The organism is Bradyrhizobium sp. JYMT SZCCT0428 (assembly GCF_018131075.1).
GTDB lineage: Bacteria > Pseudomonadota > Alphaproteobacteria > Rhizobiales > Xanthobacteraceae > Bradyrhizobium.
Genome location: NZ_JAFCLS010000009.1, coordinates 171,560 through 216,185 on the forward strand (window position 1 = coordinate 171,560; position 44,626 = coordinate 216,185).

At 62.9% G+C, this 44,626-nt stretch carries 41 protein-coding genes and 1 pseudogene (1 of these 42 only partly in view); 17 read left to right on the forward strand and 25 right to left on the reverse strand.

The genetic code is table 11. The annotated features are described in order from the left end of the window. On the reverse strand, positions 1–424 hold the start of the coding sequence (locus JQ575_RS11935) for an acyl-CoA synthetase (protein WP_212033384.1). 1,124 nt of this gene lie to the left of the window's left edge; the window shows 424 of its 1,548 coding nt (coding positions 1–424); its start codon is at positions 422–424; the stop codon falls past the left edge of the window. Positions 425–558: 134 nt separating this feature from the next. Then, positions 559–1,371, reverse strand: a complete 813-nt coding sequence (locus tag JQ575_RS11940) for a crotonase/enoyl-CoA hydratase family protein (RefSeq protein ID WP_212033385.1) — start codon at positions 1,369–1,371, stop codon at positions 559–561. 104 nt (positions 1,372–1,475) lie between these two features. On the opposite strand from JQ575_RS11940, the gene JQ575_RS11945 reads away from it, so the two are divergent. Then, complete coding sequence (locus JQ575_RS11945) at positions 1,476–2,348, forward strand: SDR family oxidoreductase (RefSeq protein ID WP_212033386.1); 873 nt, start codon at positions 1,476–1,478, stop codon at positions 2,346–2,348. Between the two features lie 192 nt (positions 2,349–2,540). After that, positions 2,541–4,121 carry a fatty acid--CoA ligase gene (locus tag JQ575_RS11950; protein WP_212033387.1) on the forward strand — a complete coding sequence of 527 codons (1,581 nt, stop codon included), beginning with the start codon at positions 2,541–2,543 and terminating at the stop codon, positions 4,119–4,121. Positions 4,122–4,306: 185 nt separating this feature from the next. Here the strand turns inward: JQ575_RS11950 and JQ575_RS11955 are convergent, their stop codons facing one another. Further along, a complete protein-coding gene (locus JQ575_RS11955) occupies positions 4,307–5,581 on the reverse strand; it encodes an acyl-CoA dehydrogenase family protein (protein ID WP_212033388.1) in 1,275 nt (424 codons plus the stop codon). Between the two features lie 205 nt (positions 5,582–5,786). On the opposite strand from JQ575_RS11955, the gene JQ575_RS11960 reads away from it, so the two are divergent. Next, entirely contained in the window at positions 5,787–6,566 is a 780-nt protein-coding gene (locus tag JQ575_RS11960) for an enoyl-CoA hydratase-related protein (RefSeq protein ID WP_212033389.1), read from the forward strand. A gap of 115 nt (positions 6,567–6,681) precedes the next feature. On the opposite strand, the gene JQ575_RS11965 is transcribed toward JQ575_RS11960, so the two are convergent. Genes JQ575_RS11965 through JQ575_RS11975 form a run of 3 tightly spaced genes read right to left on the reverse strand, consistent with a single transcriptional unit; the run spans position 6,682 to position 8,835 of the window. Further along, positions 6,682–7,056, reverse strand: a complete 375-nt coding sequence (locus tag JQ575_RS11965) for a DUF6285 domain-containing protein (RefSeq protein ID WP_212033390.1) — start codon at positions 7,054–7,056, stop codon at positions 6,682–6,684. 1 nt (position 7,057) lies between these two features. After that, positions 7,058–8,047, reverse strand: coding sequence for a phosphotransferase family protein (locus tag JQ575_RS11970; RefSeq protein WP_212033391.1), 990 nt, complete (start codon positions 8,045–8,047; stop codon positions 7,058–7,060). Beyond that, on the reverse strand, positions 8,044–8,835 hold the full coding sequence (locus JQ575_RS11975) for an enoyl-CoA hydratase/isomerase (protein ID WP_212000646.1): 792 nt from the start codon (positions 8,833–8,835) through the stop codon (positions 8,044–8,046). Before JQ575_RS11975 ends, JQ575_RS11970 begins: the two co-directional genes overlap by 4 nt. Before the next feature lie 150 nt (positions 8,836–8,985). Here JQ575_RS11975 and JQ575_RS11980 point away from each other — a divergent pair, with 150 nt between their 5' ends. The 6 genes from JQ575_RS11980 to JQ575_RS12005 all read left to right on the forward strand — a co-directional run bounded on the left by JQ575_RS11980 (position 8,986) and on the right by JQ575_RS12005 (position 14,844). Continuing rightward, positions 8,986–9,765 carry an SDR family NAD(P)-dependent oxidoreductase gene (locus JQ575_RS11980; protein ID WP_212033392.1) on the forward strand — a complete coding sequence of 260 codons (780 nt, stop codon included), beginning with the start codon at positions 8,986–8,988 and terminating at the stop codon, positions 9,763–9,765. A gap of 934 nt (positions 9,766–10,699) precedes the next feature. Beyond that, positions 10,700–12,208 carry an FAD-dependent monooxygenase gene (locus JQ575_RS11985; RefSeq protein ID WP_212033393.1) on the forward strand — a complete coding sequence of 503 codons (1,509 nt, stop codon included), beginning with the start codon at positions 10,700–10,702 and terminating at the stop codon, positions 12,206–12,208. An 84-nt stretch (positions 12,209–12,292) separates the two neighbouring features. Further along, on the forward strand, positions 12,293–12,997 hold the full coding sequence (locus JQ575_RS11990) for an SDR family oxidoreductase (RefSeq protein WP_212033394.1): 705 nt from the start codon (positions 12,293–12,295) through the stop codon (positions 12,995–12,997). Between the two features lie 56 nt (positions 12,998–13,053). Further along, positions 13,054–13,836, forward strand: coding sequence for an HpcH/HpaI aldolase/citrate lyase family protein (locus JQ575_RS11995; RefSeq protein WP_212033395.1), 783 nt, complete (start codon positions 13,054–13,056; stop codon positions 13,834–13,836). A gap of 87 nt (positions 13,837–13,923) precedes the next feature. Beyond that, positions 13,924–14,208, forward strand: a complete 285-nt coding sequence (locus tag JQ575_RS12000) for a hypothetical protein (RefSeq protein WP_212033396.1) — start codon at positions 13,924–13,926, stop codon at positions 14,206–14,208. A 339-nt stretch (positions 14,209–14,547) separates the two neighbouring features. After that, positions 14,548–14,844 (forward strand): HU family DNA-binding protein, encoded by a 297-nt coding sequence (locus tag JQ575_RS12005; protein ID WP_192737043.1) that lies wholly within the window; start codon positions 14,548–14,550, stop codon positions 14,842–14,844. Between the two features lie 36 nt (positions 14,845–14,880). On the opposite strand, the gene JQ575_RS12010 is transcribed toward JQ575_RS12005, so the two are convergent. Genes JQ575_RS12010 through JQ575_RS12020 form a run of 3 tightly spaced genes read right to left on the reverse strand, consistent with a single transcriptional unit; the run spans position 14,881 to position 17,479 of the window. Further along, positions 14,881–15,294 (reverse strand): Rieske (2Fe-2S) protein, encoded by a 414-nt coding sequence (locus JQ575_RS12010; RefSeq protein ID WP_212033397.1) that lies wholly within the window; start codon positions 15,292–15,294, stop codon positions 14,881–14,883. Beyond that, positions 15,294–16,397 carry an amidohydrolase family protein gene (locus JQ575_RS12015; protein WP_212033398.1) on the reverse strand — a complete coding sequence of 368 codons (1,104 nt, stop codon included), beginning with the start codon at positions 16,395–16,397 and terminating at the stop codon, positions 15,294–15,296. Before JQ575_RS12015 ends, JQ575_RS12010 begins: the two co-directional genes overlap by 1 nt. After that, positions 16,394–17,479, reverse strand: coding sequence for an amidohydrolase family protein (locus JQ575_RS12020; protein ID WP_212033399.1), 1,086 nt, complete (start codon positions 17,477–17,479; stop codon positions 16,394–16,396). The genes JQ575_RS12015 and JQ575_RS12020 overlap by 4 nt, the downstream gene beginning before the upstream one ends. A gap of 171 nt (positions 17,480–17,650) precedes the next feature. On the opposite strand from JQ575_RS12020, the gene JQ575_RS12025 reads away from it, so the two are divergent. Both JQ575_RS12025 and JQ575_RS12030 read left to right on the forward strand, forming a co-directional pair. Then, positions 17,651–18,631, forward strand: a complete 981-nt coding sequence (locus JQ575_RS12025) for an MBL fold metallo-hydrolase (RefSeq protein ID WP_212033400.1) — start codon at positions 17,651–17,653, stop codon at positions 18,629–18,631. A 3-nt stretch (positions 18,632–18,634) separates the two neighbouring features. Next, complete coding sequence (locus tag JQ575_RS12030) at positions 18,635–19,117, forward strand: CinA family protein (protein ID WP_212033401.1); 483 nt, start codon at positions 18,635–18,637, stop codon at positions 19,115–19,117. Positions 19,118–19,296: 179 nt separating this feature from the next. Here the strand turns inward: JQ575_RS12030 and JQ575_RS12035 are convergent, their stop codons facing one another. Further along, positions 19,297–20,148 carry a metal-dependent phosphohydrolase gene (locus JQ575_RS12035; protein WP_212033402.1) on the reverse strand — a complete coding sequence of 284 codons (852 nt, stop codon included), beginning with the start codon at positions 20,146–20,148 and terminating at the stop codon, positions 19,297–19,299. A gap of 264 nt (positions 20,149–20,412) precedes the next feature. Here JQ575_RS12035 and JQ575_RS12040 point away from each other — a divergent pair, with 264 nt between their 5' ends. Beyond that, entirely contained in the window at positions 20,413–21,303 is an 891-nt protein-coding gene (locus JQ575_RS12040) for a VOC family protein (RefSeq protein WP_212033403.1), read from the forward strand. Positions 21,304–21,490: 187 nt separating this feature from the next. Then, positions 21,491–21,913, forward strand: coding sequence for a hypothetical protein (locus JQ575_RS12045; RefSeq protein WP_212033404.1), 423 nt, complete (start codon positions 21,491–21,493; stop codon positions 21,911–21,913). Between the two features lie 106 nt (positions 21,914–22,019). Here JQ575_RS12045 and JQ575_RS12050 read toward each other — a convergent pair whose 3' ends face one another. After that, a complete protein-coding gene (locus JQ575_RS12050; protein WP_212033405.1) occupies positions 22,020–23,330 on the reverse strand; it encodes an HlyD family type I secretion periplasmic adaptor subunit in 1,311 nt (436 codons plus the stop codon). Beyond that, the gene (locus JQ575_RS12055) at positions 23,327–25,072 is read right to left on the reverse strand and encodes a type I secretion system permease/ATPase (protein WP_212033406.1); all 1,746 of its coding nucleotides are present in this window, start codon (positions 25,070–25,072) and stop codon (positions 23,327–23,329) included. Before JQ575_RS12055 ends, JQ575_RS12050 begins: the two co-directional genes overlap by 4 nt. 417 nt (positions 25,073–25,489) lie before the next feature. Here JQ575_RS12055 and JQ575_RS12060 point away from each other — a divergent pair, with 417 nt between their 5' ends. After that, a complete protein-coding gene (locus JQ575_RS12060; protein WP_212033407.1) occupies positions 25,490–26,446 on the forward strand; it encodes a helix-turn-helix domain-containing protein in 957 nt (318 codons plus the stop codon). A gap of 136 nt (positions 26,447–26,582) precedes the next feature. On the opposite strand, the gene JQ575_RS12065 is transcribed toward JQ575_RS12060, so the two are convergent. After that, a complete protein-coding gene (locus JQ575_RS12065) occupies positions 26,583–26,846 on the reverse strand; it encodes a GlsB/YeaQ/YmgE family stress response membrane protein (protein WP_212033408.1) in 264 nt (87 codons plus the stop codon). A gap of 204 nt (positions 26,847–27,050) precedes the next feature. On the opposite strand from JQ575_RS12065, the gene JQ575_RS12070 reads away from it, so the two are divergent. Then, complete coding sequence (locus JQ575_RS12070) at positions 27,051–27,224, forward strand: hypothetical protein (RefSeq protein WP_192737029.1); 174 nt, start codon at positions 27,051–27,053, stop codon at positions 27,222–27,224. A 176-nt stretch (positions 27,225–27,400) separates the two neighbouring features. Here the strand turns inward: JQ575_RS12070 and JQ575_RS12075 are convergent, their stop codons facing one another. From JQ575_RS12075 to JQ575_RS12105, 7 genes and pseudogenes are all read right to left on the reverse strand, one after another. Further along, on the reverse strand, positions 27,401–28,384 hold the full coding sequence (locus tag JQ575_RS12075; protein WP_212033409.1) for an ABC transporter ATP-binding protein: 984 nt from the start codon (positions 28,382–28,384) through the stop codon (positions 27,401–27,403). Beyond that, positions 28,381–29,793 (reverse strand): amidase, encoded by a 1,413-nt coding sequence (locus tag JQ575_RS12080; protein ID WP_212033410.1) that lies wholly within the window; start codon positions 29,791–29,793, stop codon positions 28,381–28,383. Before JQ575_RS12080 ends, JQ575_RS12075 begins: the two co-directional genes overlap by 4 nt. Continuing rightward, the gene (locus JQ575_RS12085) at positions 29,790–30,002 is read right to left on the reverse strand and encodes a hypothetical protein (RefSeq protein WP_212033411.1); all 213 of its coding nucleotides are present in this window, start codon (positions 30,000–30,002) and stop codon (positions 29,790–29,792) included. The genes JQ575_RS12080 and JQ575_RS12085 overlap by 4 nt, the downstream gene beginning before the upstream one ends. A 16-nt stretch (positions 30,003–30,018) precedes the next feature. Further along, positions 30,019–31,080 carry an ABC transporter ATP-binding protein gene (locus JQ575_RS12090; RefSeq protein ID WP_212033412.1) on the reverse strand — a complete coding sequence of 354 codons (1,062 nt, stop codon included), beginning with the start codon at positions 31,078–31,080 and terminating at the stop codon, positions 30,019–30,021. A 4-nt stretch (positions 31,081–31,084) separates the two neighbouring features. Continuing rightward, a complete protein-coding gene (locus JQ575_RS12095) occupies positions 31,085–31,972 on the reverse strand; it encodes an ABC transporter permease (RefSeq protein ID WP_212033413.1) in 888 nt (295 codons plus the stop codon). Position 31,973: 1 nt separating this feature from the next. Then, positions 31,974–32,927, reverse strand: a complete 954-nt coding sequence (locus tag JQ575_RS12100; RefSeq protein WP_212033414.1) for an ABC transporter permease — start codon at positions 32,925–32,927, stop codon at positions 31,974–31,976. Positions 32,928–33,265: 338 nt separating this feature from the next. After that, positions 33,266–33,646, reverse strand: a pseudogene (locus JQ575_RS12105) (ABC transporter substrate-binding protein); the annotation flags it as partial. A gap of 225 nt (positions 33,647–33,871) precedes the next feature. Here JQ575_RS12105 and JQ575_RS12110 point away from each other — a divergent pair. Then, a complete protein-coding gene (locus JQ575_RS12110) occupies positions 33,872–34,768 on the forward strand; it encodes a LysR family transcriptional regulator (RefSeq protein WP_212033415.1) in 897 nt (298 codons plus the stop codon). 8 nt (positions 34,769–34,776) lie between these two features. On the opposite strand, the gene JQ575_RS12115 is transcribed toward JQ575_RS12110, so the two are convergent. The 3 genes from JQ575_RS12115 to JQ575_RS12125 all read right to left on the reverse strand — a co-directional run bounded on the left by JQ575_RS12115 (position 34,777) and on the right by JQ575_RS12125 (position 38,528). Then, a complete protein-coding gene (locus JQ575_RS12115) occupies positions 34,777–35,538 on the reverse strand; it encodes a hypothetical protein (RefSeq protein ID WP_212033416.1) in 762 nt (253 codons plus the stop codon). Between the two features lie 72 nt (positions 35,539–35,610). Then, positions 35,611–36,618, reverse strand: a complete 1,008-nt coding sequence (locus JQ575_RS12120) for an asparaginase (RefSeq protein ID WP_212033417.1) — start codon at positions 36,616–36,618, stop codon at positions 35,611–35,613. 290 nt (positions 36,619–36,908) lie between these two features. Further along, positions 36,909–38,528 (reverse strand): ABC transporter substrate-binding protein, encoded by a 1,620-nt coding sequence (locus JQ575_RS12125; protein WP_249166610.1) that lies wholly within the window; start codon positions 38,526–38,528, stop codon positions 36,909–36,911. A gap of 272 nt (positions 38,529–38,800) precedes the next feature. Here JQ575_RS12125 and JQ575_RS12130 point away from each other — a divergent pair, with 272 nt between their 5' ends. After that, a complete protein-coding gene (locus tag JQ575_RS12130) occupies positions 38,801–40,408 on the forward strand; it encodes an ABC transporter substrate-binding protein (RefSeq protein ID WP_212033419.1) in 1,608 nt (535 codons plus the stop codon). Between the two features lie 147 nt (positions 40,409–40,555). Here JQ575_RS12130 and JQ575_RS12135 read toward each other — a convergent pair whose 3' ends face one another. Both JQ575_RS12135 and JQ575_RS12140 read right to left on the reverse strand, forming a co-directional pair. After that, complete coding sequence (locus JQ575_RS12135; protein WP_212033420.1) at positions 40,556–42,784, reverse strand: CHASE2 domain-containing protein; 2,229 nt, start codon at positions 42,782–42,784, stop codon at positions 40,556–40,558. 501 nt (positions 42,785–43,285) lie between these two features. Then, positions 43,286–44,626: VCBS domain-containing protein (locus JQ575_RS12140; RefSeq protein WP_212033421.1), on the reverse strand; the 1,341-nt coding region annotated here is incomplete at its 5' end.

A 44,626-nucleotide genomic window follows, 5' to 3' on the forward strand; every position in this document is an offset into this window, starting at 1 on the left:
AATCGATCGCGAAATCCGGCGTTGAGAGATGGTCAGGGTTGATCTTGTAGTTCGCCAGGATCTCCGGCGGTGTCGGCACACTGAGCGCGGTGACGCCTGATGGAATCGCATCGCGCAACTGATGCAGCATGTCGGCATGCGCGATCAGCACCAAAGTGCCGGAATCCTTCAGCACGTAGTTGATTTCCTCCGGCTTGAAGTGCCAGTTCACGGGAACGCCGTAAGCACCGAGCCGCATCGCGGCATAAGCGGCCTCGATGAAGGCGATGTCGTTGCGCATCAGCATGCAGACACTGTCGCCCGGCTTGACGCCGAGCTTGTGCAATCCGCTGGCGATGCGGTCGGTGCGCTCGGCGACCTCGGCGTGCTCGCGCCGGCGCTGACCGCTGATGATGCCGAGGAAGGGCGTTAAGATATCAGTCATCGTCTTTATTTTCTTTATTGGAGAACACTGAGTGTTTCGTCATCACCGGGCTTGTCCCGGTGATCCACGTCTTACTTCTGTTTTCGCAAGAAGACGTGGATGGCCGGGACAAGCCCGGCCATGACGGCGAGAAGCTAGACATCCGCAAACTTCGGCGCCCGCTTCTCCAGATTGGCACGCACGGCCTCCTGCTGGTTGGGACCGCCCATCAGCTTCATCTGCTCGACGGATTCGGCGAGCAATGCCTGGCCGGGATCGACGGACAGATTGTTGAGCATGCGCTTGGCGGCCCGGATCGCGTCGGGGCTCTTGCCGGCGATCTCGCGCGCGACCTCAAAGGCCGCGGCGCGGGGGTCGTCGCAGATCCGCGTTGCAAGGCCATAGCTCATCGCTTCCTGCGCCGAGAAGATGCGCCCGGTGTAGGTGAGATCGCGCAGGATATCGTCGCGCACGAGGCTGGCGAGGATCGGCGTGCCCGCCATGTCAGGCACCAGGCCCCATTTGATTTCCATGATCGACATCCGCGCATCGGGCGTGAGGAAGCGCATGTCGGCGCCGAGCGCGAGCTGGAACCCGCCGCCGAAGGCGACGCCCTGAATTGCCGCAATCACCGGCACCGGAAGTTGCCGCCAGCCCCACACCGCCTGCTGTGGAAAATTGGCGAGGCCATGGGTGCGCGCCGAAAGGTCGCGCTTCTCGCCGCCGGCGATCCCGTTGCCGCCCTGCTCCTTCATCGCGGCGAAACGGCCCATATCGAGGCCGGCGCAGAACGACCGTCCTTCGCCGGACAATACTACCGCCCGGACCCCTTTCTCATGCGCAAGTCGTTCAGTTGCAGCGACAATCGCCTCGAACATCGCGGCATCGAGCGCGTTCATTTTGTCCGCTCGCACCAGCCGGACGTCGGCAATGCCGTCCGAAATCGATATCGAAACGCGCTGCTCCATGAGAATTCTCCTCCACTGCTATTCGTTGTTATCGCTTTACAGAACGGCGTTGTCCGGATTTAGTCAATCGACCAATTAACAGCAATTCCTTTCGGGTGGAAACGATGTTCAACGATCAGCTTCTCACCGGGCGACGCATTCTCGTGACCGGGGGCGGTACCGGCCTCGGCAAATCCATGGCAGCGCGATTCCTTGAGCTTGGCGCCGAGGTCCATATCTGCGGCCGCCGCAAAATCGTGTGCGACGAGACCGCAACCGAATTGATGGACCTGCACGGCGGACGTGTGGTCAGCCACGGCGTCGATATCCGCAACGCGCTTGCGGTCGACGAGATGATCGAACAGATCTGGACCGGCGGTCCACTCACCGATCTCATCAACAACGCCGCCGGCAATTTCGTCTCGCGCACCCAGGACCTGACGCCACGCGGCTTCGACGCGATTGCCAATATCGTGATGCACGGCACGTTCTATGTCACCCACGCGATCGGCCGCCGCTGGATTGCGGAGAAGCAGCGCGGCAACGTGGTGTCGATCACCGTGACCTGGGTCCGCAACGGTTCGCCCTATGTGGTGCCGTCGGCGATGAGCAAATCGGCGATCCACGCCATGACCATGTCGCTGGCGATGGAATGGGGCAAATACGGCATTCGCCTCAACACCATCGCACCCGGTGAAATTCCGACCGAGGGCATGAGCAAGCGTCTCAACCCGGGCGATGAACCCGGCGCACGCACCATCGCACGGAATCCGATGGGCCGCGTCGGCAAGATGGAAGAGTTGCAGAACCTTGCCGTGTTCCTGATCTCGGGCGGCTGCGACTGGATCAACGGTGAGACCATTGCGATGGACGGCGCGCAGGCGCTGGCAACCGGCGGAAACTTCTACGAGCTGCGCGAGTGGTCCGATGCCGACTGGGAGCGTGCGCGGGATTCGATCAAGGCGCAGAACGAAAAGGATCGGGCTTCGCGGGGTTAGGTTGTCGTCCCTGCGAACGCGGCGACCCATAACCACGACCATTCGTTTTGCGAAGGCAACTGACCGCATCGTCTTCGCCGATAAGCCGCGGCGTATGGGTCCCTGCTTTCGCAGGGGCGACGTACAGTATTGTTTTTCGCACGCGATACCGTCACACTCCGCGCAACGAGAATAAGACACGACGGGAGAAACATGTCCGCCACACAAGCGCCGGCAAACCTTGCCGATATGGTGCGCGAGCGCGCCAGGAGCCGCGGCAACGCGCTGGTCTATGAATTCGAGGGACGTCAGACCAGCTTCGCCGAATTCGACATCAAGACCAACCGCGTTGCCAACGCGCTTGTAGCGCTGGGCATCAAGCCGGGCGAGCGCATTGCCTATCTCGGCAAGAACAGCGACATCTATTTCGAGCTGTTGATGGGCGCGATGAAGGCCAATGTGGTGATGGCACCGGTGAACTGGCGGCTGGCCGGGCCCGAGGTCGCCTTCATCGTCGCCGATTGCCGGGCGCCGGTGCTGTTCGTCGGACCGGAGTTCATCACGCAAGCCCGCAACATCAAGCCGCAGCTGCCTGACCTCCGCACCATCATCACCACCGAAGGCGGCGCGCCGGAATGGCCGGATTTTACGGCGTGGCGCGATGCGCAGAGCGGCGGCGACCCTAAGGTGCCGATCAGCCCCAAGGACGTCGCGATCCAGCTCTATACGTCGGGCACGACAGGCAAGCCGAAGGGCGCGATGCTGTCGCACGCCAATTTCCTCAATTTGGTGCAGACCGGCAACGAGGCCGAGAAGCCCGACTGGAACAAATGGTCGACCGAGGACGTCTCGCTGGTGGCAATGCCGATCTTTCACATCGGCGGCTCCGGCTGGGGCGTGATGGGGCTCTATCACGGCGCCAAGGGCGTCATCGCGCGCGAGTTCGATCCCACCAAGGTGCTTGATTTCTTCGAGCAGTCCGGCATCACCAAATTGTTCATGGTGCCGGCCGCGATGCAGTTCGTGGTGCGGCAGCCGCGCGCGCGGCAAGTCGATTTCTCGCGGCTGAAATACATGCTCTATGGCGCCTCGCCGATACCGGCGGCGCTGCTGAAGGAATGCATCGAGGTCTTCAAATGCGGCTTCGTGCAGATGTACGGCATGACCGAAACGACAGGCACCATCGTCGCGCTGCCGCCGGAGGACCACATCGAAGGCCTCGACCGCATGCGCTCGGCCGGCAAGGCGTTGCCGGGCATCGAGCTTGCGATCCTCGACGCCGACGGCACGCGTTTGCCGGTCGGTGAAGTCGGAGAGATCGCGACCCGTTCGGGCTCCAACATGGTCGGCTACTGGAACCTGCCGGAGGCCACCGCCAAGACGCTCGACCGCGACGGCTGGCTGCGCACCGGCGATGCCGGCTACATGGACAAGGACGGCTACCTCTACATCCACGACCGCATCAAGGACATGATCATCTCCGGCGGCGAGAACATCTATCCCGCCGAAGTCGAGAGCGCGATCTGCGATCACCCTGACGTCGCCGAAGCCGCCGTGATCGGCATCCCCGACGACAAATGGGGCGAAGCGGTCAAGGCGATCGTGGTGATGAAGCCGGGCAAGCAAGCTACTTCCGCCGACATCATCAACTTCACCCGCGAACGCATCGCCGGCTTCAAGACACCGAAGTCGGTCGATTTCCTGGAGGCGCTGCCGCGCAATCCGTCGGGCAAGATTTTGCGGCGGAATTTGCGTGATCCCTATTGGACGGGGAAGGACCGGCAGGTGAATTGAGGCTCGCCGCGCGTCACACTCTCCGCGTCGTCCCGGCGAACGCCGGGACCCATACGCCGTGCCATCATTGATTGCGGGAAGTATTTGTTGCCTCCGCTTAACGAGCGCGCCCCACACAACGCCCTGTGGTTATGGGTCCCGGCGTTCGCCGGGACGACGTGTTGAGAGAGTGTGCCTCAGCCCTTTCAATGCTTCCCTGCCCCCATGTACCCGAACAGGAATCCCGCCACTTTCCGCTTCTGGATTTCCTCGCTGCCTTCGGTGATGCGGTAGCGGCGGTGGTGGCGGTAGATGTGTTCGAACGGCTTGTGGCGCGAATAACCCATGCCGCCATGGACTTGCATGGCGCGGTCGGCGGCTTCGCAGCAGAGACGGTTTGCCCAGAAGTTGCACATCGAGACTCTGTCGGAGAGCGTGTGCTCGACCTCCGCCTGGGTCAGCTTGTCCATCTCCCACGCGGTTTTGCGGATCAACAGCCGCAGCATCTCGGCTTGCGTGGCGAGTTCCACCAGCGGCCACTGGATCGCCTGGTTCTCAGCCAGCGCCTTGCCGAACGGCTTTCGCTCGCGCGCGTATTTGACGCTTTCGTTGATGCAATAGACGGCCGCGCCGAGCGAACTCGCCGCCTGCCGGATCCGATTCTCGTGCACGAAGCATTGCGCCAGCGACAGGCCGCGGCCGACCTCGCCGAACAGCGCATCGTCAGGCACGAACACGTCAGTGAAGCTGACGCGGGGATGATCGGTCGGCATGTTGAAGGTCCACATGTACTCCTCGACCTTCACGCCTTCGGCTTTGGCCGGCACCAGGAGACAGGTGATGCCGCGCGCGTCACCGTCATTGCCTGAGGTGCGGGCGAACAGCGCGCAATGCGTCGCCACATGCATGCCCGTGGTCCACATCTTCTGGCCGTTGACGAGCCAGCCCTTGACGTTGTCACGGGTCGCCGGCACCGCCCTTGTTTCCATATGCGTGGCGTCGGAACCGTGCTCGGGTTCCGTGAGGCCAAAGGTGATGCGGTACTTTCCGGTGATCGAACCGTCGATCATCGCCTTCTGTTCGTCGGTGCCGTAGCGGTCGAGCATGGTCACGATCGGCAGGTTGCCGACGATCGAATGCTCGTTCTGCAAATCGTTGTGCAGGCCCAATCCCTGGGATGCGAAATGCTCGCGGATCACGGCCATCCAGAGGTTGGAGCCATCCTTGCCGCCGTAGCGCTTCGGGATCGCAAACCGCAAGTGCCCGGCGGCATCGGCGAGGTTCTTGGCCTTGCGCAGCAGCGCTTCCCATTCATGCCGCGGCAAACCGCCCTTGTCGAAATCGGTGCGGGCCCATTCGCGGCGATGGTCGAAGAAGCGGATGTTGTCGTCGGCCTCTTCCAGCGGCTTGATCTCGCGCGCGATGAACTTGTCGAGTTCGTCGAGGTAAGCGACGAGGTCGGAGGGCAATGCAAAATCCACGGCGGTCTCTCCCGGAAATGTCGTTTATTGTGTTTAGTGGCTAGCCGGACCAGGCGGCGCATGTTCGATTAAGGTTGGAATACCCTGACCAAGTCAAGCAACGGAATATCGCTTGTGACGCGCGGCTCGCTTGCGTAATTGAATGGGTTCCGGCGGCTGGCACCGCGCTATTATTCCTCGTCACAGAAAAACAGCGGGAGCGAACATGGATCTCAAATTCTCCAAGGTCACGCGCAAGGGTCCGATCACGATCATCACGTTGAATCGCCCCGAAGTGTACAATGCGCTGCATATCGACGCGCATTTCGAACTCAACAAGGTGTTCGACGATTTCTCCGCCGATCCCGACCAGTGGGTCGCGATCGTCACCGGCGCCGGCGACAAGGCCTTTTGTGCCGGCAACGATCTGAAATGGCAGGCGGCCGGCGGCAAGCGCGGCTGGGACAAGGGCGGCTTTGCCGGCCTCACCTCGCGGTTCGACTGCGACAAGCCGATCATCGCCGCCGTCAACGGCGTCGCGATGGGCGGCGGGTTCGAGATCGCGCTGGCCTGCGACCTCATCATTGCCTCCGAGAATGCGACCTTCGCGCTGCCCGAACCGCGCGTCGGCCTCGCCGCGCTTGCCGGCGGCGTGCACCGGCTGCCGCGCCAGATCGGCATGAAGCGCGCCATGGGCATGATCCTGACCGCGCGCCACGTCTCGGCGAAAGAGGGCCTTGAACTCGGTTTCGTCAATGAAGTGGTTTCTGCCGGCGAAGCATTGGCGGCCGCCGAACGCTGGGCCGAGACCATTGCCAAGAATTCGCCGATGTCGATCCGCGCCTCCAAGCAGGCGATCCAGAAGGGCATGGCGGTCTCGCTGGAACAGGCGATCGCCGAACAGCGCGAATACCCGGCGGTGAAGGCGATGGCGGCCTCGCAGGATTACATCGAGGGGCCGAAGGCGTTTTCGGAGAAGCGCGCGCCGAAATGGCTCGGGAAGTAAATTCACTCTCTCCGTCGTGCCCGGGCTTGTCCCGGGCATCCACGTCTTTCGTTGCCGACGCCAAGTCGTGGATGGCCGGGACAAGCCCGGCCATGACGATAGAATGGTGCCAACCCTACTTATTCCCCAACTCCCGCTTGTACGACGCATAATTCGGCTGATCGACGGCCAGCTTGTCCATCGTGGTTTGCCACAGATGATCGGCCAGCCCCGGCGTCTGCAGATCGACCTCGCCCTTGGCGATTTTATCCGACAGCGCGCGGTTGAGGTCGAGCAGCGCGCCATCCATGCCGAGCAGTTGCTTGAGCCGCGCGGCCTCTGCGCTGTCGCTATCGCCTTCCAGCGCCAGTTGCCGGGTCACCAAATCGAGGCCGTTGATGGCGACGCGGAGCTTGAAGGCGTTGTGGCCCTTGATGGCGGGCGTGATCTCGTTGCGCAGAAAATCCGCGACCGCCTTGATCAGCTCGGTGGGTGTCGGTTCGTCCTGCATGTTATTTCCCCCTCGGGGCCAACAATCTCAGCAAATCGATTTCCGTTTCCGACGAACGGCGCCCGATCATGGCGCGCTCCATCGAGTGATCGGGGCCCTGGCGAAACCGTTGCATCATGCCGCAGCACATAATGCCCCAGCGCAGCGTGCCCATCACTTCCCAGAACATCACGCGATCAGGATCGGCTTTGCGTCCTCCCGCCGCTTCATAGCCGGCGAACAGATCTTCACGCGAACCGAACCCGCCGACGGGCTTGTCGATCTCGCCGAAGCGCCAGGAATTGACGCATATCCAGCCCAGATCCTCCATCGGATCGCCGAAATGCGCCAGCTCCCAATCCAGCACCGCGCGCACGCCGTCGGGCCCGATGATGAGGTTGCCGTGGCGGAAGTCGCCGTGCACCAACGTTACCTCCTTGGAAGGACCGGGATCGCGTTCGCGGAGCCAGCGCAGTGCCAGTTCGAACACCGGACGCGGCCGGCCGAAACTGCGATACTCGCGATCGAGATCGGCGATTTCCTTTGTCGCCGTCATCTCGCGCAGCTTTGGCAATTTTGCCGCCGGCAGGGCGTGGATGCCCGCGACGACGCCACCGAGTTGGCGCGCCAGCATCGGGCGCGCTTGTGCGAATTGTTCGTCGCGCAGAATTTTTCGCGCGATGGTCTCGCCCTCGATCCGCTGCATGATGAAGCCGGTGCCGAGTTCGTCCTCGGGCTTCAGCACATGCATCACGCGCGGCGACGGCAGGCCGGCGTCGTACGCCAATTGCATCAGCGTTGCTTCCGCGTCGAGCCCGGCGGCGCGGCCGGGCGACGCGCCATAGCCCGGCGGCGCGCGGCGCAGGATCGCGCCGACAGTGCCGCTGGGATGCACGATGTCGAACGTCCAGGTTTCCTGGCTGGCGCCGCCGGAAAGTTTTGCCGCGCCAGTGACGCCGGTCGCGCCCGGATACCAGGCGGCGACGCAGCGTCCGAGTTCGGCCTCGATCATTTGCCCTTGAACTTGGCGGGGCGCTTTTCAAGGAACGCGGTGACGCCTTCCTTGAAATCTTCCGCCGAGCCCGCGATGCGCTGCGATTCGAATTCGAGGTTGAGCTGTTCCTCGAAGGAGTTTTCCGGGCTGTCCCAATAAAGCTTGCGGATCAGCGACAGCGCGATCGTCGGCCCGTTGGCAAGATCATGCGCCAGCTTCATCGCCTCTTCCATCAAGACCGCATCGTCATGGACGCGGTTGACGAGCCCCCATTCCAGCGCCTTCTCCGCCGGCAGCCGTTCGCCCATCAGCGACAATTCCACCGAGCGCGCCTTGCCGATCATGCGCGGCAGCAGCCAGGTCGATCCGCAATCCGGCACCAGGCCGATGCGGCGGAACGCCTGCAGGAAATAGGACGAGCGCGCGCACAGGATCATGTCGCCCATTAATGCAAAACTCATCCCGGCGCCGGCGGCCGGGCCGTTGACGGCGGTCACGAGCGGGCAATGCAGCTTGCGGATGCGCCGCAGGAAGGGATGGAAGCCAGTTTCCAGCGAGGCGCCCGCGTTGCTCTTGCCGGGCTTCTGATTGTTGCGACCCTGCAAATTGGCGCCGGTGCAGAAGGCACGGCCGGCACCGGTCAGCACGACGCAGCGCACTTGCTCCTTCTTGTCCTCGATCTCGTCGAGCGCATCGGCAAGCCCGCCCAGCATGTCCATCGAGACCGCATTCATGACCTCCTGGTGGTCAAGCCTGAGAACGGCGACCGGGCCATCGAAATCGAGCGTGACGTGCTTGAACTGCATTGTTTCCTCATGAGTTGTGTTTACGCGCTATCAGGCAGCGCGATGGGCGGATGTGTTGCTTGGGCCCATATTTGATTTTCCTGATCGGCTTGTCCATGGTTGAACGCGAACATCTGCCCGCCACCGGGCGCACGACTTGAGGAAACATTCATGAGCATTTTCGACCTCTCCGGCCGCGTCGCAATCGTCACCGGCGGTAATGGCGGCATCGGCCTCGGCATTGCACAGGCGCTCAATGCCGCGGGCTGCACGGTTTCGATCTGGGGCCGCAACGCCGACAAGAATGCGAGTGCCGCTGCAAGCCTCGCCAAGGGTCCCGGCAAGGTCGACACCCGCATCTGCGACGTCAGCGATCCCGCCTCCGTCAAGGCGGCGATGAAGGCCACGCTGGATGCGCTCGGCCGCGTCGACGGCTGCTTTGCCAATGCCGGCATTGGCGGCGGCGGCCGGCGCGCCTTCATCGACCGCACCGAGGAAGAGTGGCGCAAAATGTTCGCGACCAATCTCGACGGCGTCTTCCATGTGTTCCAGGCGGCCGCGCGTCACATGACCGAGCGCGCTGAAGCCGGCGACAAGTTCGGGCGGCTGGTGGCGACCTCGAGCCTGGCGTCGCTGTTCGGCACCGCGCGCAACGAGCATTACGCCGGCACCAAGGCCGCGCTGAACGCATTGTGCCGCGCGCTCGCGGTCGAACTGGCGCGCTACGGCGTGACGGCGAACGCGATCCTGCCCGGCTGGATCAAGAGCGACATGACGGCCGGCATCATGGCGAACGACAAGTTCGTCGCCAACGTGATGCCACGCATCCCGGTGCGCCGGTTCGGCGAGCCCAGCGATTTCGGCGGCATCGCGGTGTACATCATGAGTCAGGCGTCGTCGTATCATACGGCGGATTGCTTTGTGATCGATGGCGGGTACACGGCGTTTTGAGTTGAGGCCTCTTCGTCACCACGGACGCATCTGCGTTCCCTCTCCCCTTGCGGGAGAGCGTTAGGGAGAGGGGTGGCGTCATCGGGACTGCCCGTGTGGCTACCCCTCTCCCCCACCCTCCCCCGCAAGGGGGGAGGGAGCGCACCTTTCGTGTCGGATGCATTCCCGATTCAATTTTCAGACAGCAGATATGTGGCCGCATTCTCGCGACGCAGTGCGCCCGAGGTTTGCTGGAAACTTCCCGCCCTCTCATTAAGAGGGCGCAGGGAAGACCGGGTGCGCGCTGCACCCGCGGTCCCGTGTGCGGTTTGCACAAAACAAAATGCACACGAGCATACAGGGCAGCGGTGAACACCCGGCCTTCCCTGCGCAATGGCTTTACGGCTTATGCCGTGATCTCCCCGGAGACGAGTTCTTGGTTGACTCCGTCACCGCCGGTTCAGCTTGCGCTTAGCCGACGGCTTGACGCCTGCAACGGGTGCCAGGACCACACGGTTTTGCCGTACGCTTATCCACGCCGTCGTCGAGGCGTAAACCAGCGTCCACCGCAACCCGTCCAACGTCCGTGACGACGGCCGACGCCCTCTGAGTAGGACGGGATGGCGATAGATGCGCACTGATTTGGGTGGGACGACAACAGTAATATTTTCGATTTACAGAAATTTTCTACTTGACACGAATTCCGTAAATCAGAACTGATTTGCCCGTCGGGTTGTTTTGTCGCACCATGGACACTTTCTGCGAAACCTCAAGGCAGGAGCTATTTCAAAATGCCTTGGTCGGTTTGGATCGTCGCGCTTGCGCGATGCCGAGATCGTCAACGGGCAAAACACCCAGCCTCCCCACACTGATATGTAGCGCGCAAGGGGCTTGCTTCAAGACCCCGGTCATCCCGTAGAACGCCAACCGAAGCCAACTTCTATGGAGGGATGACATGGGTGCGGCAAAGACTGAGCATGCGGTGGTGATCGCCGGAGGCGGTCCGACAGGGTTGATGCTGGCGGGCGAGCTGGCGTTGGCCGGTATCGACGTCGCCATTGTCGAGCGGCGGGCCAGCCAGGAACTCGCGGGTTCACGGGCCGGCGGCCTGCATTCGCGCACCATCGAGATCCTCGATCAGCGCGGCATTGCCGACCGGTTCCTCTCAGAGGGGCAGACGTTCGGGGTCGTGCACTTCCACGTTCCGCTCGATATCAGCGACTTTCCCACCCGGCACAATTACGGGCTCGGGCTGTGGCAGAACCATATCGAGCGCATCCTGGGCGAATGGGCCCTTGAGCTTGCCGTGCCGATCTATCGCGGAATCGAGGTGACGGGTTTCGCGCAGGACGACCACGGCGTGGACGTCGCGCTGTCCGACGGCACAGCGTTGCGCGCGAAATATCTCGTCGGGTGCGACGGCGGACGCAGCCTGATCCGCAAAGCCGCCGGCATCGCGTTCCCCGGATCGGATCCGACCGTCAGCAATTTGATCGCCGAGGTCGAGGTGGCCGAGCAGCCGAAACTGGGCATCCACCGCAACGAATTTGGCGCCCATGGCTTCAGCAAGTTGAACTACGAGATCCGCGACGGCGAAATCGTCTACCTGGATGGAGGGCCGCTGCGGGTCATGGTGACCGAGCGAAACGTCGGGTCCGGCGTCGAACCGACCTTAAGCGATCTCAGCGAGGCGCTCATCGAAATCTTCGGGACCGATTACGGAATCCACAGTCCGACCTGGATTTCGCGATTCACCGACATGACAAGGCAGGCCGCCTCCTACCGCGACAGACGGGTGCTGCTGGCCGGCGACGCCGCCCATGTGCATTACCCGGCGGGCGGACAGGGCCTCAACCTCGGTGTGCAGGATGCGGTGAACCTTGGCTGGAAACTGGCGCAGGTGGTCAAGCAGACGTCGCCGGAAAGCCTGCTCGATACCTACCATGCCGAGCGGCACCCGGTCGCCGCGCTCGCGCTGCGCAACACGATGGCGCAAGTCGCGCTGCTGCGCACCGACGACCGTACCAAAGCCTTGGGCGAGGCCGTGTCCGAACTGATGCGCATGGACGAGCCGCGCAAGCGGTTCGCCGCTGACATGTCGGGCCTCGGTATTCATTACGATCTCGGCGCGGGACACAAGCTGATCGGACGCCGCATGCCCGATCTCGACCTGACCACCGCAGGCGGCCCGCTGCGAGTGTTCGCTCTTCTGCACGATGCCCGGCCGGTGCTGCTCAGTCTTGCCGAGCCCGGCAGCCTCGACATCACACCGTGGGCGGATCGGGTGCAATTGATCGACGCCAAGTATGACGGCGCGTGGGAGCTCCCTGCACTTGGCGCGGTCACCGCTCCCGACGCAGTGCTGATTCGGCCCGACGGATATGTGGCATGGGTGGGGGATTCGACCCAGACCGGACTCGCCGACGCGCTGACCATGTGGTTCGGACCGCCTGCCGCGGCGTAGCCGGACGCGCAAGGTCCAGCGTGACGCGGGCATTGCAGCAGCTTGCATGATCGGCCATGATTTATCCCTCGAAATCGACTGAAGGTGTGCGCGATGAAAGTTGCTATCGTCACGGCAGGGGGAAGCGGCATGGGCGCCGCGGCCGCGCGGCGTCTCGCGCAAGACGGTTACAAGATCGCGATCCTTTCGTCCTCCGGGAAGGGCGAAGCGATCGCGCACGAGCTTGGCGGGATCGGGGTGACCGGCTCCAATCAATCGAACGACGATCTGCAACGGCTCGTGGATACCGTCGTCTCGAAGTGGGGCCGCGTCGACGTGCTTGTGAATAGCGCGGGACACGGCCCTCGCGACAAGATTTTAGAGATCACCGACGAGCAATGGTTGAAAGGCATGGACACGTATCTGCTGAACGTGATCCGGCCGACGCGCATCGTGACGCCGATCATGGTCCAGCAACGTGGCGGCGCGATCATCAACATCTCGACGGCGTGGGCCTTCGAGCCAAGTTCGATGTTTCCCACGTCGGCCGTTTTCAGGGCCGGACTGGCAGCATTCACGAAAATCTTCGCGGACGAGTACGCGGCTGACAGCGTGCGGATGAACAACGTGCTTCCGGGCTGGATCGACAGCTTGCCGGCTACCGAGGAGCGCCGGTCATCCGTGCCGATGCAGCGATACGGTACGAGTGAGGAAATAGCGGCCACGATCGCCTTCCTTGCATCCGAGGGTGCGGCCTACATTACTGGTCAGAACCTGCGGGTCGACGGAGGCCTGACGCGCTCGGTTTGACGAACGCGCGTCACTCCGGTGCTGCCTACGCGTGAACACATCGGGGAGAAAGTCCGTTGCGTCCAAACCCAATAAAACCACGGCTCGCGGCCGGCGGCTGCGCGTTCGGAACGATGACGTTCGAGTTCTTCACGCCCGGCTATCCTGCGATCTGCCGCGAGGCCGGCGCCGAGTTCATCCTCTACGACATGGAGCATTCGGGCGTCGGCTTCGAGACCATGAAAGCGCAGTTCGCATTCTGCCGCGGGCTCGACCTGGTGCCGCTCGTGCGCGTTCCCTCCGGCGACTATCATCACATCGCGCGCGCGCTCGATATCGGCGCGATGGGCATCATGGTGCCGATGGTCGAAACGCCGGAGCAGGCCAGGGCGATCGTTGATTGCACGAGATATCCGCCCGCCGGGCGTCGCGGCGCCGCGTTCAATGTCGCGGCGCATGACGACTATGCCGGCGGCGCCGAGACCGACAAGATCGCCGAGGCCAACGCGCGCACCATGGTGATCGCGCTGGTGGAGACCGCCGACGGCATCGCGAACGTCGATGCGATCGCGGCGGTCGATGGCGTCGACGTGGTCTGGCTCGGCCACTACGATCTGACGAACTTCATGGGCATACCTGGGCAGTTCGACAATTCGAAATTTCACAGCGCTGTCGATAGACTGGTCAAAGCCTGCCAGAAACACGGCAAGACGCCGGGCTTTCTCGCCGGCGACGAGAAGTGGGCGCGCGATTTCCGCGCCAAAGGCTTTCGCATGATCGCCTACGGCGTCGATACGCTATTGATGCAGCGCGCGCTCGCCGACGGCATCAGGCTGCTGCAAGGGACATTGAAGAAATAGAGGCGATGGCGACGTTTCGGGACGGCTCGCCGCAGCTCGACGAACTCCGGCCAATTTGGACGGCAACAGGATAAAGCAGATCAAGCCATGGGTGTGTTTACCGAGGAAGTGGAGACGATCTTCGAAGGACATCAGATCGCATGCAGCGCGGTCCCGGATATGGAGAAGGCGGGACGGATGATCTTGAAGCTGTACATCGCCGGGCAGCTGGTTGAATCATCCTCCGGTGTGTCTCTTTACACCCGCACGGCCTTGCTGTGTGGCGCGTTGAAGACGGGAGAGGCCAACCGGGTTGTGGAAATTTATGCGTCCGGATTTTTCATGAAGCGATTGAATATCCGTGTCGACGGCAAGCAAATAGCGCGAAGCTAACGACTGCTGCCTGCATCTGTCATCGCGACAGCGGGATTTGTTGTGTCATTGCAAGATGATCCGGGCAGAATTATCAGCGCCTGACCTCGCAGGACGCCAGTGATATCAGCGACCTTACCAGCCTCCTGCAGGTGGGAATCGATCCGGAAGCGGTTCCCCACGGGCCGATCTACGCCTTGCGTTTTGGGTCTCGATAGGTTTTAAGCCCGGTAGCTTTCATGACCGCAGCCATGAACGGGAAGCGATTTGCGTGGCCTTGCCGCGCTCCAGACCGAGTTATGCAACCAGCGTAGCACGTGCGCTTCAATCCGTTCTCCCCCACACAGAAAGGTAGTTTCAATGGCCAAGATGACCAAGACTCAGTTGATCGATGCAATCGCAGAGGGAACGCAGCTTTCCAAGAATGACGTCAAGGCCGTTATCGAGCAGATGGCCACCGTCGGCTACAAGGAGCTGAATGAATCCGGTGAGTTCGTCATTCCCGGCTTCGTCAAAATGTCGGTCGTGAACAAGCCGGCGACCGAAGCGCGCAGCGGCATCAATCCGTTCACGAAAGAGCCGATGGAGTTTGCGGCCAAGCCGGCCAGCAAGTCGGTCAAGGCGTCGCCGCTGAAGGTTGCCAAAGACGCTGTTTGATGGCGAAGCGGCCGGCGTTCACCGGAACGGCGGCCGCTACAGATCGACCACCACGTAGTCGCTCTCGACCGCGACCTTGATGGTCTCCGCCACATACGGCCCTTTCACCACGTTGGTGCCCGGCTCGACATTGACGGGATAGGCTTTGACGCGGAAGCGTTTCGGATCGCAATAGGACTGTCCGGTGCGGATATCGAATTCCCAGCCGTGCCAGGGGCAGCGGATGATCTCCCCAAGTTTTGTATACTCGATCTCGCCGGGGTCCGAAGATGTGGCGAGCCCGATCAGCGGGCCTTCGCATAGCGCCGCGCCCTGATGCGGGCAGCGGTTCAACAGGCCGAAAAACTCACCCTTGACGTTGAAGATCGCGATCGGCCGCTCGTCGATGGTAAGGAATTTTCGCGTGCCCGGCGGCAACTCGTCCACCGGGGCAATTACATGCCGGGCCATCAGGTTAAACCGTACAGCTTCTTCGAATTGTCGAGATAGAACGCCTGCTTGTTGGCGTCGCTGACGCCGGCGGGCAGCACGCGCGTCGGCTCGTCGAAATCCCAATGCGGATAGTCGGTGGCGAACAGCAGCTTGTCCCAGCCGATCCATTCGATCACCTCGAACAGATGCTCGCGGCGTTCCGGGTCTTCCATCGGCTGCGTGGTCCACCAGATGTGATCGCGGATATATTCCGACGGACGGCGCTTCAGATGCGGCACCTCGCTGCGCAGCCGGTCGAAACTCTTGTCCAGCCGCCATGAAAGCGACGGCGCCCAGCCGAAGCCGGCCTCGATCATCACCATCTTCAGTTTGGGATAGCGCTCGAACACGCCCTCGAGCACGAGGCTCGCGAGCGCGGTCTGCTGGCACTGCGAATGGCCGACCATCTCCTCGATGTAAAAGCTCGGCCAGCCGGAAGCGGTGATGGGATTGCCGCCGAAGCCGAAGGCATGAACGCCGACGGGCAGGCCGATCTCCTGCGCCGCCTCATAGATCGGCCAGTAGCGGCGCTGGCCGAGTGGCTCGACATTGCGGCTCAGCAAAAGCACCTGCACGAAATTCTTGTCACCGGCGCGCTTGCGGATCTCGGCGGCGGCGGTGGGGCCGTCTTCATTGCCGACGACGATCGAACCTTTGAGACGGGAATCCTTGCTGGTCCATTTCTCGATCTGCCAGTCGTTGATCGCGGTCGCCAATGCTGCGCTGAGATCGTGGTTGCGCAGGCCCTGCCCGGTGTCGAGCGGATTGAGCACGCCGAGCGTGACATTGTAGGGGTCGAGCAGTTGCTTCTGCATGAAGGACAGCGAGGAGCCTTGCTTGCCGCCTTCCGGCGGATAGGCGTCGCGGCGCGAGGCATTCGGCTGCGCCTTCGGATAGGGCGGGCCTTCCATCATGCCCTGATAGGCGTGCTTGCCGTAGGTCTCCAGATGCGAATGCCAGCGTTTTGCCAGGAACGGATAAAGCTCGGTCCCGGTGGCGCGCGCGGGATGGATGTCGCAATCGGCGATCGCGGTCTTGACGCTGACAGACGCTGACGGCTCGGTGCGGAACTGCACATTCATGGCGTTGCCTCCTTGAGCGCGGGCTGCGTTAGACGAGGATAGGTCGCGTGCGGATTATCGATCATGATCTTGCGGACAAGACCTTCCGAAATCCCCTCCGGCAGCACCTCGTCGCCGTCGAATTGCCAGTGCGGATAGTCGGTCGAGAATAGGAGCAATTCGTCCGACTGCATATGGTCGAACAGGCGATTTAACGTGGCAGAATCCGGCGGCGCGTCGACCGGCTGCAGCGAAAAACGGATGTTGCTGCGCACAATTTCCAAGGGCGCGCGGTCGACCCAGGGCGTTTCCATCCGCACCCCTCGCCAGAACTTGTGCAGCCGCCACAGATATGACGGCAGCCAGGTGAAGCCACTTTCCAGCATCACCATCTTCAGCTGCGGATGCCGCGCAAACACGCCCTCGACGATCAGGCTGGTCAACTGGGTCTGGAACGCCTGCGCCTGCGCGACGTAATCCTCGACATGATAGGAACCCCAGCCGACCGAGGTCGGCGGGTTGTGATAGGCGGAGCCGGCGTGGATGCCGATGGCCAGCCCGAGCCGTTCGGCGGCGGCATAGATCGGCCAATAGGCGCGCTTGCCGAGCGGCATGTCGCCCATCACGAGCATCAGCACCTGAACGAAACGCGGGTCCTTGGCGCAGCGCTCGATCTCGGTGACTGATTTTTCCACGCTCTGGGTCGGGATCACGATCGAACCGCGCAGGCGGGAATCCTTGTCGAGCCATTCCTTGACCAGCCAGTCGTTCAGCGCGCGGCAGAAGGCGTCCTGCATGTCCTCGGAAAACACCATCTGCACGCCGTACAAGGGATTGCAGATGCCGTAGCTGACCTGAAACCGATCGAGCGCCTGCTTTTGCATGTCGCTGAGGCTGGAGCCCGGCTTGCCCTGCGCCGGGCGCCAATCGGGGCGCGCGCTGATCGGCGAATTGGCCGGATAGGATTGCGACACCAGATCGGTCATGCCGCGCGTCGTCACCTGGTCGCGCCAATAGTCGTTCATATACGGCAGCAGGCTGGTCAGATGGGGCACGGCGGGATGCAGGTCGCAATCCACGCCGCCTGCGATCGGTGACGTCATGACGTTTCCTCGGGCATGTTTCCTCGTGCGCCGACGCGGTCTCACGGCATCTTGTAGGCCGCGCCGCTTGGTTCTTTGGCCGCATTCAAGCAGGCTGGTCGGTGCGCCGCAACTCGGCAAACGCCAGCCCCCTGTGCTAGGAAAACATGGGTCGGCCCTTAGGAGATTTTGATGATTCGGACTGGAAGCACGGCGGTTGCCATCACCCTTTTGCTGGCTGGCGCGGTAGCGGCGCAGACAGCGCCCCCTGCCCCGCCTGCCGCACCCCCGCCGGTCGATTTCTCCAAGGTCGAGATCAAGACCACCGATCTCGGCGACAACGTCTACATGCTCGAGGGCCAGGGCGGGAACATCACCGTGGCGGTCGGCAAAACCGGCATCATCATGGTCGACGGCCAGTTCGCGCCGCTGCACGACAAGATCAAGGCCGCGATCTCAACGATCTCGAACCTGCCGATCAAATATCTCATCAACACGCATTATCACGGCGACCACACCGGCGGGAATGAAGCCTTCGCCAAGGACGGCGTTACCATCGTTTCCGACGTCAACGTCAAGATTCGCCTGGCAGAGGGAACCACCAACGGCCTGACCGGCGTCAAGACGCCGCCGGCCGCAGCCGGCGCGCTGCCGAAGAAGACCTATGCCGGCGGGACGCTCAAGATCCGGCTTCCCGGCCGCGTCGCCGACCTCCGGCACATCGCCCACGCCCATACCGACGGCGACACCTATGTCTGGTTCAAGACCGCCAATGTGCTGTCGACCGGCGACACTTTCACCAACGGCCGCTATCCCAACATCGACTTCGCCAATGGCGGCAACATCAAGGGCATGATCGCGGCGGCCAACGCCTATCTCAAAATGACCAACGCCAAGAGCCGCATCGTGCCGGGCCACGGGCCGATCGCCGACAAGGCAGCTCTGGCCGAGTATCGCACCATGCTGGTCACCGCGCGGGACCGCATGGCGAAGCTGGTAAAGGAAGGCAAGAGCGAAGACGACGTGGTGGCCGCCAAACCGTTCGCCGATCTCGACACGAAATGGGCGCCGACCGAGCTCGCCTCCAAGAACTTCATTCGCGTCGTCTATCATTCGCTGGCGGACAAGCCCGACAAGAAGTCATTGCTGAAACAAATGCTGCGCCGGAGTTGAGGAATGAAAGAGCTCGTAACGATCGCCGAGAAGATCGCCGTCAAACTGATCGAGCGCAAGCAGACCATCGCGATCGCGGAATCCTCGACCGGCGGCCTGATCTCGGCGGCGCTGCTGTCGGTGCCCGGCGCATCCGCCTATTTCCTCGGCGGCGGCGTGGTCTACACCCGCGACGCACGGCGCATCCTGATGGACATTTCCGATGAGGCGATGAAGGGCCTCCGCTCGGCGTCGGAGCCCTATGCAAAACTGCTCGCGAGCCAGGTGCGCCAGCGCTTCGCCACCGACTGGGGCCTGTCGGAGACCGGCGCCACCGGGCCGACCGGCAATCGCTACGGCGACGCCGCCGGCCACAGCTGCATGGCGGTCGCCGGCCCGCAGAACGCGGTGTTCACGCTGGAGACCGGCAGCGCAGACCGGCAGGCGAACATGCAGAAGTTTGCGAGCACGGCGCTGGGCCTGTTGCTGGAGAATGTGTCGAAGTAGGTATTGCCTCCATCGTCGTCCCGGCGAACGCCGGAATATGCGCCAGCGCGAAGGATCGTAGGATGGGTGGAGCGAAGCGATACCCATCAGTTGCAACCCAGGAATATGATGGGTTTCGCTTCGCTCTATCCATCCTACGCATTCGTGTCGAAGTAGACATCGCCAATCCCGCGTAACGCTTATCGCTGCGGTCCGGACAGGTTCACCTCCCGCTCCGCCCGGAAGACGTTGCTGTGCAAATTGGCGATCCATTGCCGGCCGCTGGAGGTGACGTTGAGGTAGCGGATTGCAAGCTGGATCTGCGGCGCGACGTTGGTCCAGTAGAACTGCGGGAATCGATAAACGATGTCGGCGGGCGTCGCGTAGCCCAGCGTCTTGTTCATTCCGATTTCCTCGAATTCGTAAAACAGCGCATTCGACTTGCGCATGTAGTTGGGGTCGCCGAGCTGGCCGATCAGATCGGCCGCGCGCAGCAGCAATCCCTCCTCCTCGTTGAGGTCATCACCGTCGTTCGGACCCGTGGCATAGGGAAAGCGGGTGTATTCGATCGCCCGGGAAATCCGGGCCGCGTCGACTTCCTCCATGGTGTCGAGCCGCTCGATCACGAACAGCTTTGAGCGGTCGACATGGTAGGGCGCGAGCGCAGCGTCGGACGATCCAACCGGCAGATGGATCTTGCGGCCGCTGAGATCGGCAACAAAAGCATCATCCTCGTCGCCCTGAACGACGCCGCGGACATATCCGATATCATGGGCGAGGCAGGCCATGATGAAGTTGGCGTAATCGTCCGCCGTGGTGGCCCGCGCCAGCGCGCGGCCGACCAGGATGTCGTGGCCCACCAGCGTCACCAGCATGGTGTGCTCGATGTTGTGATACAGCGCATCGCTGTTGCCGATGCACTCCAGGGTCAGCCGCGCGGCAAAGGGCAATAGCTTCGTCAAATCGGAATGCGAGGCGCCGAACCGTCCCTCGGTTTCCCGTGACAGGAACGAACCCAGGGCTTGCGCGGTCAATTGGGGGATTGTGATCATCTCGGCACCCGCTCCCGTCTGTGGTCGCGCCGTGACGACGGCCTGCGCCGCAGCATCCCGGCTTTCCGATCGCTCACCTATCGAAGCTATCCTATCACCAATCCCCGCGCGACCGGCCGGGTATATCCGCCGCTCCTTTGAAATGTCCGGTCGGCGATGCGCCTGGTGCGCTCGGGGAAGATACCTGCTCTGCCGTCGCGCCGACGGCTGGATCATGGCACCGCGCCTGACTATAATCCGCCAAAACCTCGGGGGATCGCAGCCATGCAACAGCCGTTCGACCGCGCCGCAGAAGATCTCGGCAACTCGATCCATTTCGAACATGTCAATGTCTTCGTGCCCGATCAGCGGCTGGCGACGTTGTTCTATGTCACCGGGCTCGGGCTGACGCGCGATCCCTATCTGATGGTGTCGGACAGCAACATGTGGGTGAATGTCGGCAAGAGCCAGTTTCATCTGCCAAGCGGTGAGGCACAGGTGCTGCGCGGCCATACCGGCATCGTCATCTCCGGCCGCGAGGCGCTGCTCGAACGGCTGGCGTCGGTCGCCAGGAAGCTCGAAGGCACCAAATTCGCGTATCGCGAACACAATGATTATGTCGAGGCGATCTGCCCATGGGGCAATCGCGTGCGCTGCTATGAGCCGGACGCCGCACGCTTCGGCCGCATCACGCTCGGCATTCCCTATGTCGAATTCGACGTGCCGGTTGGGACAGCGAAAGCCATTTGCGGCTTCTACCCCGAGATAATGGGGATGCCGGCCGAACTCAAAAACGGCGACGGCACCACGGCGCGCGTCAAGGTCGGCAAGGATCAATATCTGCAATTCCGCGAGACCGACCGGAAGCAGCCGGAATTCGACGGCCACCACGTGCAGATCTACATCACGAATTTCTCGGGCCCCTACCGCAAGCTGCTGGAGCGCAATCTGGTTTCGCAGGAAGACAACCCGTACCAGTACCGCTTCAAGGACATCGTCGACCTCGACAGCGGCAAGCATCTGTTCACGGTCGAGCACGAGGTTCGCAGCGCCACGCACCCGATGTTCATGCGACCGCTGGTCAACCGCAACCCGGCAGAGACCAACCGCACCTACGCGCCCGGCCACGAGCAATGGGCCTGGGCGATGGGACCGGACGAATATGACAGAAGGTAATTTGACGTCGTCCCGGCGAAGGCGATTGTTGAGCCAGGACGGCAGGATTCACTCGAAAGACGACCCTATTAACGTTACATCTTAACCAATCATTAAGTATGCGTTTGCGGGCCCGAAAAGCCCGACCTAGCGTGCATCAGGGAGCGGCTTGGGGGAGCCGCCTGGAAACCAACGATTGGTATGTGCCATGGCGTATAGAATGCATTCGGCGCTTGTCGCGTCTCTCAGCGCAGCCGCGCTTTTGCTTGCCGCGGGCGATACGTTCGCAAGATCAGGAACAGCGCCGGGTGGCGCGCGTTCGGGGTCCCATTCACCGGCCGTCCACGGTTTCGGACATCACCGCCGGCACAATGTCGGGACCTACTGGCCGGGAGGCGGCGGCTATTACTATTCGCCGTCGAATGGCGAGACGGTGGTCGAGGCGCCGCAGTCCACCACGCGCGACATCCGTTACACCTATACTTATGACGTGCCCTGGGATTGGGCGCATCGCTATCCGCCGAACGTTGTCCCGTCCGACCGGCCCTATGTGTCGAGCTGCTCCTCGGAACCCGTCACGGTTCCCGGACGCAACGGTCAGACGACCATCAACATCACGCGCTGCTATTGATACGGCGTAGGATGGGTGGAGCGCAGCGATACCCATCATCGTCAGCCAATTGGGTTCGATGGGTATCGCTTCGCTTCACCCATCCTACGGACCTATTGACGACAATTCACTTCTCTCTGAACGAACGCATCAGCTGATCGCTCAGCGGCTTCATCAGATACGAAAACATCGTGCGGTCGCCGGTTTGCACGAAGGCTTCCACCGGCATGCCCGGGATCAGCTTGTTGTTGTCGCCGAGGCGGGCGACTTCTGCCGGCGGCAACGAGACGCGGATCGTGTAATAGCTTTGCCCGGTGCGCTGATCGGTGGTGACGTCGGCCGAGACCCTGGTGACCTTGCCGTTCAGTTCCGGCGTGGTGTGCTGGTTGAAGGCCGATAGCCGCAGCAATGTCTTCTGGCCGATCTGCAGCTTGTCGATGTCCTGCGGATTGACCTTGGCCTCGACCGAGAGATCGTCGGCCTGCGGCACGATCATCATGATGGCGTCACCGGCGGTGATCACGCCGCCGACGGTATGCACCGTCGACTGCAGCACCATGCCGGTTTGCGGCGCCCGGATGTCGATGCGGCGGAGCTGATCTTCCGCGGTGACCTTGCGCTCGACGAACTCGCCGATCTTGTCGTTGGTCTCGCGCAAATCCTTGGAAACCTCGCTGACCAGCTCCTTGTCGATCTGGATGATCTGCAGCTCGGTCTCGGTGATCTTGCCCTTGGCCTGCGCGCGCGAGGCGATGTACTGCGCGCGCTCACCCGACAGGCGGGCGGAATCGCGCTCCAGCGTGGTCAGGCGCGAGATCTGGATCAGGCGCTGGTCGTAGAGCTGGCGGACGCCGACCAGTTCCTTTTCGACCAATGCGATTTCCTTGTCCTTGGCTTTCTCCTGCGCCGAGAGGCCCTCGATTTCCTCATTGAGCTGCATGACCCGCTCGCGCAGCTGGGCCTTTTGCCCGGCGCGGCCGTGGACACGAACCTCGAACAATTTGGTTTCGCTCGCCATGACGTCCCTGACGTCGGGATCGTCGGCGCGATCGGCCAGCATCGGGGGGAACTTGATCTTGTCGGTGCCGCGCTGTTCGGCCTCCAGCCGTGCCGCGCGCGCCAACAATCCGTTGAGGGTTTTGACGACGATCGCCAGGCTCGCCTTGACCACGGTCTCGTCGAGACGGACCACGACATCGCCGGCCTTGACGGTATCGCCGTCGCGCACCCGCACTTCACCGACCACGCCGCCGGTCGGGTGCTGCACCTTCTTGACGTTGGAATCGACCACCACCGATCCCGGCGCGATCAGCGCGCCCGAGATCGGCACCGTCGAGGCCCACCCGCCGAATCCGCCCACCAGCACCAGCATCAGCGCCAGGCCGACCACCAGATGCGACCGTATCGAACGGCGTGCGCCTTTCAACTCCTCGCTCATGGTTTGGCTCCCGGGGCAACGATCTTGATCGGTGCGGGCGGCGGCGGGACGGCGCGCTGCAGCACCTGGCCGAGAACGGTTTCCTTCGGCCCGAACGCCTGCATGCGGCCGTCCTTCAGCACCAGCAACTGGTCGACCGCCTCGATGCCGATCGGCCGGTGCGCCACCACAATCACGATGGCGCCGCGCTCGCGCGCGCCGCGAACCGCACGGGTCAGCGCCTCGTCGCCCTCGGTGTCGAGGTTGGAGTTCGGCTCGTCGAGCACGATCAGGAAGGGATGGCCAAACAGCGCCCGCGCCAGCCCGACGCGCTGCGCCTGCCCGGCCGACAACGCGGTTCCTTGCTCGCCAATCTGGGTGTCATAGCCCTCGCGCATCTTGATGATCATGTCATGCACGCCGGCCTCCTTGGCCGCGATGATGATCGCATCCGATTTGGCGTCGGGATCGAAACGGGAAATATTCTGGGCGATCGAGCCGGCGAACAATTCGACGTCCTGCGGCAGATAGCCGACGTGACGGCCGAGCACGTCTGACGACCATTGGTCGAGCGCGGCGCCATCCAGCCGCACCTTGCCGCGCACCGGCATCCAGACGCCGACCAAGGCACGGATCAGCGACGACTTGCCCGATCCGCTGGGCCCGATCACGCCGACGCCGGTTCCGGCCTCGACCGCAAAAGTGACATCCTGGACGATCACCCGCTGATCGCCGGGCGGCACGATGGTGACACCCTCGACCGACAATCGCTTCGACGGGCTCTGCAGCAGGGTCTGGGTGTTCGGCGCCGGGATCTGTTCGAGCAGTTTGTTGAGGCGATGCCAGCTCTGGCGCGCCGCAACAAAACCCTTCCAGTGCGCGATCGCCAGATCGACCGGCGCCAGCGCCCGCGCGCTCAGGATCGAGCCTGCGATGATGATACCGCCGGACGCCTCCTGATGGATCACCAGATAGGCGCCGACCGCCAGCACCGCCGATTGCAGCATCATGCGCAGCACCTTGGCGATTGCACCTAAGCCGCCCGCGACGTCGCTGGCACGCTGATTGCCGGCCAGATAGGTCTCGTTGGCTTCGGTCCAGCGCTTGGTCAGCCGCCCGGCCATGCCCATCGCGACCAGCACTTCGGCGTTGCGCCGGCTGGTTGCCGCCAGATCGTTACGCCGCGCCGCCAGCATCATGGCGTCCTTGGCCGGCTGGCGCGACATCACTTCGGTGATCACGGTGAGCATCACCAGGATGATGGCGCCGACCAGCGCGGTCAGGCCCAGCAGCCAGTGGAATGCGAAGCAAATGGCGAGGTAGAACGGCAGCCAGGGCAGGTCGAAAAACGCGCCCGGTCCCTGGCTGCCGAGGAAGGAGCGAACGTTATCGAGGTCGCGCAGCGGCTGCAGACCTTCATTGCGGGCGCCCACCATCAGCGGCAGGCGCACGATGGTATCGAAGACGCGGGCATTGATGGCTTCATCGAGCGCGGTGCCGATGCGGCCGAGAATCCGGCCCCGGATCAGGTCGAGGCCACCCTGGGCGACGTAGAGTCCCCCGGCGAGCACGACCAGGCCGATCAGGGTCGGCACGCTCCGGCTCGGAATCACCCGGTCATAGACCTCCAGCATGAAAATCGAGCCGGTCAGATACAGCAGATTGATCATGCAACTCATGATGCCGACGCCGATAAACGCGTTGCGACAGGCGCGCAGCGCAATACCGAGTTCGGACCGCCGGACACCGGGAGCAGCTGCCATCAATTCGTGTCTCTGCAAAAAGGGATTAGCTAACGGGCTGGTTCTACCGATGTTTGTGGCCAGCGTCTATTTAAGTCACGTTAACCTGAATGCGGTTCATGCCCCTGCAGGCTGCAGGACGTCTGACCGAAACACCGGGAAATGGGCCGACGGAGCGGGTCAGGCGGGTCCGGCGCGGGGCTTTGCCGGTTCGGCCGTCGCAAAAGGCGCTGGAATCACTGATATCGAGGCCCGTCCAAATTCGCCGTGCAGGTCGAACACCCACTCCCAGTCCTTAAGGCCGCCTGCCGGCCGCCAGCGGGTTTCGGCGCGGCGCCCGGACCCCGTGAATGTCCGCGCACCGCCTTGCGGATCATGGTAGGTTCCGCGCCCTGGCTGCACCCGTCGTGCAGGTCTCGACGGAGTTCTCGCGGCCACATGATCAGCTTTGATACCGATGGCTTGCGGCCGGACGAGCGCTTTGACCACTGGTGCGAGGTGCGCGCCAAGGGGCTGTTCGGCGTCACCATCGAGGTGTCGCGCGAGCGGCGGCCGGATTTCCGCGGCCGGTTCTCCGCCTGCGAAATCGGCGGTGCGACCATCGCCGAGATGCAGGCCTCGTCCTACAAGGTCAGCCGCACATGGGCCGACATCAAGCGCATGCCCGGCGACAGCCTTTACATTTTCAAGCAGGTAAGCGGCCCCGGCCTGCTCCGGGCCGGCGGTGAGCGTGTCCACATGATCGCCGACGGCACGATGACGACAGCCCATTCCGACGTGCCGTTTGCCGGCACCCCAATCCGTTCCGACGGCTTCCATTTCCGAGCGCTGAAAATACCAGTTGCCGCCAATGCACGGCTCGCGGCCGGCGTGGAGAATTTGCTCTGCGAGCCGCTGCTGCCGGAGACACCGCTCGCGCGATTGATCGAAGCCATTTTTGCGGCGATCGTCGAACAGCGAATAGAGGCGGCCGACGCCGAAGCCACCATTCGCCATATCGCGCAACTGGCGCTGCTGGCGCGCGGCCGGGTGACGCCAGGCGCGCCGGAAAGCCGCAACGCGGTGCGGCACGGCTATCTGCAGATGGCGCTGGCGCTGCTGAGAAGCCATCTGCTGGAGCCGGGTCTGTCGCCGGCGCGGGTGGCGCGGGCATTGAACATCTCGGTGAGGCAGCTTCATCTGCTGTTCGAGCCGACCGGACAGTCGTTCGCGCGGACGCTGCTCGCGATGCGGCTCGCCGAGGCGCGGCGTCAGCTTGAATCCATTCCGCTCCGGCCGGTCACGGAAATCGCCTCTGCCAGCGGCTTCGACAGTGTTGCCACTTTCTACCGTGCCTTCCGTCAGGCCTATGGGATGGCGCCGGGTGACCTGCGCAAGGATTTGCGGCGCGGCTGATTTTTCCGCCCTAGAGCCTTTTCCGTTCCGATGGAATCGGAACGGGGCTCTAGATTCTCTTTTGACGCGTTTTCCTGACGCGAACCGGTGTCCACCCCCGGATCAAGTCCGAGGGCATGCTTCGCTCGAAAACGCTCTATCTCCGGCCGCGAACCAGCCGCACCACCAGCAGCAAGATGACGGCGCCGATCACGGCATTGATGATCTCCCTGATCACGCCGGTGCCGATATGAATGCCGAGCTTGGGCAAAAGAAGGTTTGCAACCAGCGCGCCGGCGATGCCGACGAGGATGTCGCCGATCAGGCCAAAACCGGTGCCGCGCACGATCTTGCCGGCCAGCCAGCCGGCGACGAGCCCGATAAACAGGACGACCAAAATGCCCTGGTTGGATATGTGCACCTGAAAATCCCCCCGCTTCGCGCGCGTGATCTGACGCCGCGGTTTTAGACTACCGGCAATTCCCCGATGTGACGACCTGAATCTACCCGCCACGCCGCCTGTGGTGGAACCGTCAATCGCAGTCCGCGTTATCCGGCAATGACGCAACCTGATATTTGGTATGTAAGTTTTGGGCCGGAGCGGACCGACGAGAGTGCGACGAGCATGGTCCGTTCGACCCGCAAATTTAAATCGGAAGTCGACGCCAAGCTGTTCGCGATGCAGATTCTGGCGAAGGGCTGGTCTGCGAGCGCAGGCACGCTCAATCCGCACCAGCCCAAGCAGATCGTGGGGCCCGCCCAGATCGAACAATGGGCAGATCCGGGGTTGGGTGGATAGTTTCACTGTCCGTCATGGCCGGGCATAGCCGTCTGAAGGACGGCGTCGCTTTACGTCTTTCTTGCTTAGCTGAAGCAAGGACGTGGATGCCCGGCATCGCAGACAAGTTTACGCAGTCTGCGTAAGGCAGACTGCTACGGCCGGGCATGACGAGTTGTGAGACAACGCCCGCGCGCTCAGCCCGCGGCGGCAGCTGCTGCCGGTTCGGCCAGGACGCAACGCGCGATTCGATCCGGCGCAACCTGCACATTGGGCGGCAGTTGCTCGGTGCAGCGCGGTTGCGCCACGCTGCAACGCGGCGCGAACGAGCAGTTCACCGGCGCCTTGTCGAGCGATGGCGGCGTGCCGGGGATGGTCTCCAGCCGCTGGCCGCGCTTGGCGCCGTGGGTGGTCGATGCCAGGAGCCCGCGCGCATAGGGATGCATCGGCGTCCGTACGATGTCGCGCAGCTTGCCCTGCTCGACGATCTGGCCGGCATACATCACAGCGACACGGTCGCAGATTTCGATGGCGACGCCGATGTCGTGGGTCACAAAAATCACCGACATGCCGAACTCGCGCTGCAATTCGCGCAGCAGCAGCAGGATCTGGATCTGCACGGTGGCGTCGAGCGCCGTGGTCGGCTCGTCGGCCAGCAGGATCTTCGGCTTGCAGGCCAGTGCCAGCGCGATCATCGCGCGCTGCCGCATGCCGCCGCTCATTTCGTGCGGATAGGCATCGAGGCGGCGCTTGGCAGAGGGAATGCGGACCACCTCCAGCATTTCCAGCGCCCGCGCGGTGGCCTCCTTCTCGCTCTTGCCTTCATGACGCATCACGGATTCGGAAATCTGCCGGCCGATGGTGTAGACCGGATCGAGCGCCAGCGCCGGCTCCTGGAAGATCATCGAAACGGTCTGGCCGCGAAACGCCGACAGCTCATCGTCATCAAGCGCCAACACGTCGCGGCCGAGAACATTCACGCTGCCCGAAATCTGCGTCCGCTTCTTCGGCAATAGCCGCATCAGCGCCCGCAACGTCACGCTCTTGCCCGAACCTGATTCACCGAGCAGGCCGAGCACCTCGCCCTCGCCAAGCGAGAGCGAGATGTCGTTGACGGCGTGCACGGTACGCTCGCCGGTGAAGCGGATGTTGAGATTTCGAACTTCGACGAGGTTGGTCATGCCGGTTTGGGTACCTGTTTATGATAGTCCGTGGCGCGCTGGAACGCGGCGCCGATCCGCAGCAGCATGGCCTCGTCAAAGGAGCGGCCGATCAATTGCAGGCCGACCGGCAAACCGCTTTTGGTGAAGCCTGAGGGAATCGAAAGCGAGGGCAGTCCGAGGTAATTGACCGGGCGGGTAAATTTCGTGATCCGCTGGATCACGGCCTCGGCGTCGCGGCTGTTGCCGACATCGCTCTCGGCGATGGTCACCGCCGGCATCGGCGCAACCGGCGCGATCACAGCATCGGTGCCGGTGACCGCAGCCAGATACGCCGCCAGCGCCGGACCGCGCCAGCGCATCGCTTCCAGATATGACACTGCCGGGATCGAGAGCCCGTTCTGCAGCCGCATCAGGACCTGCGCGCCGTAATCCTGCGGCCGCTCGATCATCCACCTTTTATGGAACGCAGCGGCTTCGGTCGCGAGCACCAACTGGCAGGCGGCCGTGAGCTGGCGCTGGTCCGGCAGTTCGACCGAGACGATCTCGGCGCCGTCTTTCTTCAGCGTCGCGATCGTCTCATCGAGAACGCGCGCCACTTCGGCATCGAGATCGTCGACATAGAACGCGGTCGGCACGCCGATCCTGAGGCCTTTGAGCGAGCCTTTGGTTGCCGCCAAATAGTCCGGCACCGGCAGCGTGGATGCGGTGAGATCATCGGGATCGGCACCGGCCATCAATCCGAGCAGCAGCGCGCAATCTTCCACGCTCTGCGCCAGCGGGCCGACGGTATCGAGCGATTGCGACAGCGGCATTGCGCCGGCGCGGCTGACGCGGCCAACCGTCGTCTTCAACCCGGTGACGCCGCAGAAATGCGCGGGCATCCGGATCGAGCCGCCGGTGTCCGATCCCAGCGCCGCAAAGGTCAGCCGTGCGGCGACCGCCGAGCCCGAGCCGGACGACGAGCCGCCGGTGATGTGATCGACATTCCAGGGATTGCGCACCGCGCCGTAATGCGGGTTGTGGCCGGTCGGGCCGTAGGCGAACTCGACCATCTGCAGCGAGCCGAGCCTGATGGTACCGGCATCCTTGAGGCGCTGCAGCGCGGTCGAGGTCGTGGTGGCGACGAAGTCGCGGCGGATCTTCGAGCCGCAGGTGACGACCTTGCCGGCCTCGTAATACATGTCCTTGTGCGCCAAGGGCACGCCATGCAGCACGCCGTGCGCATTGCCTTTGGCAAGCGCGGCATCGGCGGCGTCGGCCGCCGCCAGCGCCTCCTCCGCCTCGATCGCCATGAAGGCATTGAGCCGTGGTTGCCATTGCGCGATGCGATCGAGACAGGATTTTGTCACCTCGCGCGATGAAACTTCCTTTGACGCGATCGCCCTGGCGACCGACACCAGCGACATCAGGGCCGGTTCGGTGCTCATTTCGACACCTTCAGATTCAGATTCTGCAGGTTCTGCACCAGAAGAAAGCTCGCGGGCTCCAGATCGAACGGCAGGGTGCCGGCGACCGGCGCGAAGCCTTCGAAGGCCGGCCCGATGGAAGTGGCGATCCGCTCGGCGACTTCGGCGCTAACAGGCACGCCCGCGACATCGGTCATGACCTTGACCTCTTTTGGACTGGGTTTTGTCATGTGAACGTCCTCTCCCTTATTGTTTTTCTTTGCCCGGTGCGCGGCTGTGCCCGGAGCCGGGAATAGCCATGTAGCAGGCCGCCTGATGGCCCATTGTATCGAGGTCGCTCAGTTTTGGCGTCGCATTTGAGCAGAGCGGCTCCGCATATGGACAGCGGGTGTGAAACCGGCAGCCCGGCGGCGGATCGATCGGATTGGGCGGATCGCCCGTGATCGGCGGCGTCTGGGTGCGGTTGTCAGGATCGGCCGACGGCATCGCCGCCAGCAGCGCCCGTGTATAGGGATGTGCCGGTTCATCCCAGACCTTGTCGACCGGGCCGAGCTCGACGACCTCGCCTAGATACATCACCAGCACGCGGTCACTGATGTAGCGCACCACGTTGAGATCGTGGCTGATGAAGAGGTAGGTCAGGCCGAACTCGCGCTTGAGATCGGCGAGCAGATTGAGCACCTGGGCTTCGACCGACTTGTCGAGCGCCGACACGGCCTCGTCGAGGATGACGAGCCGCGGCGACAGCGCCAGCGCACGCGCGATGTTGACGCGCTGGCGCTGGCCGCCGGAAATCTCGTGCGGATAGCGGTTGGCGAAGGTTTCAGGCCGCAAGCCGACCTTGCCGAGCAGTTCGCGCGCCAACGTGCGCGCGGCGGCGTCCGCCATGCCGTGCACCTTCGGGCCGAACGCGATCGAATCCTCGATGGTGAGGCGCGGGTTGAGCGAGGCGTAGCTGTCCTGGAACACCATCTGCATGCCGCGGCGCAAGTCGCGCAGCGACAAGGCGCGGCCGACCTGCATGCCGTCATAGATGATATCGCCGGCATCTGACTTCATCAGGTGCATCAGAAGCCGCGCGGTGGTCGACTTGCCGCAGCCGGATTCGCCGACGATGCCGACGGTTTCACCCTTGGCGATCGAAAACGAGACGTCGTCGACCGCGCGGACGGTCTTGCGCGCGCTGAACAGATCGCCGCGCACCGGGAAATGCTTGGTCAGGCCGTTGACCTGCAGCAGCGGCTGCGCGGCGCCGCCGACATCCTCGATCTTTTCCAGCAGTTCGACCGTCGGGCTGCTCTCGTTCATCGCGTCAGTTCCTGATGTCCATGGCGCTGCGCATGCCGTCGCTGAGCAGATTGAAACAGATCGATACCGCAAAGATCATGGCGCCGGGCAGCGCCGCGACCCACGGATTGACATAGATCGCGGTACGCAGCGTGTTGAGCATCAACCCCCATTCCGGCTCCGGCGGCTTGGTGCCGAGGCCGAGGAACGAAAGGCCGGCGGCGAGGATCATCGACACCGAGATCAAGCCGGTGGCGTAGACGAAGATCGGGCCCAGCACGTTGCCGAGCATGTGCACGCGCATGATGGTGAAGGGCCCGGCGCCCGAAGCGCGCGCGGCCTCGACGAAGTCCATGTTGCGCACGCCGGTGGTGACGCTCTCGGCGACGCGGGTGATCTGCGGCACGAACACGATGGTCAGCGAGACGATGGAGTTGACGATGCCGGCGCCGAGTGCGCCGGAAATCGCGATCGCCAGCAGCACCGACGGGAATGCATAGAACACGTCGACGGTGCGCATGATCGCGGTGTTGAGCTTGCCGCCGACGTAACCGGCGACAAGACCAAGCGATGTGCCAATCATGAAGGCGAGGATCACGGGCAGAATGCCGATGAGCAGCGACAGCCGGCCGCCATAGACCAGCCGCGCCAGCATGTCGCGGCCGAGTTCATCGGTGCCGAGCGGATAGTTCGGCGTGCCGATATGCCGAAGCCGGCGGATCATCGAGCCCTGATAGGGATCGGCCAAACCGAGCCACGGCGCCAGCAGCGCGGACATGAAGATCAGCACCAGAATGAAGGCGCAGACCATGCTGACCTTGTCGCGCCGGATGCGGCGTCCGACGGTCGCCCAATAGCCCCGCGCCTGGGTGGCCGGTGCCGCCTGCAGGGCGGTATCTGTAATCGCGCTCATGTTAGCTCCGCTTGATGCGCGGATCGATCGACGCCTGCGCGATATCGACCAGGAGGTTGAGGGCCACGAAGAACAGCGCCAGCACCAGGATCGTGCCCTGCAGCAACGGCAAATCGCGCTGGAAGATCGCCGAATTCAGCAGCAGTCCCGAGCCCGGCCATGAAAACACGGTTTCGATCAGGATCGAGCCACCGAGCATATAGCCGAGCTGAAGGCCCATCACCGCAAGCGCCGTCGGCGCCGCGTTCTTGATGACATGGCGGAACACGTCGGTCTCGCGCAGGCCCTTTGCGCGCAAGGCCTCGACGAAGTCCTGGCTCAATATGTCGCCGGTCAGGGCCCGAACCGTGCGGGTGACGATGCCCATCGGAATGACCGAGGTCGTGATCGCGGGCAGGATCAGATATTTCATGTGCTCCCAATCCCAGCCCCAGGCGCCCGAGCCGCCGGGACCGGCGCCGACCGCGGGCAGCCAGTTGAGCTGCACCGAGAAGATGATGACCATCACCATGCCGAGCCAGTAATGCGGCACGGAGACGCCGGCGATCGCGATCGAGGTCGCGACCTTGTCGACCCAGGTGTCGCGGAAATAGCCGGCAATCAGGCCGAAAAACAAACCCAGCGTGAAGCCGATCGACGCGGCGGCAATCGCCAGCGTCACGGTGTTGCCGACCGCGCGCAGCACCTCCGAGAGCACCGGACGGCCCGTCGCAATCGAATTGCCGAGATCACCGTGCAGTGCACGCCACAGCCAGAGCCCGAACTGGACCGGCAGCGGGCGGTCAAAGCCATAGGCGGTACGCAATTGCGCCGCGAGTTCCTGGCTGGCGTCCGCCGGCAGCACCGCGACCAGGGGATCACCGGGCGTGATGTGGACCAAGAGGAAGCACACCAACGCCACGCTGGCCACGATCGGGATCACATAGACGATACGGCGGGCGATATAGACGAGCATAGATCACTTTCACTCTGCTTCCCCCCTCCCCGTGCGGGAAAGGGTGGCCATAGGCGGCTTTGCCGCCGTTTTCAGAAGGGCCGATGGCTTGCACCGGCTATGCGAAGTCCGTGCCAGTTGAAGGGGCGGAGAGGCCCTCTCGTCCGTCTTGGTTTTGCGAAGTCCCTCGCTCCCGTCCGACCATAACGAGGAGAGCGCAGGCCCGCAAATTACGGCGTTATCGTCACCGGCGAGAAATCGACGAACCAGCTCTTCGGCTGCACAAAACCCTTGATCTTCGGGCTCAGGGCCCGCGGACCGACGTCGTGTGCGACATAAAGGAACGCCGCGTCGTCGACATCCTGCTTGAGGACCTTGTCGACATTCCAGATCACCGCGTCGGCGTCGAATGCCGAGCCATCATGGAACGTGACGCCGGGACGAAGCTTGAAGGTCCACTTCGTCTTGTCGGCATCGTCGACCTTCCAGTCGGTCGAAAGGCCGGGATTGCCGACGCTGGCCTTGGTGGCCGAGGACATATCCCACATCGTCAGCGAGTCGTACATCGTCACGCCGGTGAAACGGTTGCCCTCAAATCCCTGATCGGGCTGGCCCAGCGTGCGCGGGATATCGGCGGCGGTCATGCCGATGCGCAAAACGGTCTCGGCGCAGGCAATTTGCGGCAGAGCGACCACCGACATGATGGTCAACATCAAGATCGCCGATGCAGGTCTGTTCATGCGGTAACTCCGAAGGCCAAAGCCGGCCGCGCAGTTCAAGTCCGGCAGATATCCCAGACGGGTGCCTTGGTGCGCGAACGGCCGAGGCCGCCCAAGCCGCCGATGGCATCAAATTAGATCGGGCCACCCATTCGCACAATTATATAATATAGACATCAGCGTTGCCCTATCGGCAATCAGTATCTAGCCTCGGCGCGCCCTGCGCCAACAACGGAGAGACCGCAGATGGAGCCATCGCTGCGCTATTTCATGGCGGTTGCACACAGCCGCTCCGTCAACGGAGCGGCTACGGAACTCCGGATCGCCGCCTCGGCGATCAGTCGTCAGATCACAAAGCTCGAGAACGAACTCGGCGTCCGCCTGTTCGAGCGGAAGGCATATGGGGTCGAACTGACACCGGCCGGCGAGGTCTATTTGCGCCATGCGCGCAACACCAAGCTCGCGATCGAGCGGGTCGTTTCGGAGTTGAACGATCTCAAGGAGCTTCGCTCCGGTCTTGTGCGCATCTGTTCGATCGAAGGTATCGTCGGCGACCTCCTGACCCGCGCGATCGTAACGTTCAGAGAGCTGTGTCCAGGTATCGAGTTCAGCGTGACCGTCAAGGGCACGGCGCAGGTTCCCGAAAGCGTCGCGAACAGCGAGGCAGACATCGGCATTGCGTTCCATCCACAACCGGACGAGGCCTTCACGACGGCGTTTCGCATACGGGATCCGCTTTTCGCGGTGGTGGCGCCGGATCATCCGGCCAGTGGCCGCAAGCGGCTCTCGCTTGCCGAGCTGATCCAATACCCCATCGCCGTACCGGAATCGGTCTTCGGAATTCGGCAGTTGATCGACACCACCTGCAAGGCCAACGGCCTGCATCTGCGCCCCATGCTCAAGACCAATTCGATCGAAGCGCTGAGGGCGTTTGCACGCCAGAACGGTGGCGTTACCGTTCTGCCGCGCCTGTCGATCGAGCGCGATTTGAAGGCGAACACCCTGGTGAAAATTCCCCTGACAGATCCAATTCTGACCAGGGCGTTCTTCGAGGCTTTCACGCTCAGGGGAAGACCACTTCCGATCGCCTCCGAACGCTTTCTGAAACACCTGAGCGAATTGGTGCGCGCCATCGACCGTTGAAGGCGGCATTACGGCTGCTGGATCAACATCTCGCGGGCGGTCCGGCGTACATCCATCTCGAATTCGAGGTCGGCGATCGGCGGTCGCGTGTAGTGCCACGCGACCGCGCGAGGGGCAGCGCCGCGCCCCCACACCTCGTTGATCAGAAGCGCGCCAACGTCGTGCACGGTGTAGGCCTGGGTCGATGTCGCATCGCGCCAGCCGAAGCCGAGCGCCGTCAGGCGACGCTCCATCTCGACCACGACGAAACGTACCTTTTCGCGCAGCCCGGCCGCCGTCAGGTCCCCGCGGCGAACAATGTAGTCGCGGTAGTTCGGCTTGCCTTCAGGCGCTTCGCCGCCGCCCGCCACCACGAACGTTTTTAGCCGCGAGTCCGTGGCGGGAACGGTGTAACAAAACGCCAGCAGCGACGGCGTCGCTGGCGGATTGATCTGTGGGCAAACATTGGTGCGCGCGACCGGGTTCGCCCCGTCACGATACAGACCCCATCGCTCGAGCGTTTTGATATAGTCCCGGTTGAAGCTGAGGAAATCCTGGTCGGACAGCGGACCGGGCGAACGCAGCTCGCAAGCGCAAAACGCGGTCGTTGGCCGGCCTCTTGCCTTGAGGTGACTTTCGATGGCGGCGAACCCCACCGAAATCGGCACCGGCTCCTGGAATTGCACACGCTCGATCTCGAAACCAGGCTCGGCGGCAACTCCCGCGGAATACTGGAACACGCCCTCGACATACCGATAGCCGCCGGCGCCAAAGACCCGCACTTCTGACATACTATTCTCCCTAGGATCGCTCCGAGATCCGCTCGCCGGATGGCAGGATCATCGCGTAAGTCTGCGCGCAGGCTACCGCGCCGCAGACGCGGCTGTGCCGCCACCCCACAATGCGAAGTGACGAGCAATGTCGTTCGCCTCATGCCGCAGCAAAAGAGTCAGCAAAATGCGCGCCTTGATTCCGTCAAGCCATCCGGCGCGGATCGCTCCGCGCTCACCAAGATCGATCTCAGAACCCGGAAAGCCATAGGTGCCGCTGAGCACCTCGCCGGCTCCGGTACGGGATGCGATAACAACCGGAATGTTCGGCGATACCCTGCCGACGGCCTGCGCCGCCACACCTGACACGTGACCACCGCCGTAGCCTTCGATCACGACACCCGAATATCCCTGATTTGCAGCCAGCTCGATCAGCGCGCCGTCGTCATCGAGCCCCAAGGTCACGAGGGCAACACGATGGCGCTGCGGGCTCGCACACCGGCCGATCGGAGGCAACCGGTTGACATGGGCCACCATGCGGACGCGCTGCTCGACGACGAAGCCGAGGGGTCCGGAGGGGCGCGATCGAAACGCCGACGGCCTGCTGGTGTGCGCCTTGGTCACGAAGCGTGCCGCATGGATGTCGTCATCGAACACAACAAGCGTACCAAGATCTCGGGCTGCCGGACTCGCGGCAACCCGAACGGCGGCCAGAAGATTGGCTGGCCCATCGGCACCGGGCGCGACCGGACTGCGCATCGCACCTGTGACGATGACCGGGACATCGCTTGCCACGATACGGTCGAGCACGAAGGCGGTTTCCTCGATGGTGTCGGTGCCTTGCGTGACGACGATGCCGTCGGCGCCCGCACTTGCCGCGTTCTCGATTGCGGACGCGAGCGCTTCGAGGTCCGCGAAGGCGAGATCAGGCCCCGGCAGTTGCCTGAACGTGGTGACCTCGAGACTGGCGAGGTCAGCCAGCTGGGGCACGGTTCGTACGAGAGCTTCTCCGGTCAGCGTTGGGATCAATCCGGCGGATTGCCCCGGCTGCGTTGCGATCGTTCCGCCCAGGGCGAACACCGCGATTTTCGGCTGGTCCATACGGTTTCTCTGATGGCCAACCCCGCCGCGTGGATGAGGTTCGGCAGTTGTCGCCGGACGCCCCCGCGCGAAAGGCCGAGGTCGAACGGGCCCAATCTAGATCGGGTCACCCGTTCGCACAATTATAGAATATAGACACTCTCGTTGCTGTATCGGCAACGAAGGCCGATCGAATTTCTCGGACGTCATGGCCGGGCTTGTCCCGGCCATCCACGTCTTGGCCACAAGCAAGAAAGACGTGGATGCCCGGGTCAAGCCCGGGCATGACGAAGAGAACGCAAACCCGCCAATCAAGGCGCGATGGTCACCGGCGAGAAGTCGACGAACCAGCTCTTCGGCTGCACAAAACCCTTCACCTTCGGGCTCATGGCGCGTGGAGACACGTCATGGGCGACGTAGAGGAAGGCGGCATCGTCGACCGAGGCCGCATGCAGTTCGGCCAGCGCCGCGTCGCGCGCCGCGGGGTCGAAGGTCTGGCGTGCCTTGGTCACCAGCTCATCGAATTTGGGATTGTTGATGTAGCCCCAATTGTTCGACACGGGAGGTGCCATCGACGACTGCAGGAAGCGCACCAGCGCGAAGAACGGATCCATCGCCGCATAGGTCACGTTGGTGGCGTTGGCGTTGTTGGCGGACGCGTCCTTGGCGCCGCGGCGCCAGTTGGTGAACAGCGTATTCCACTCGATCACGTCGAGCTGGACGTCGAAGTAGCATTCGGCCAGCGCCTGCTGCAGATATTCATTCATCGGCAGCGGTTGCATCTGGCCGGAGCCGGACGCCGAGGTCTGGGTCTTGACCGTCAGCTTCTTCGACGGACCGTAACCGGCTTCCTGCATCAGCTTCTGCGCCGCCTTCAGGTCATACTTGATCTCGAAGGTCGGCTTGCCGCGCCAGGGATGACCGGCCTCGAACGTGCCGGTCGCCGGCACCATCAGGCCGGCGAGCAGACCGTCCTTGAGGCCTTCACGATCGACGCACAAATTGGCGGCCTTGCGAACGCGAATGTCGTTCCAGGGCGAGCCTTCGATGCGCGAAAACTGCCACGGCCAGACATGCGGCGATTCGTTGGCCTGCAGCGCGAAGCCGCGTGCCTTGATTTCCTTTACCGCATCGGGCGCGGGCGCCTCGACCCAGTCGACCTGACCGGAGAGCAACGCCGCGGTGCGGGCATTGGCTTCCGGCATCGGCAGCAGCACCATCTTGTCGACCTTGGGCACGCGCGCCTTGTCCCAATAGCCTTCGTTCTTCACGAGTTCGAGCCGCTCGCGCGGCGTGAACTTCGACATCTTCCAGGGGCCGGTGCCCGAAGCCTCGCGGGCGAACGCCGCCCAGGCGGCCTGCGATTTCGCCTTGGCATCCGCCCCCTCAGCCGACTCGAACAACTTTTGCCATTTCGAGGGGCTCGCCATGAACAGATTGGTCAGGTTGATCGGCAGGAAGCTGTCGGGCTCCTTGGTGGTCAATTCCACCGTCAGATCGTCGATCTTCTTCGCGGAGGCCAGCGTCGGCATGCGCGAAGCGGTGACGCCGACCTGGCTGGCGTCGAACTGCGGCGCATCCTGCTTCAGCACCTTCTCGACATTCCACACCACGGCGTCGGCGTTGAACGGCGAGCCGTCGTGGAAGGTGACGCCGGGACGCAGCTTGAAGGTCCACTTCTTCTTGTCGGCATCATCGACCTTCCATTCGGTCGAAAGCCCGGGGATCATCACGCTCGCCTTGCTGGCCGAGGAGAGGTCCCACATGGTCAGCGCGTCATACATCGTGAGGCCGGTGAAGCGATTGCCTTCAAAACCCTGGTCCGGCTGCCCCAGCGTGCGCGGAATATCGGCAGCCGTCATGCCGATGCGCAGTACGGTTTCAGCGCTGGCGGCCAGCGGCAGGCCGACCACTATCGCCGTCGCCAGCATCCAGGCCTTGATCCAAGCCTTGGCGGTTTTCCCGGCGGTTTTCTTGAATGTCTCGTTACGCATATGCAGCAATCCCTTCTCTACTTCAGGTGACTAATTCTTATGCAAAGTTATGCAACGCCTGTGCCAAAAGAGATAGTTCTTCGCGAAAAAGCCATGTGACATATGGTTTCTTCCCGCTCCGCACGAAGAAAAGCCAGTGATGCCTATTCTGGCATCAAGCTTGCAAGTTGGCATTAGGTATTCAGCATACTGCCAACGGAGCTTAGTTCATGCGCACCCGCAATTCGATGCTACTCGTCGCCGCTATGGCGCTCGCCATCGGCGCCCTGCCGGCTACGCCGATGCAGGCCGAATCCGTGGTCCGCTACGGCATTTCGATGGCCGATATTCCCCTGACCACCGGTCAGCCGGACCGCGGCGCCGGCGCCTATCAGTTCAGCGCCTACACGATCTACGATCCGCTGGTGGCGTGGGAAATGGACGTGGCCGACCGGCCCGGCAAGCTGGTGCCGGGGCTCGCGACTGAATGGAAGGTCGACGACAAGGACAAGACCAAATGGCGCTTCAGTCTGCGCAAGGACGTCAAATTCCATGACGGCAGCGCGTTCAACGCCGACGCGGTGATCTGGAATCTCGACAAGGTGCTGAACGAAAAGGCACCGCAATTCGACAAGCGCCAAAGCGCGCAGGTGAAGACCCGCCTGCCCTCGGTCGCCAGCTACGCCAAGATCGACGACGACACCATCGAGATATCAACCAAGGCGGTGGATTCGTTCTTCCCCTACCAGATGCTCTGGTTCCTGGTCTCGAGCCCCGCGCAATATGAAAAGCTCGGCAAGGATTGGGACAAGTTCGCCAGCCAGCCGTCCGGCACCGGACCGTTCAAACTGACAAAGCTGGTGCCGCGCGAACTCGCCGAACTCACCAAGAATGCGGATTACTGGAACAAGAAGCGAATTCCGAAGGCCGACAAGATCGTCCTGATTCCGATGCCGGAAGCGCTGACGCGCACCAATGCGCTGCTCGCCGGCCAAGTCGATCTGATCGAAACGCCGGCCCCCGATGCGGTACCGCAGCTGAAATCCGCGGGGATGCGCATCGTCGACAACATCACGCCGCATGTGTGGAATTATCATCTCAGCGTACTGCCGGGTTCGCCCTGGACCGACATCCGCCTGCGCAAGGCGCTCAACCTCGCGATCGACCGTGAAGGCGTCGTCGGCCTGATGAATGGACTGGCCAAACCCGCCAAGGGTCAGGTCGATCCGTCGAGTCCGTGGTTCGGCAAGCCGAGCTTCGAGCTCAAGCATGATGTGGCGGCGGCCAAGAAACTGGTCGAGGAAGCCGGCTACTCCAAACAGAAGCCGCTGAAGGCCACCTTCATCATCGCCCAAGGCGGCACCGGACAGATGCTGTCGCTGCCGATGAACGAATTCCTGCAGCAGAGCTTCAAGGAAATCGGCATCGAGATCGACTTCAAAGTGGTCGAGCTCGAGACCTTGTATACGGCCTGGCGCAAGGGCGCGGCCGACGAGATGAACGCCGGCATCACCTCCAACAACATCGCCTATGTCACCTCGGATCCGCTCTACGCCATCGTGCGCTTCTTCCACTCCGGCCAGATCGCGCCTGTCGGCGTCAACTGGGGCGGCTACAAGTCACCAAAGGTCGACGCGCTGATCGACGAAGCCAAGCAGACCTTCGATGCCACCAAGCAGGACGAATTGCTGGCGCAAGCCCATGCCCAGATCGTCGACGACGCCGTGCTGGTGTGGGTGGTGCATGATACCAACCCGCACGCGCTGTCGCCCAAGGTGAAGAAATTCGTGCAGGCGCAGCACTGGTTTCAGGATCTGACGACGATCGGGCTGGAGTAGGGCTGGATATCTCGTCGTCGTCCCTGCGAACGCAGGGACGACGGAGACTTATTTTGTCAGTCCGTAGGATGGGTAGAGCGCAGCGAAACCCATCACGCTTCTGCCCAGGATTGATGGGTATCGCTTCGCTCCACCCATCCTACGTTCCTACTTCGTCAGCAGCGCAAACGCGCCGTTCCAGTCTTCCGGCGGCGGGGCTTCCTGGAAGTTGAGGATTCGCGCCTCGTAGAGATTGAACAACAGCTCGAGCGAGCGCACCTCGTCGGTGTGGCGGCCGCGCTCGATTGCGGCCAGCGCGCCTTGCCAGTCCCGGCCGCGATAGCAGGCCAGCATCTCGATGGTCAGGTTGCGCAAGCGCTGGAAGCGGCCGGACTGCGCGGTGTCCTCCCGCCCGGCGATGGCGTAGATCACCTCGGGCTCCTTCTTGCCCTTCACCATGATGAAGTCGAGTTCAAGGATCGCGAACTTGTCCTTGACCGCGAGCGCGGTTTTCGAGCCGACGATGATCGGGAAGCCGTATTCCTTGGACTGGCCCTCAAGCCGTGAGGCCAGATTGACGCTGTCGCCGAACACCGAATAGTCGAAGCGCATGTCGGAGCCCATGTTGCCGACCACGCAGGTTCCGGTATTGAGTCCGACGCCGACATTGAGCGGAATGAACGGGCGGCCCTCTTCCTCGGCTTCCTCCATCCGCTCCTGATTGAGTTCGTCGACACGCTCCAGCATATCGAGCGCAGCCTCGCAGGCGTTGAGCTGGTGATCCTTGTCGTCGAGCGGCGCGTTCCAGAACGCCATGATGGCGTCGCCCATATATTTGTCGATGGTGCCCTTGCGGTGGAGGATGGCGTTGGTCAGCGGCGTCAGGAAGCGGTTCATCAGCGCGGTGAGGCCCTGCGGGTCCCGCTTGTAGGTCTCCGAGATCGAGGTGAAGCCACGCATATCGGAGAACATGATGGTCATCTCGCGCTCCTCGCCGCCGAGCACGAGCTTTTCCGGCGACTGCGCCAGCTGGGCGACCAGCGCGGGCGACATATACTGGGAGAACGCGTTACGGATCTGTTTGCGCTGCTTCTGCTCCCGGACGAAACTCGAGAAGATCAGCGTGAGATAGATCGACGTCGTCGATATCAAGGGATAGGTGAAATCGATCAGCAGCCGGTGCTGCGAATAGAAATACCAGGACGTTCCGATCAGCGCGGTGGCAAACGCCGCACCGAGCGCGACCAGCGTGACCGGTCCGAACAAGGGCGCGAACGCGATCACCAATAATCCGAACAAGACCGCGGTGGCGAATTCGATCGAGATGCCGAAGATCGGCTGCGAGATCACCTCCCCGGTCAGCGCGCTCTCGAGCACCTGGGCGTGGATTTCCACGCCGGGCATGGCGCGTGACACCGGCGTTGTCTTGATGTCGTTGAGACCGACGGCAGAGGTGCCGATCAACACCAGCTTGCCGGCGATCTTCTCGGGCGCAACGGTCTTTTCCAGCACATTGATCGCCGGGACATAGAGCGACGCATCATGCCGGGCGTAATGGACCCAAAGCTGGCCATTACCGTCGGTCGGCAGCTGAAAGCCCTTGATGCCGAGGCTCTTGATGCCGGCCTTTTCGGCCTTGATCAGGATGGTGCCCGAACCGGTGGCGACGCGCAGCATCTCGAAACTCAGCGAGGGCATGGTCTGGCCCTGCGCCTGCATGATCATCGGCACCCGCCGCACGATACCGTCGCGTTCAGGCTTGATGGTGAACAGCCCGCGTCCGGCCGCTGCGTGCTCCAGCACCTTGGTGTTGCGCAGCAGGCCGGGAAACTCGAACATGAAGCGTTGCGGCTCCTCGCCGAGCATCGCAAGCCCGGTCACCGGAAGCGTCTTGTCGAGCACACCCATTTCTTCCGGCAAACCCGATTCACCCAGCACCACGCGCGAGGCGCGGATGGCGTCGGCGAAAACCTGGTCGTTGCTCGGCAGCGAGCGCAACCGGCTGCGGGTTTCCTCATCGAGATTACGATAGGTATCGGCGACGAATTCCGGGTTGAGCCGGTCGGGCTCCGAAAACACCACGTCGAAGGCAATCACGACGGCACCGAGATTGGTCAGCTCCGTTACCAGATCCGCCAGCCGCGTCCGCGGCCACGGCCATTGTCCAATCTTTTCCAGGCTTTTGTCGTCGATATCGACGATGGTGACCGGACGTGCGGTCTTCTTGCGCGGGTCGACGCGCTGGAAGGCGTCGAAGGTTCGAACGCGGATCTCTTCGACCGGAGCCGGGTCCCACACGCGCAGCGCGGCAAACCCGATCAGCAGCGCAACGCACGCCAGCCGGGCATAGCCAAAGCGCCGCTTGAACCACCGCCAGAATATTCTCAGCCGCTTCATGCTGCTTCGGTATCACGGGCAGGCAGATTGTTCCAACGGGTTGCGACCCGCGCCGCGGCATTATGGGACCCCGGCGCTTCCAGAAGGCCGCTCGCCCGCTTTCCCGGCGGACCATGGCTGGCTATGGTGGCATGGGGGGACGATCCAGATTGACGAAACCAGACATTTCAGGCGGAACCCTTCGGCCGCCGCCCCGGCCTCACGATCCTGTTCGCGCGCTGCTGCGGACTGATACGCCGCTATTTTGTCGCCGGGCCGACGGCAAAATACGGCCACGACCGAGCGCATGCTCGGCCTATGCTGTGGCCCTTGATCCGCAACCATTGCCTGGTTCACGACAAATATTACGCCGTGCCGGACGTGCCGACGGTCAAGCTGCAGGATCCGAAAAGCAAGGTGGGCGCCGGCTAGCAGAACGCGGCGACGGCGGCGTGAAGAGGCTGAGCGGCTGGGGATTCCGCGGGTCTTGTAAGAGAACGTCTACCGGCTGGAGCGTCGCGGTCAGTTACCGATGCCGGGATGGAGGATGAAGTCGTTGGCCGTGAGGCTCGCGACTTGCTTCAGCGTGACATTGTCATCGCCGCCGAGCCAGAGCACCATATCCGCCGGATCGTTCTGGCTTGGCGCCGCATGGTCATGGAGCCATGCATCGATCGTTTCAGGGTTGATCGTTTCGAAAAACGCCCTGAGATCGATGTGGTCCTGCCCCGGCGTGAAGTCCGTGATCGTGTCGTTGCCGTCACCGACCCGGAACACGAACTGATCGGCGCCCGCGCCACCGGTCAGCGTATCGGTATTGCCGGTCGCGAAGATGACATCCTTCCCGTCCGTACCGGTCAGTTCGACATCGCTTTCGCCAGTCACGTTGAAGATAAAATTGACCGTGTCGGAATGGCCGAAGCCATCGGTGACTTTGAACGTGACCGAATCGGTCAGCTGCTGAGAACTCCCGGGATTGTAGGTGACGCCGGCATCGAGCGCGTCGTTGATATACTCCCGATCACCTGGATCGATCGACGGCGCCACGCTGCTGTCCGGGGACGCCCCGGTGGTCGCGGTAAAGGTGAAGGTCTCGGTCTCCGAGGCGTCGGCATCGGTGACGTAGAGACCGGAAACCATCGTTACTCCATCGCCGAGTTCGGAGAGGGTGAACAGGTCCGTTTGGATCACGGGCGCCGCGTCGTTGGTGCCGGTGATCGTGACGGTCTCGGTCTGTGCAACCGTCGCACCCTGCGCATCGGTCACGTTGTAGGACACCACGATCGTGGTGTGCTCATCGACTGCCAGATGATCGAACGCCGGATTGGTCGGATCAACCGTGAGCGTATGGCCGTCAGCGCCGAGAGAGATGCCCGCCGGCGCCGCCCCGGAGCCCGCTCCGCCGTCTACCGCGTAAGTCACGTCCGCAACATAGAGCGTCGCGGTCTCGCCATGATCGACGTCGGACGCGCCGTTCAGCAGATTCCTGGCGAAGGCGGAATCGCCCTCGTTGACATTATCGGACAGCGCCGCCGCAACCACCGGCGCATCGTTGGTGCCACTGATCGTGATGGTCTCGGTCTGCGCGACCGTCGCACCCTGCGCATCGGTCACGTTGTAGGACACCACGATCGTGGTGTGCTCATCGACTGCGAGATGATCGAACGCCGGATTTGTCGGATCAACCGTGAGCGTATGGCCGTCAGCGCCGAGAGAGATGCCCGCCGGCGCCGCCCCGGAGCCCGCTCCGCCGTCTACCGCGTAAGTCACGTCCGCAACATAGAGCGTCGCGGTCTCGCCATGATCGACGTCGGACGCGCCGTTCAGCAGATTCCTGGCGAAGGCGGCATCGCCCTCGTTGAC

What these genes read in the sequence shown, in the direction of transcription:
- JQ575_RS12035 (WP_212033402.1), bottom strand. Translation starts at nt 20,148, where the DNA reads ATGATCACAATCCCCCAATTGACCGCGCAAGCCCTGGGTTCGTTCCTG.
- JQ575_RS12100 (WP_212033414.1), bottom strand. Translation starts at nt 32,927, where the DNA reads ATGCTCGTCTATATCGCCCGCCGTATCGTCTATGTGATCCCGATCGTG.
- JQ575_RS12135 (WP_212033420.1), bottom strand. Translation starts at nt 42,784, where the DNA reads ATGAAGCGGCTGAGAATATTCTGGCGGTGGTTCAAGCGGCGCTTTGGC.
- JQ575_RS12055 (WP_212033406.1), bottom strand. Translation starts at nt 25,072, where the DNA reads ATGGCAGCTGCTCCCGGTGTCCGGCGGTCCGAACTCGGTATTGCGCTG.
- JQ575_RS12060 (WP_212033407.1), top strand. Translation starts at nt 25,490, where the DNA reads ATGATCAGCTTTGATACCGATGGCTTGCGGCCGGACGAGCGCTTTGAC.
- JQ575_RS11940 (WP_212033385.1), bottom strand. Translation starts at nt 1,371, where the DNA reads ATGGAGCAGCGCGTTTCGATATCGATTTCGGACGGCATTGCCGACGTC.
- JQ575_RS12085 (WP_212033411.1), bottom strand. Translation starts at nt 30,002, where the DNA reads ATGACAAAACCCAGTCCAAAAGAGGTCAAGGTCATGACCGATGTCGCG.
- JQ575_RS11975 (WP_212000646.1), bottom strand. Translation starts at nt 8,835, where the DNA reads ATGCAGTTCAAGCACGTCACGCTCGATTTCGATGGCCCGGTCGCCGTT.
- JQ575_RS12070 (WP_192737029.1), top strand. Translation starts at nt 27,051, where the DNA reads ATGGTCCGTTCGACCCGCAAATTTAAATCGGAAGTCGACGCCAAGCTG.
- JQ575_RS11960 (WP_212033389.1), top strand. Translation starts at nt 5,787, where the DNA reads ATGGATCTCAAATTCTCCAAGGTCACGCGCAAGGGTCCGATCACGATC.
- JQ575_RS11945 (WP_212033386.1), top strand. Translation starts at nt 1,476, where the DNA reads ATGTTCAACGATCAGCTTCTCACCGGGCGACGCATTCTCGTGACCGGG.
- JQ575_RS12000 (WP_212033396.1), top strand. Translation starts at nt 13,924, where the DNA reads ATGGGTGTGTTTACCGAGGAAGTGGAGACGATCTTCGAAGGACATCAG.
- JQ575_RS12130 (WP_212033419.1), top strand. Translation starts at nt 38,801, where the DNA reads ATGCGCACCCGCAATTCGATGCTACTCGTCGCCGCTATGGCGCTCGCC.
- JQ575_RS12095 (WP_212033413.1), bottom strand. Translation starts at nt 31,972, where the DNA reads ATGAGCGCGATTACAGATACCGCCCTGCAGGCGGCACCGGCCACCCAG.
- JQ575_RS12080 (WP_212033410.1), bottom strand. Translation starts at nt 29,793, where the DNA reads ATGAGCACCGAACCGGCCCTGATGTCGCTGGTGTCGGTCGCCAGGGCG.
- JQ575_RS12015 (WP_212033398.1), bottom strand. Translation starts at nt 16,397, where the DNA reads ATGAATGTGCAGTTCCGCACCGAGCCGTCAGCGTCTGTCAGCGTCAAG.
- JQ575_RS12030 (WP_212033401.1), top strand. Translation starts at nt 18,635, where the DNA reads ATGAAAGAGCTCGTAACGATCGCCGAGAAGATCGCCGTCAAACTGATC.
- JQ575_RS12120 (WP_212033417.1), bottom strand. Translation starts at nt 36,618, where the DNA reads ATGGACCAGCCGAAAATCGCGGTGTTCGCCCTGGGCGGAACGATCGCA.
- JQ575_RS12005 (WP_192737043.1), top strand. Translation starts at nt 14,548, where the DNA reads ATGGCCAAGATGACCAAGACTCAGTTGATCGATGCAATCGCAGAGGGA.
- JQ575_RS12125 (WP_249166610.1), bottom strand. Translation starts at nt 38,528, where the DNA reads ATGCTGGCGACGGCGATAGTGGTCGGCCTGCCGCTGGCCGCCAGCGCT.
- JQ575_RS12020 (WP_212033399.1), bottom strand. Translation starts at nt 17,479, where the DNA reads ATGACGTCACCGATCGCAGGCGGCGTGGATTGCGACCTGCATCCCGCC.
- JQ575_RS12025 (WP_212033400.1), top strand. Translation starts at nt 17,651, where the DNA reads ATGATTCGGACTGGAAGCACGGCGGTTGCCATCACCCTTTTGCTGGCT.
- JQ575_RS11970 (WP_212033391.1), bottom strand. Translation starts at nt 8,047, where the DNA reads ATGATCGAGGCCGAACTCGGACGCTGCGTCGCCGCCTGGTATCCGGGC.
- JQ575_RS12115 (WP_212033416.1), bottom strand. Translation starts at nt 35,538, where the DNA reads ATGTCAGAAGTGCGGGTCTTTGGCGCCGGCGGCTATCGGTATGTCGAG.
- JQ575_RS11965 (WP_212033390.1), bottom strand. Translation starts at nt 7,056, where the DNA reads ATGCAGGACGAACCGACACCCACCGAGCTGATCAAGGCGGTCGCGGAT.
- JQ575_RS12075 (WP_212033409.1), bottom strand. Translation starts at nt 28,384, where the DNA reads ATGACCAACCTCGTCGAAGTTCGAAATCTCAACATCCGCTTCACCGGC.
- JQ575_RS12010 (WP_212033397.1), bottom strand. Translation starts at nt 15,294, where the DNA reads ATGGCCCGGCATGTAATTGCCCCGGTGGACGAGTTGCCGCCGGGCACG.
- JQ575_RS11980 (WP_212033392.1), top strand. Translation starts at nt 8,986, where the DNA reads ATGAGCATTTTCGACCTCTCCGGCCGCGTCGCAATCGTCACCGGCGGT.
- JQ575_RS12045 (WP_212033404.1), top strand. Translation starts at nt 21,491, where the DNA reads ATGGCGTATAGAATGCATTCGGCGCTTGTCGCGTCTCTCAGCGCAGCC.
- JQ575_RS12110 (WP_212033415.1), top strand. Translation starts at nt 33,872, where the DNA reads ATGGAGCCATCGCTGCGCTATTTCATGGCGGTTGCACACAGCCGCTCC.
- JQ575_RS12090 (WP_212033412.1), bottom strand. Translation starts at nt 31,080, where the DNA reads ATGAACGAGAGCAGCCCGACGGTCGAACTGCTGGAAAAGATCGAGGAT.
- JQ575_RS11985 (WP_212033393.1), top strand. Translation starts at nt 10,700, where the DNA reads ATGGGTGCGGCAAAGACTGAGCATGCGGTGGTGATCGCCGGAGGCGGT.
- JQ575_RS11950 (WP_212033387.1), top strand. Translation starts at nt 2,541, where the DNA reads ATGTCCGCCACACAAGCGCCGGCAAACCTTGCCGATATGGTGCGCGAG.
- JQ575_RS12040 (WP_212033403.1), top strand. Translation starts at nt 20,413, where the DNA reads ATGCAACAGCCGTTCGACCGCGCCGCAGAAGATCTCGGCAACTCGATC.
- JQ575_RS12050 (WP_212033405.1), bottom strand. Translation starts at nt 23,330, where the DNA reads ATGAGCGAGGAGTTGAAAGGCGCACGCCGTTCGATACGGTCGCATCTG.